At 49.7% G+C, this 57,671-nt stretch carries 56 protein-coding genes (2 of these 56 cut by a window edge); 24 read left to right on the top strand and 32 right to left on the bottom strand.

Annotated elements, in window-relative coordinates:
- From dnaE to rpsB, 16 genes are all read right to left on the bottom strand, one after another.
- Positions 1-3,432, bottom strand: partial view of a DNA polymerase III subunit alpha gene (gene dnaE, locus C0068_RS15635; protein WP_199176202.1) — the 5' portion only. 51 nt of this gene lie to the left of the window's left edge; only the first 3,432 of its 3,483 coding nucleotides appear in the window; it begins with the start codon at positions 3,430-3,432; the stop codon falls past the left edge of the window.
- A complete protein-coding gene (rnhB, locus tag C0068_RS15630; protein ID WP_103685409.1) occupies positions 3,429-4,040 on the bottom strand; it encodes a ribonuclease HII in 612 nt (203 codons plus the stop codon). Before rnhB ends, dnaE begins: the two co-directional genes overlap by 4 nt.
- Positions 4,033-5,184 (bottom strand): lipid-A-disaccharide synthase, encoded by a 1,152-nt coding sequence (gene lpxB, locus C0068_RS15625; protein ID WP_103685408.1) that lies wholly within the window; start codon positions 5,182-5,184, stop codon positions 4,033-4,035. The genes rnhB and lpxB overlap by 8 nt, the downstream gene beginning before the upstream one ends.
- A 34-nt stretch (positions 5,185-5,218) precedes the next feature.
- Entirely contained in the window at positions 5,219-5,989 is a 771-nt protein-coding gene (gene lpxA, locus C0068_RS15620; RefSeq protein ID WP_103685446.1) for an acyl-ACP--UDP-N-acetylglucosamine O-acyltransferase, read from the bottom strand.
- A 29-nt stretch (positions 5,990-6,018) separates the two neighbouring features.
- Positions 6,019-6,456, bottom strand: a complete 438-nt coding sequence (fabZ, locus tag C0068_RS15615; RefSeq protein ID WP_103685445.1) for a 3-hydroxyacyl-ACP dehydratase FabZ — start codon at positions 6,454-6,456, stop codon at positions 6,019-6,021.
- A 6-nt stretch (positions 6,457-6,462) separates the two neighbouring features.
- Complete coding sequence (lpxD, locus tag C0068_RS15610; RefSeq protein ID WP_103685407.1) at positions 6,463-7,506, bottom strand: UDP-3-O-(3-hydroxymyristoyl)glucosamine N-acyltransferase; 1,044 nt, start codon at positions 7,504-7,506, stop codon at positions 6,463-6,465.
- The gene (locus C0068_RS15605) at positions 7,506-8,015 is read right to left on the bottom strand and encodes an OmpH/Skp family outer membrane protein (RefSeq protein ID WP_103685406.1); all 510 of its coding nucleotides are present in this window, start codon (positions 8,013-8,015) and stop codon (positions 7,506-7,508) included. Before C0068_RS15605 ends, lpxD begins: the two co-directional genes overlap by 1 nt.
- A gap of 51 nt (positions 8,016-8,066) precedes the next feature.
- On the bottom strand, positions 8,067-10,655 hold the full coding sequence (gene bamA, locus C0068_RS15600; RefSeq protein ID WP_103685405.1) for an outer membrane protein assembly factor BamA: 2,589 nt from the start codon (positions 10,653-10,655) through the stop codon (positions 8,067-8,069).
- Positions 10,656-10,745: 90 nt separating this feature from the next.
- Positions 10,746-12,095, bottom strand: a complete 1,350-nt coding sequence (gene rseP, locus C0068_RS15595) for an RIP metalloprotease RseP (RefSeq protein WP_233208839.1) — start codon at positions 12,093-12,095, stop codon at positions 10,746-10,748.
- A gap of 77 nt (positions 12,096-12,172) precedes the next feature.
- Positions 12,173-13,366, bottom strand: coding sequence for a 1-deoxy-D-xylulose-5-phosphate reductoisomerase (gene ispC / locus C0068_RS15590; protein WP_103685444.1), 1,194 nt, complete (start codon positions 13,364-13,366; stop codon positions 12,173-12,175).
- The gene (locus C0068_RS15585; protein WP_103685403.1) at positions 13,366-14,214 is read right to left on the bottom strand and encodes a phosphatidate cytidylyltransferase; all 849 of its coding nucleotides are present in this window, start codon (positions 14,212-14,214) and stop codon (positions 13,366-13,368) included. Before C0068_RS15585 ends, ispC begins: the two co-directional genes overlap by 1 nt.
- 12 nt (positions 14,215-14,226) lie before the next feature.
- Complete coding sequence (uppS, locus tag C0068_RS15580) at positions 14,227-14,985, bottom strand: polyprenyl diphosphate synthase (RefSeq protein ID WP_103685402.1); 759 nt, start codon at positions 14,983-14,985, stop codon at positions 14,227-14,229.
- 20 nt (positions 14,986-15,005) lie between these two features.
- Positions 15,006-15,563: a ribosome recycling factor gene (gene frr / locus C0068_RS15575; RefSeq protein ID WP_103685401.1), complete on the bottom strand. Its 558-nt coding sequence runs from the start codon at positions 15,561-15,563 to the stop codon at positions 15,006-15,008.
- On the bottom strand, positions 15,553-16,314 hold the full coding sequence (gene pyrH, locus C0068_RS15570; RefSeq protein ID WP_103685400.1) for a UMP kinase: 762 nt from the start codon (positions 16,312-16,314) through the stop codon (positions 15,553-15,555). Before pyrH ends, frr begins: the two co-directional genes overlap by 11 nt.
- A gap of 91 nt (positions 16,315-16,405) precedes the next feature.
- A complete protein-coding gene (tsf, locus tag C0068_RS15565) occupies positions 16,406-17,269 on the bottom strand; it encodes a translation elongation factor Ts (RefSeq protein WP_103685399.1) in 864 nt (287 codons plus the stop codon).
- 270 nt (positions 17,270-17,539) lie between these two features.
- Positions 17,540-18,286, bottom strand: coding sequence for a 30S ribosomal protein S2 (gene rpsB, locus C0068_RS15560; protein ID WP_103685398.1), 747 nt, complete (start codon positions 18,284-18,286; stop codon positions 17,540-17,542).
- Between the two features lie 286 nt (positions 18,287-18,572).
- On the opposite strand from rpsB, the gene map reads away from it, so the two are divergent.
- From map to C0068_RS15485, 15 genes are all read left to right on the top strand, one after another.
- A complete protein-coding gene (gene map, locus C0068_RS15555) occupies positions 18,573-19,367 on the top strand; it encodes a type I methionyl aminopeptidase (RefSeq protein WP_103685397.1) in 795 nt (264 codons plus the stop codon).
- Positions 19,368-22,022: a [protein-PII] uridylyltransferase gene (locus tag C0068_RS15550; RefSeq protein ID WP_103685396.1), complete on the top strand. Its 2,655-nt coding sequence runs from the start codon at positions 19,368-19,370 to the stop codon at positions 22,020-22,022.
- On the top strand, positions 22,019-23,239 hold the full coding sequence (gene dapC / locus C0068_RS15545) for a succinyldiaminopimelate transaminase (RefSeq protein ID WP_103685395.1): 1,221 nt from the start codon (positions 22,019-22,021) through the stop codon (positions 23,237-23,239). The genes C0068_RS15550 and dapC overlap by 4 nt, the downstream gene beginning before the upstream one ends.
- Entirely contained in the window at positions 23,233-23,886 is a 654-nt protein-coding gene (nth, locus tag C0068_RS15540) for an endonuclease III (protein ID WP_103685394.1), read from the top strand. Before dapC ends, nth begins: the two co-directional genes overlap by 7 nt.
- Before the next feature lie 103 nt (positions 23,887-23,989).
- Complete coding sequence (locus tag C0068_RS15535; protein ID WP_103685393.1) at positions 23,990-24,349, top strand: ArsC family reductase; 360 nt, start codon at positions 23,990-23,992, stop codon at positions 24,347-24,349.
- Positions 24,350-24,370: 21 nt separating this feature from the next.
- A complete protein-coding gene (gene dapD / locus C0068_RS15530; RefSeq protein WP_103685392.1) occupies positions 24,371-25,405 on the top strand; it encodes a 2,3,4,5-tetrahydropyridine-2,6-dicarboxylate N-succinyltransferase in 1,035 nt (344 codons plus the stop codon).
- 148 nt (positions 25,406-25,553) lie between these two features.
- Entirely contained in the window at positions 25,554-25,739 is a 186-nt protein-coding gene (locus C0068_RS15525; protein ID WP_103685391.1) for a PLDc N-terminal domain-containing protein, read from the top strand.
- A 241-nt stretch (positions 25,740-25,980) separates the two neighbouring features.
- Positions 25,981-27,054, top strand: a complete 1,074-nt coding sequence (locus C0068_RS15520; protein WP_103685390.1) for an AI-2E family transporter — start codon at positions 25,981-25,983, stop codon at positions 27,052-27,054.
- The gene (locus C0068_RS15515; protein WP_103685389.1) at positions 27,047-28,063 is read left to right on the top strand and encodes an amidoligase family protein; all 1,017 of its coding nucleotides are present in this window, start codon (positions 27,047-27,049) and stop codon (positions 28,061-28,063) included. The genes C0068_RS15520 and C0068_RS15515 overlap by 8 nt, the downstream gene beginning before the upstream one ends.
- Positions 28,060-28,725 carry a gamma-glutamyl-gamma-aminobutyrate hydrolase family protein gene (locus C0068_RS15510; protein ID WP_103685388.1) on the top strand — a complete coding sequence of 222 codons (666 nt, stop codon included), beginning with the start codon at positions 28,060-28,062 and terminating at the stop codon, positions 28,723-28,725. Before C0068_RS15515 ends, C0068_RS15510 begins: the two co-directional genes overlap by 4 nt.
- Positions 28,722-29,147, top strand: coding sequence for a YqaA family protein (locus C0068_RS15505; protein ID WP_103685387.1), 426 nt, complete (start codon positions 28,722-28,724; stop codon positions 29,145-29,147). Before C0068_RS15510 ends, C0068_RS15505 begins: the two co-directional genes overlap by 4 nt.
- Positions 29,148-29,203: 56 nt before the next feature.
- Entirely contained in the window at positions 29,204-29,740 is a 537-nt protein-coding gene (locus C0068_RS15500; protein WP_103685386.1) for a YaeQ family protein, read from the top strand.
- A 126-nt stretch (positions 29,741-29,866) separates the two neighbouring features.
- Positions 29,867-31,027 carry a Na/Pi symporter gene (locus C0068_RS15495; protein WP_103685385.1) on the top strand — a complete coding sequence of 387 codons (1,161 nt, stop codon included), beginning with the start codon at positions 29,867-29,869 and terminating at the stop codon, positions 31,025-31,027.
- An 11-nt stretch (positions 31,028-31,038) separates the two neighbouring features.
- Positions 31,039-31,254: a hypothetical protein gene (locus tag C0068_RS15490; protein ID WP_103685384.1), complete on the top strand. Its 216-nt coding sequence runs from the start codon at positions 31,039-31,041 to the stop codon at positions 31,252-31,254.
- Positions 31,254-32,219 (top strand): PstS family phosphate ABC transporter substrate-binding protein, encoded by a 966-nt coding sequence (locus C0068_RS15485; RefSeq protein WP_103685383.1) that lies wholly within the window; start codon positions 31,254-31,256, stop codon positions 32,217-32,219. Before C0068_RS15490 ends, C0068_RS15485 begins: the two co-directional genes overlap by 1 nt.
- A 131-nt stretch (positions 32,220-32,350) precedes the next feature.
- Here the strand turns inward: C0068_RS15485 and ppk2 are convergent, their stop codons facing one another.
- Positions 32,351-33,271 carry a polyphosphate kinase 2 gene (gene ppk2, locus C0068_RS15480; protein ID WP_103685382.1) on the bottom strand — a complete coding sequence of 307 codons (921 nt, stop codon included), beginning with the start codon at positions 33,269-33,271 and terminating at the stop codon, positions 32,351-32,353.
- A gap of 170 nt (positions 33,272-33,441) precedes the next feature.
- Between ppk2 and C0068_RS15475 the strand changes: the two genes are divergently transcribed.
- A complete protein-coding gene (locus tag C0068_RS15475; RefSeq protein ID WP_103685381.1) occupies positions 33,442-33,894 on the top strand; it encodes a DUF1499 domain-containing protein in 453 nt (150 codons plus the stop codon).
- A gap of 8 nt (positions 33,895-33,902) precedes the next feature.
- Here C0068_RS15475 and C0068_RS15470 read toward each other — a convergent pair whose 3' ends face one another.
- Positions 33,903-34,892, bottom strand: coding sequence for an AraC family transcriptional regulator (locus C0068_RS15470; protein WP_103685380.1), 990 nt, complete (start codon positions 34,890-34,892; stop codon positions 33,903-33,905).
- Positions 34,893-35,030: 138 nt separating this feature from the next.
- Here C0068_RS15470 and C0068_RS15465 point away from each other — a divergent pair, with 138 nt between their 5' ends.
- Entirely contained in the window at positions 35,031-35,927 is an 897-nt protein-coding gene (locus C0068_RS15465; protein WP_103685379.1) for a sterol desaturase family protein, read from the top strand.
- Here C0068_RS15465 and C0068_RS15460 read toward each other — a convergent pair.
- Together C0068_RS15460 and C0068_RS15455 are read right to left on the bottom strand one after the other, a co-directional pair.
- Entirely contained in the window at positions 35,924-36,286 is a 363-nt protein-coding gene (locus C0068_RS15460) for a VOC family protein (protein WP_103685378.1), read from the bottom strand. The two genes, C0068_RS15465 and C0068_RS15460, sit on opposite strands and share 4 nt — an antisense overlap.
- A gap of 14 nt (positions 36,287-36,300) precedes the next feature.
- Positions 36,301-36,600 carry a hypothetical protein gene (locus C0068_RS15455; RefSeq protein ID WP_103685377.1) on the bottom strand — a complete coding sequence of 100 codons (300 nt, stop codon included), beginning with the start codon at positions 36,598-36,600 and terminating at the stop codon, positions 36,301-36,303.
- A gap of 173 nt (positions 36,601-36,773) precedes the next feature.
- On the opposite strand from C0068_RS15455, the gene C0068_RS15450 reads away from it, so the two are divergent.
- Both C0068_RS15450 and C0068_RS15445 read left to right on the top strand, forming a co-directional pair.
- Complete coding sequence (locus C0068_RS15450; protein ID WP_103685376.1) at positions 36,774-37,058, top strand: Fis family transcriptional regulator; 285 nt, start codon at positions 36,774-36,776, stop codon at positions 37,056-37,058.
- 99 nt (positions 37,059-37,157) lie between these two features.
- Positions 37,158-37,586, top strand: a complete 429-nt coding sequence (locus C0068_RS15445) for an MAPEG family protein (protein ID WP_103685375.1) — start codon at positions 37,158-37,160, stop codon at positions 37,584-37,586.
- Positions 37,587-37,645: 59 nt separating this feature from the next.
- On the opposite strand, the gene C0068_RS15440 is transcribed toward C0068_RS15445, so the two are convergent.
- Both C0068_RS15440 and C0068_RS15435 read right to left on the bottom strand, forming a co-directional pair.
- Positions 37,646-37,834 (bottom strand): hypothetical protein, encoded by a 189-nt coding sequence (locus C0068_RS15440; protein WP_103685374.1) that lies wholly within the window; start codon positions 37,832-37,834, stop codon positions 37,646-37,648.
- Between the two features lie 186 nt (positions 37,835-38,020).
- Positions 38,021-39,631: a class I adenylate-forming enzyme family protein gene (locus tag C0068_RS15435; RefSeq protein ID WP_103685373.1), complete on the bottom strand. Its 1,611-nt coding sequence runs from the start codon at positions 39,629-39,631 to the stop codon at positions 38,021-38,023.
- Positions 39,632-39,910: 279 nt separating this feature from the next.
- On the opposite strand from C0068_RS15435, the gene dapE reads away from it, so the two are divergent.
- Entirely contained in the window at positions 39,911-41,047 is a 1,137-nt protein-coding gene (dapE, locus tag C0068_RS15430) for a succinyl-diaminopimelate desuccinylase (RefSeq protein WP_103685443.1), read from the top strand.
- A gap of 41 nt (positions 41,048-41,088) precedes the next feature.
- Here dapE and C0068_RS15425 read toward each other — a convergent pair whose 3' ends face one another.
- Positions 41,089-41,898, bottom strand: coding sequence for a class I SAM-dependent methyltransferase (locus C0068_RS15425; protein WP_199176201.1), 810 nt, complete (start codon positions 41,896-41,898; stop codon positions 41,089-41,091).
- A gap of 99 nt (positions 41,899-41,997) precedes the next feature.
- On the opposite strand from C0068_RS15425, the gene C0068_RS15420 reads away from it, so the two are divergent.
- Positions 41,998-42,291 (top strand): RNA recognition motif domain-containing protein, encoded by a 294-nt coding sequence (locus C0068_RS15420; protein ID WP_103685372.1) that lies wholly within the window; start codon positions 41,998-42,000, stop codon positions 42,289-42,291.
- A complete protein-coding gene (locus C0068_RS15415) occupies positions 42,281-42,532 on the top strand; it encodes a VF530 family protein (RefSeq protein WP_233208838.1) in 252 nt (83 codons plus the stop codon). The genes C0068_RS15420 and C0068_RS15415 overlap by 11 nt, the downstream gene beginning before the upstream one ends.
- Positions 42,533-42,535: 3 nt before the next feature.
- Here C0068_RS15415 and C0068_RS15410 read toward each other — a convergent pair whose 3' ends face one another.
- The 3 genes from C0068_RS15410 to cysC all read right to left on the bottom strand — a co-directional run bounded on the left by C0068_RS15410 (position 42,536) and on the right by cysC (position 46,847).
- The gene (locus C0068_RS15410) at positions 42,536-44,695 is read right to left on the bottom strand and encodes a molybdopterin oxidoreductase family protein (RefSeq protein WP_103685371.1); all 2,160 of its coding nucleotides are present in this window, start codon (positions 44,693-44,695) and stop codon (positions 42,536-42,538) included.
- 234 nt (positions 44,696-44,929) lie between these two features.
- On the bottom strand, positions 44,930-46,126 hold the full coding sequence (gene sat / locus C0068_RS15405; RefSeq protein ID WP_103685370.1) for a sulfate adenylyltransferase: 1,197 nt from the start codon (positions 46,124-46,126) through the stop codon (positions 44,930-44,932).
- Positions 46,127-46,235: 109 nt separating this feature from the next.
- A complete protein-coding gene (cysC, locus tag C0068_RS15400; RefSeq protein WP_103685369.1) occupies positions 46,236-46,847 on the bottom strand; it encodes an adenylyl-sulfate kinase in 612 nt (203 codons plus the stop codon).
- A 23-nt stretch (positions 46,848-46,870) separates the two neighbouring features.
- Here cysC and C0068_RS15395 point away from each other — a divergent pair, with 23 nt between their 5' ends.
- Positions 46,871-47,938: a LysR family transcriptional regulator gene (locus tag C0068_RS15395; protein WP_233208837.1), complete on the top strand. Its 1,068-nt coding sequence runs from the start codon at positions 46,871-46,873 to the stop codon at positions 47,936-47,938.
- A 3-nt stretch (positions 47,939-47,941) separates the two neighbouring features.
- On the opposite strand, the gene C0068_RS15390 is transcribed toward C0068_RS15395, so the two are convergent.
- From C0068_RS15390 to C0068_RS15365, 6 genes are all read right to left on the bottom strand, one after another.
- Positions 47,942-49,495, bottom strand: a complete 1,554-nt coding sequence (locus tag C0068_RS15390) for a class I adenylate-forming enzyme family protein (RefSeq protein ID WP_103685368.1) — start codon at positions 49,493-49,495, stop codon at positions 47,942-47,944.
- 48 nt (positions 49,496-49,543) lie between these two features.
- Positions 49,544-50,677, bottom strand: coding sequence for an acyl-CoA dehydrogenase family protein (locus tag C0068_RS15385; RefSeq protein WP_103685367.1), 1,134 nt, complete (start codon positions 50,675-50,677; stop codon positions 49,544-49,546).
- Positions 50,678-50,697: 20 nt separating this feature from the next.
- Positions 50,698-51,870: an acyl-CoA dehydrogenase family protein gene (locus C0068_RS15380; protein ID WP_103685366.1), complete on the bottom strand. Its 1,173-nt coding sequence runs from the start codon at positions 51,868-51,870 to the stop codon at positions 50,698-50,700.
- A 100-nt stretch (positions 51,871-51,970) separates the two neighbouring features.
- On the bottom strand, positions 51,971-53,137 hold the full coding sequence (locus C0068_RS15375; RefSeq protein ID WP_103685439.1) for an acyl-CoA dehydrogenase family protein: 1,167 nt from the start codon (positions 53,135-53,137) through the stop codon (positions 51,971-51,973).
- A gap of 120 nt (positions 53,138-53,257) precedes the next feature.
- Positions 53,258-55,405, bottom strand: coding sequence for a 3-hydroxyacyl-CoA dehydrogenase NAD-binding domain-containing protein (locus C0068_RS15370; RefSeq protein WP_103685365.1), 2,148 nt, complete (start codon positions 55,403-55,405; stop codon positions 53,258-53,260).
- Positions 55,406-55,489: 84 nt separating this feature from the next.
- Positions 55,490-56,698: an acetyl-CoA C-acetyltransferase gene (locus tag C0068_RS15365; protein ID WP_103685364.1), complete on the bottom strand. Its 1,209-nt coding sequence runs from the start codon at positions 56,696-56,698 to the stop codon at positions 55,490-55,492.
- A 193-nt stretch (positions 56,699-56,891) separates the two neighbouring features.
- On the opposite strand from C0068_RS15365, the gene C0068_RS15360 reads away from it, so the two are divergent.
- A protein-coding gene (locus C0068_RS15360; RefSeq protein ID WP_103685363.1) for an AraC family transcriptional regulator crosses the window boundary here: on the top strand, positions 56,892-57,671 show its 5' portion. The gene runs 255 nt beyond the window's last position; 780 of the gene's 1,035 nt are visible here — the first part of the coding sequence; it begins with the start codon at positions 56,892-56,894; its stop codon lies beyond the right edge, outside the window.

Here is a 57,671-nt window from a genome sequence, read left to right as displayed (position 1 = left end):
CAGTAATACCTCATCGTTTGGCAGGATTCGCCAATTTTCACCCAAACGGATTCTACCTTTACCTTCGGGTCTCTGGTAGTCAATCACCACCGGACAACGCCCACCCTTTGCTATATGCAGCGCACCTTTAAGACGATCCAAGCCATCATTTTCGAGGGTCTTAGCCGTCACGCTTATCTGTAATTCTTTTGCATTCTGGTCTCGGGCCTCGGCAATGCTACGCACCGATTTAACCCGCATTTTTTTACCACCGCTGTACTCGTCGTTGCTACACACCCCCTCAACGACAATCACCGTGTCTTTCACCAGCTTCTCACGACATTCGTCGTAAGCGTCGCTAAACAAAGCGACTTCTATACGGGCGCTGCGATCATCTAACAACACAAATGCCATTGTATCGCCGCGCTTATTTTTCATCGTCCGCATACTCATTACCAAGCCAGCAATGGTTTGCGGATGTTTTTCTGGATTGAGATCAACAATCTTTTTAGGTACAAAGCGCCGCAGCTCAGACTCGTAATCATCGATTGGGTGTCCCGTAACGTACAAGCCCAGAGTTTCTTTCTCGCCCTGCAAACGCTCCTTGCTGGTCCATCTGCGTACATTTTGGAAGGGCGCGTACACGTCGCGGGTATCAACCGCCAAGGTCTCGCCAAACAAATCTGTCATACCGCTTTCAGTGTTTTTAGCGGATTGCTCTGCGGCCTGCACTGCCTCGGGCATTGCCGCCATTAAGATAGCGCGATCTTCACCTAAATCATCAAAAGCGCCAGAGCGAATAAGTGCTTCAATTGCGCGCTTATTAACTTTGCGCGGGTCGGTGCGCTCACAAAACTCAAATAAGTTTTTAAATGGGCCACCAGCATTGCGCGCCGCAATGATGTTTTCAACTGGGCCTTCGCCCAAGCCCTTTATGGCACCTAAGCCGTACACGATTTGGCCGCGATCATTGACGGTGAACATATACTCGCCTTCATTGACCGAAGGCAATTTATAGTCCAGCTTCATGTCCCGACATTCTTCGATGAAAATAACGATCTTGTCGGTATTATCTAATTCCGAACTCATTACCGCCGCCATAAACGGCGCAGGGTAATGGGTTTTCAACCAAGCGGTTTGATAAGAGACCAGCGCGTAAGCCGCGGAGTGAGATTTGTTAAAACCGTAGCCCGCGAATTTTTCCATCAAATCAAAGATGTTCGATGCAAGATCTTCGGCAAAGCCCTTTTCAACCGCACCTGCCTGAAATAGCACCCGCTGCTTTTCCATCTCTTCAGGCTTTTTCTTACCCATAGCACGTCGCAATAGATCTGCGCCCCCAAGGGTGTAGCCCCCCATTTCTTGGGCGATCTGCATAACCTGTTCTTGGTACAAAATAATACCGTAGGTCGGCCCTAAGACTGGTTTCAAACAATCGTGCTGATATTGAGGATGCGGATACGCCAACTCAGCCCGGCCGTGCTTACGGTTTATAAAGTCATCAACCATACCCGACTGCAGCGGGCCGGGTCGGAACAAGGCCACCAATGCGATGATATCCTCAAAGCAGTCTGGCAATAGACGCTTTATCAAGTCTTTCATGCCACGGGATTCAAGCTGAAACACCGCCGTGGTTTCCGCTCGTTTTAACAAATCAAACGTAGCGCGATCTTGAAGTGGAATTGCCATAATATCCAATGGCTCTTCGTTCACTTTAGCGCGTTGTGCATTGATTATTTTCAGCGCCCAATCAATGATGGTGAGCGTTCGCAGCCCCAAGAAGTCGAACTTAACTAAACCCGCCTCCTCAACATCACTTTTATCAAACTGAGTAACCAACCCACCGCCAGTATCGTCACAATACAAGGGTGAAAAATCAGTCAGCTTTGAGGGGGCAATAACCACACCACCGGCATGTTTACCCACGCCGCGCACAACCCCTTCAAGTTGCACGGCCATATCCCAAATTTCTTGGGCGGCCTCGTCATTGGCGAGAAACTCCCTGAGAACCTCTTCCTGTTCATAGGCCTTAGCGAGGGTCATCCCCACTTCAAAGGGAATCATTTTTGACAATTTGTCGGCAAGACCATAGGCCTTGCCCTGCACTCGGGCGACATCCCGCACCACCGCTTTTGCAGCCATAGTGCCGAAGGTAATAATTTGACTAACCGCATCGCGGCCGTAATTATCGGCAACGTAGTTAATAACCCGATCGCGCCCATCCATACAAAAGTCGACGTCAAAATCGGGCATCGATACCCGCTCGGGATTCAAAAACCGCTCGAAAAGTAAGTCGTACTGAATGGGGTCAAGGTCAGTAATTTTTAAAGCGTAAGCAACAAGGGAGCCGGCGCCCGAACCCCGACCAGGGCCAACGGGAATGCCATGATCCTTAGCCCACTGAATGAAATCCATTACGATTAAGAAATAGCCGGGGAATCCCATTTGGAGGATGACGTTTAATTCAAAATCCAAACGCTCACGATATTCTGTTTGATACGCGGCAAAATCAGCAGAACTGCTATCAAATAAAAATTCTAACCGTTCATCCAAGCCCTTGTGACAAAGGTCGCGAAAAAACTGCTCCTGAGTCAGCCCATCAGGGATGGGGTATTCTGGAAGGTAGTAAGTACCAAGCTGGATAGTGAGGTTGCAGCGCTTTGCGATTTCTACACTGTTCTGTAAAGCCTCTGGAATATCAGCAAAGAGTGCCTGCATTTCTTCGGCACTGCGCAGGCACTGCTGCTCGCTATAATTTCGTGGCCGCCGTGGATCGTCTAAAACCCGACCATCGCGAATACATACCCGCGCTTCGTGCGCGTCAAACTCATCGGAATCTAAAAACCGAACATCGTTAGTCGCCACAACCGGGCAATCAGCCTGCTCTGCCAAAGCAACCGCAGCGTGCAAATATTCATCTTCGTTCTGACGACCAGTGCGCTGTAATTCAATATAAAAACGATCAGGAAAAACACCGAGCCAGCGAGCCAAACTCACAGAAGCAAGATCGTGCTTACCACTCAACAATAATTGACCTACATCGCCTTCACGGCCGCCAGACAAGGCAATAAGCCCTTCATTCGCTTGTTCGATCCAGCTGCGCTTTACATAGGCGCGACCGAGATACTGACCTTCCAAATACGCCCGAGACATCAATTCGGTAAGATTACGGTAGCCCGTTTGATTCTGCGCCAACAGACAAAGTACGCTGGTTTGATCCGGGTCATCGTCATCGCGAACCAATAAATCGCTGCCAAATATTGGTTTAATTCCCGCGCCGGTTGCCGCTTTTTGAAACTTTATCAGTGCATAAAAATTATTTAGATCGGTAAGCGCCACCGCCGGCATATTTAACTCGGCAACTCGCTTTGCCAGCGCTTTAACTCGAACTAAACCATCTACTAGAGAGTATTCGGAGTGCACCCGCAGATGAACAAATTGATCTGAGATCATGATTCCGCCTCCACTATCGCACGTACCGGTGCGTAGCTACGTCGGTGAATCGGTGTAATTCCCAGCTGCTTTAAAGCCTCTAAATGCACTTTGGTTGGATACCCTTTGTGCCCCGCCATACCGTAGCCAGGATAAACAGTATCGAACTCAGCCATTTCTCTATCTCGAGTTACCTTGGCCAATATGGACGCGGCGGCAATGGCAGGCACCCGACTATCGCCCTTCACCACCGCTTGCGCGCGGTAGGGCCAATTGGGCACGCGATTACCATCAACCAGTACGAACTCAGGCTGCACACTCAATCCCGCAACGGCGCGATGCATTGCCAGCAGGCTGGCTTGCAAAATATTTAATTCGTCGATTTCTGCGACCGACGCCCTTGCTATACAAAAACTCAAGGCCTTTTCTTTTATTTCAAGATACAGCGCTTCGCGACGTTTTTCCGTTAGTTTTTTAGAATCATTCAAACCGGCAATTGGATTATTAGGATCAAGAATCACCGCTGCCGTTACAACATCTCCGCACAAAGGGCCGCGACCAACTTCATCAACTCCGGCCGTTAATAGCGGGACATCAAACTCAGCAAATAAGTCATCGATCTCAGGCATGCGCTACTCCCGCACACTGCAACACGACGTCTGCGGCGCGCTCACTCGCCTCTTTCGCCAATTGTCGATGAATAGTCTGGAATTCCGAAATTAAGGCCTCACGATGATTCGCATTATTTAACTGCTCTAGCAGCAACGGACCAATGACCTCTGCACAAACCTCGTCTTGCAGTAATTCAGGCACCAAAGCTCGCTGGGCTAATAAATTAGGCAAAGAGAAAAACGGCGTTTTCACCAAGCGAGATAATAATTTATACGACCATTTACCAAAACGATAAGCAACTACCATCGGCCTCTGTAATAACAAGGCCTCAAGGCTGGTGGTGCCCGACGCCATTAAAACAACATCGGATGCCGCCATCACCGTTCGCGATTGACCAAGTACAACCCGCACCGGCAAATCACGAGATAGCGCGGCGATAGCCTGCAAGATTTGCTGCTTACGTTCCAAGTTTGCCGCTGGGATTAAAAATTCGATATTTGGCTGAGCACGTCGCAACCACTGGGCGGTATGAAGGAAAGGAGCGATTAGTTGAGCAACTTCGCCGCCGCGACTGCCAGGTAAAATAGCCAGCACAGGATGGCCGTCCTCAACATCCAGCTCTGTACGTGCCACGGCACGCTGATCTTCCATAGAAATCTGATCTGCCAAGGGATGACCAACACAGGTCACCGGCACACCATGTTCTTGATAAAAATGCTCTTCGAAGGGGAACAAGGTCAGCATGTGATCTACCGCTTTGGCGATTTTTTTCACTCGACCTTGCCGCCAAGCCCACACTGATGGACTGACATAATGAAGCGTTTTAATTCCGCGCTGACGCAGAAATAGCTCGATATTTAAATTAAAGTCAGGGGAATCAATTCCAATAACAATCGCCGGTTGCCAGCTTAGAAAATGTGACTTTAATAAACGCCGCAAACGAAGCAACTCAGGCAGACGCTTTAGGGGTTCTACAATCCCCATCACCGACAGACGATCCATTTCGCACAGGCTACGACAGCCCTGCTCAATCATCAGTGGCCCGCCGACTCCTTCGAACTCCGCATCAGGATAGCGTTGCTTAATGGCGCGAATTAAATCAGCGCCCAAAATATCGCCGGAGGCCTCTCCAGCGATAATACCGATTCGCATTGCAGTCATAAAATAGCCATTTGTCGCGGCCGAGTGGTGTAAATTAACGCACTATACCGCGCTGAGATTGTTTCAATGAGTCCGCCAGTAATTGCACCTCGGGAAACTCCGCAGCAATAGGTGCCAATGCCTGCAGGGCTTCTTCGACGGTATTATTCTGACGGTAGATAATTTTATAGCCACGGCGAATAGCGGCAATGCTCTCTGGGCTAAAACCGCGTCTTTTTAAACCTTCGCTATTGATTGTCTTAGCTTCTGCTGGGGTGCCACTTACCGTAACGTAAGCCGGAACATCTTTGCTTATACCGCAACCAAAGCCAGCGAAACTATGGGCACCAATATGACAAAACTGATGCACCAAGGTAAATCCACTCAGTATGGCCCAGTCGCCAACCACAACATGACCCGCAAGCGCCGCATTATTAACGAGTATGCAATTGCTGCCGATAACAGAATCGTGACCGACATGCACATACGCCATCAGCAAATTTTTGTCGCCAATAATTGTCTTGCCGCGATCTTGAATGGTGCCACGATGAATCGTCACCCCTTCGCGAATCACATTATCATCGCCAATGATTAGCTCAGTGGGCTCACCCTTGTATTTTAGATCAGGAGTATCATCGCCAACGGTTGAGAATTGATAAATACGATTATTCTTACCGAGCTTTGTTGGACCCATCAGCACAACGTGGGAGCGAATATCGCAGCCTTCGCCAATTTCGACGTCGGCACCGACCATAGTCCAAGGACCGATCTTTACACCAGCACCAATCACCGCGCTCGGATCGATTATCGCGCGGGGATCAACCATTGCCGTAGGATGGATATTATCTGTCACTATCAACGCTGCCGATCAATACACAAAATTGTTGCCGAGCAAGCCAGTTTATCTTCAACATAAGCTTGGCAATCAAATTTCCACAAACCCTTTTTATCAGAGACGTATTGCGCCTTTAATATTAATTGGTCACCCGGCACTACTTGGCGTTTAAAACGGGCATTATCGACACCCGCAAACATATAGATAGAACCTTCCGAAGGCTTTTTATCTAGGGTCTTAAAGCCTAAAATACCCGCAGCTTGCGCCATTGCCTCGATAATCAATACGCCAGGCATGATGGGTAAGCCTGGGAAATGACCGTTAAAATGATTTTCGTTTCCGGTGACATTTTTTATCGCGACAATTGATTCGCCAAGCGTTAATTCCAGTACGCGATCAACTAATAAAAATGGATAGCGTTGCGGCAGGTATTCCTTTATTTCATTTATGTCCATCAGCATGTCTCAGCCTTCACCCTCATCTTTAGTCTTTAATTGCTTTTCTAAGAATGCCACACGCCGGTAGAGCTCATCGAGCTTGCTAAATCGCGCAGCGTTTTTTCGCCATTCGGTAGATTCCGCGACTCCGAACGTACCAGAGTATGATCCCGGCTGTAATATTGACTTAGTTACCATGCATCGCGCGGTAATGTGTACATTGTCGGCAATTGTAATATGCCCAACCACTCCAACGTTACCCGCCAGAGTACAATTTTTACCAATAACAGTACTTCCCGCCACTTGGCAGCAACCGGCCATTGCAGTGCCGTCACCGATAACGACGTTGTGGGCAATCATGGTTTGATCGTCGAGAATAACACCATTGCCAATAACAGTATCATCTAAAGCACCGCGATCAATGCTAGAGTTTGCACCAACCTCAACCTTATTCCCGATTTTCACCCCACCTAACTGGTGGATTTTCTCCCAACCATTTGGCCCTGGCGCAAATCCAAAACCATCACCACCGATGACTACGCCGGAATGAACAATGCATTCATCACCAATATTCACTCCATGGTAGATCGTTACATTAGCGTGGATATAGCAATATTTGCCGATACAGCTACCGCGACCAATTACCACCCCCGGCGCAATGACGGTTCCCTCACCGATTTCTACGCCTTCCTCGACGACACAATTTGCACCGATTGATACCGAGCTGTGAATATTCTCAGCCACGACAACCGCGCTTGGGTGCACACCTGCACGAGGTTTAACAAAGGGGTCAAACAAAGCACTAGCACGGGCGTACAGCAAGTACGGCTGATCCGTAAGCAAGCAGTTACCGGTATAGTCCACCGCCATATTGGGGTGAAGAATCACCGCTCCAGCCATGGTGCTTTGAAGAGTAGATTTGAACTTTATATTGGACAAAAAACTTAAATGTTCTGGCCCCGCTGAGCTTAGGGGTGCCATCCCCGCTAAAACCGTGTCAGGCCGCCCTTTGAACTCAAGTCCAAGAGCGGCCGCAACTTCAGCAAGGCTGAACGTTTTTTGTGCAGACATTACTTCGCTTGGTTCAACTTATCAGCCACTTTTGCAGTAATGTCAAAAGTGGCATCAGCGTGAAGAACTTGCTTGCGTGGCAATAACAAACCGATGTTCTCTGCCTTAATTAAATCTGGCAGAATTTTTTGCAGTTTAGGGCCAAGCTCTTGAAGAATTGACTGGGCTTCTTGCTGATTAGCCGCTTCAATTTTACGTGCCAAATGCTCGCCATCTTCACGGGCTGAATCAATTTTATTTTTAGTTGCTTGACGCTGTTCTGCGCTCAAAATATCGAAATCACGCTGAAACTGCTCAACTTGCTTGTCGTAATTTTTCTTTAATGCTTCCAGCTCTGCAACATTCTTTTTGTACTCAGATTGATTACGCATAGCGGTCAATCGCTTTTTCGCTACTTCCGTATTCAACACCGCGGCTTCTACATCAAATACAGCAATACGACCTTCGGCCATAGCGCCGCAAGCCCAAAACACCATCACTGTTGCCGCGATTAACTTAGAAAACTTCATATACAACTCCTGCTGATTATTGTGCAACTAAATTAAAAACCTAAATTTAAATTAGAAACTACGTCCCAATGAGAACTGGAATATCTCAGTTTCATCTATCCGTTCCGCATTCAAGGCCCTACCAAGACTAAACGTCAGCGGCCCAAAACCGGTAATCCACGTCGCCCCAACACCAACAGACATACGTAAATTCGAAGCATCTGGCTTAGAGCAATTCAACTGCGTTGTGCTACATTCAGTGCTGAATACATTCCCCGCGTCAAAGAAGAAACCGCTGCGTACAGAGCGCTGATCTTTCACAAAAGGAAGCGGGAATAATAATTCGATACTACCTTCTACTAAGACGTTGCCACCGAAGGGGTCAGGGTCACGTCTAAAGCTACTGGAACTATCCACCACCAATTGCCCAGTTACCGGATCCAAAACATAGGCGCCCTGTGCAGACAGAGCCAAGGCATTACCCGAGGCATCAATCGCAGTCGCCGCCTGGCTAATACGATAAATATCAGCATCCGAGCTACGTGGGCCTAGAGTATTAGCCTTATAGCCCCGCACCGAACCAAAACCACCGGCATAGAAGTTTTCATAGAACGGCAGATTTTCTAGCTCGCCATAACCATCGCCATAACCAAGTTCAGTTCTAAACCGCAAGGTGAAGCTATTGCTAATCGGGAGGTAAATCTGTCCTTCATATCCTAATTTATAGTATTCAAGATCGGAGCCTGGCACCGCTACCTCTAAAGACAGCGACTGCGAGGCACCGCGTGTCGCTAAAAGGCCTCTATTCAAAGTAGATTGGCGCCACGAGATACCGGCGGTAAAGTTATCAAACTCATCGCCATATTTATCCAAAAAGCCTTCTTCTCCACTATCAACCAAGGCTGTTTCGGGTAGATTGCTGATATCCTCAAGCACTTCTGCCGCCGTATAAGTACCCGTTGCTGAATCAAGACGGCTAATAAAATAATTATCGATTGCATCTAATATACGTGGGCTACTTTTAATTTCTTTTACCGCGCTAACGCCCGCCTCGATAGATGTTCTATTAAAGCCAAGATCAAAGCCCAAGCGCTCAGTTTCCGATATTGGATAACCGAAGTTAACGCTTGTACCGTAAGTATCCGAGGTATAACTAGCGACGTTGATTTCTTCGTAATCAGTGGTGCGGTAAAAAACCGAGAAACCTCTGCTTACGCCATCTTCCGTAAAATACGGATCGAGATAACTGAAATTAGCACTGGTGGCAAAGTCACTGCGCGACACACCAAAGCCAACCTGCTTACCCGTACCAAAGAAATTATTTTGCTGAATATTGGCGCTCAACAATAGACCACTATCCTGCGAGAAACCAACGCTAGCACCCAAGCTACCGGAGCTTTGCTCTTCAACAGAGTAGCGCAGGTCTATAAGATCGTCTGTGCCAGGGACTTCGAGGGTGTCGACCTTGGCCTCTTTAAAATAACCTAGGCGCTCTAAACGAATTCGCGACAACTCAATTTTATCTGCAGATGCCGGCGCACTTTCAATTTGGCGCATTTCGCGACGCAGCACTTCGTCTGAAGTCCGCGCATTACCTTCAAAGTCTATGCGTCGCACATATGTACGCTTACCTGGATCAATAAAGAACTTTAGATCTACGGTTTTATCTTCTTCGTTGCGCTCTGGAATTCCGCGAACCTTGGCGAAGTTATAGCCTTCATTACCTAAACGCTTGGTAATAAACTCCTCAGTACTCGTTACTAGCGCCTGAGAAAACACCTGTCCCTTCTGCACTAATACAAAGCGCTTCAAATCGTCTTCTGGCAGCACTAAGTCGCCTGAGAGCTCGGCGTTACTTACCGTGTACTTATCACCTTCAATTACGTTCACAGTAATATATACCGATTTGCGATTCGGGCTTATCGCAACCTGAACAGAGTCGGAATTAAAAAGCAGGTAACCGCGATCAAGATAATAAGAATTTAGCTTTTCTAAATCGCCTTTTAACTTCTCACGCGAATACTTATTACTGCTGCTAAAGAATGAAAAGAAACCACCGGTTTTTAACTCAAATAGATCCAGCAGGGTGTCATCGTCATAGACGGTATTACCCACAATATTGATGTGCTCAATAGTTGCATTACTGCCTTCATCAATATTGATGCTGATTGACACGCGGTTGCGAGGCTCAGCCACGACATCTGTTTCGATGCTCGCGTCATAACGGCCCTGCGACACATATTGCCGTGTCAGCTCCATTTTCATGCCGTCAAGGGTCGAGCGTTTAAACACCTGCCCTTCAGCCAAACCAGCATTCTTAAGACCATCAAGCAGCGCTTCAGTCGCCAAGGCCTTATTACCTTCCAAGTTGATCGCGCTAATCGCGGGACGCTCAACCACCCGTATAACAAGGACGTCGCCGTCCATACCAATTTGAATATCGTCGAAGTTACCTGTACCGAACAGGGCCTTAGACGCATTGGCCACCGAGCGACTACTCACTTGGTCACCAATACTTATCGGCAGTGCCGAGAACACCGTTTCAGACGATATACGCTGTAAACCTTCTACGCGGATATCTGAGATCGGCAGTGAATTTTGGCCGAGAGCGTGCATGCTCATCGACAGTAGGAAAAAACTAAGAGCTAAAAAGCGTTTCATCAACAGCTAAAAACCAAGGCTCTGGGCCGACACCAAATAAAACCGGCGCTGCCACTGTGTAAGATTAAAAGCATTGCATCGTCTTAAAGACTAAAGGCGCAACACATCGTTATATAAAGCAAAAACCATCACAAATACCACTAACACCAAGCCCAGCTGATTAGCCCAGACCTGCACCTGCTCTGCCACAGGCTTACCGGTCGCCCACTCTACCAGAGCGTAGACAATATGCCCGCCATCTAATACGGGAATCGGTAATAAATTCAAAACAGCTAGACTGATACTCAACAATGCCAAAAATGTCAGCCAGGCAAAAAATCCGTACTGCACCGAAGAGCTCGCCACTTTAGCAATGGTTATCGGCCCACTCAAGTTTTTCGGTGACAACAAGCCCATCAACATCTTTTTTATTGACGATAAAGTGAAGGCGCTCATCTTCCAGGTTTTGTCAACTGCTGCAACCGCTGCGCCAACAACACCATATTGCATAGTGCGCTGCATCGACTCAGGCCATGCCGGCATAGCAACACCCACGCCAACATAACCATAGGCATGGGACTCATCGTCCAGTTTGCGCTCAGGGGTAATGTTTAAAATAAGCTGTCGATTATCACGCTCAACCAGCACTGAAACCGACTCTTCAGGTCGCTGGCGAACATATTCCACCCACTCCTGCCAAGTGCCCATAGACTGACCATCCGCAGCCACGACCAAATCACCGGTCTGCATACCGCCAAGTTGCGCCGGACTGCCGGCTACCACGGTTTCTATTTTCGGCACTACTTCAGGCACAAATAAGGTCACGCCTAGCTCACGAACCGGATTGGGCTCTTCAATATCGTGCATCCAGTCGCTCAAGGTCACGACATTTTCCGTCACCACGTCAGTATCCGCCGAACGCATCGTAAAATGTACTTCGCCATTTTCACCTATGCGCTCTAAAAGCTGCATCTGGAGCGCTTCCCAGGTTGGCGTAGGCTCACCATCAACGGTTAAAAACTCCTGACCAGCGGTTATACCAGCTTGCTCAGCCAATGATCCAACGTCCACCTTAGAAACAACAGGAGCAACACCACTGACGCCATTCAGAAAAACCAGCCAATAGACAAACACCGCCAAAACAATATTTGCCAGTGGTCCGGCCGCGGCAATGGCAATGCGTGAACGGGGCGATGCACGATTAAACGCCTGCTCCACTAACTCGTCGGGAACAGGGCCCTCACGCTCGTCTAACATTTTAACGTAGCCACCCAGAGGAATACCGGCGACCACATATTCGGTTCCGCTGCGGTCAGACCACGACAGCAGAGGTTTGCCAAAGCCAATCGAAAAGCGCAAAACCTTAACGCCACAGCGCCTCGCAACCCAAAAATGGCCGAATTCATGCACCGCCACCAAAATAGCGAGGGTTAGCAGTGTCACCACAATTGTTTGCAACATATCTAGCACGTTTTTTTGCCCTATCGCGCCAAGCAGCCCAGTAAATAACGACTGCTCAAAAGCCTTTTAAAATTTCATTAAGTCGATGTTTTATAGGAAATTATTTCCATCGCGCAACGTCGAGATTCATTATCCGCTTGTTGGACATCCGCTAACGATTGCGGTTCAACAATCTCTACCTTGTGCATCACTTCTTCGATCACCGTCGCGATATCGATAAAACCTAGGCGACCGTCTAAAAACGCTTCCACCGCCAACTCATTAGCAGCATTCAATACCGCTGGTGCGGTTCCGCCCCGTTTCGCCGCTTCACGCGCCAGCCGCAAACAAGGGAAACGCTGCTCGTCTGGTGCTTCAAAATCCAAGCGCGCTTGCATAATGATATCCAAAGCACCAACTCCCGATGCGATACGCTCTGGCCACGCCAATGCATGAGCGATAGGCGTTCGCATATCGGGGTTTCCAAGCTGTGCCAATACCGAGCCGTCAATATACTCAACCATAGAGTGAATAACACTCTGAGGATGAACGACGATATCTATTTTCGATGCATCGGTGTGAAAAAGCCAGCAGGCCTCAATAAGCTCTAAGCCTTTATTCATCATGGTTGCGGAATCGACCGAGATTTTACGCCCCATAGACCAATTAGGGTGTGCACAGGCTTGATCTGGGCTAACGTCACTTAACTGATCTAACGGCGTTGTCCGAAATGGCCCACCTGAGCCAGTCAGTAAAATTCGCTGAACACCATTAGAAAATGGATTTTCCTTGCGCCCATCAGTCTGACTGCAGTTCGGAAGGCATTGAAATATGGCGTTATGCTCGCTGTCTATGGGCAACAAAGTCGCACCATGACGCTCTACCGCATCCATAAACAGAGGCCCCGCCATTACCAAGGCTTCCTTATTGGCCAGCAAGACCTTCTTGCCCGCCTCAACCGCCGCCATTGTTGGCATCAAGCCAGCCGCACCAACAATCGCCGCCATCGTGACATCCGCCTCCCGCGCTACTGCGCACAGGCCAGCATTACCACTCAATACTTCGGTCTTTAGACCCTCTTCAGCGAGACGAACAGCAAACGCCTGCGCGAGCGTGGCGTCTGCCAATACCGCATAACGGGGTGAAAAAACTTCTATTTGATTAAACAGGGCATCCACGCTGTGGTTTGCCGTTAACGCATAGACCCTGTATCGCTCAGGGTGACGCGCCAATACATCTAGGGTGCTAACGCCAATGGAGCCGGTAGACCCCAACACAGTGACCGACTGCATTACACCCATCCCGTTGCCATTAAACCTAAAGCAAATACCGGCGCCGCGGCGGTAATACTGTCTATACGATCCATAATACCGCCATGCCCAGGCAAAAGTTGCCCACTATCCTTAATGCCGCGGTGACGCTTGACCATACTTTCCAGCAAATCCCCCAAAACCGAAGCCAATACCGTTACCGTCACAAGGCAAAGCAAAGGCAACAATCCTGTAGGAATGGCGCCGGGCGACACCTTGGCCAATAAAACCCACAAAATTGTCGCCAATAAAACGGTAGACGCTAAACCGCCCCAGAATCCCGCCCAAGACTTACCTGGACTCACCTCAGGGGCAAGCTTGGCTTTACCGAAGGCACGACCAACAAAGTAAGCACCAATATCTGCAGAGGCAACAAGCGCAATGACCGACAAAATCAACCATACGCCGCCCTCTAAGCTACGCAAATAACAAAGCGCTAGCCACGCCGGCACCAATACCAGCATGCCGATTAAGCCCCGCATCCACAGCGAGCCCCAGAGCCCCGCGCTTAATGGATAGGACTTAACCCAAAGCAGCGCGATAGCCCACCAGAGACTGGCGGCAATCACGATCTCCTTCACTTCAGACTGATCAACACCGGCGAATAAATTTGTTTTCCATGCTGCCGCCGCCATTAAGGCCGCGCATACCAACACATAGCTAATTCTAGAAACCTTGCTCGAAAGCCCACTAAGATCTGACCACTCCCAAGCGGCGAGCAAGACGATAAGACCAAACACCACCGATAAAACCGGCATAGAAAGGTAGGCAAGCGCAGCCAATAGGGCCAAAACAATCACCACCGCAGTGATGATTCGCTGCTTCAACATAAACTGACTCCCCTAGTCCGGCGCTTCGCCATTATTATCGTTTTCTCGACCACCAAACCGACGGTCTCGACGCGCATAGGCGTCAAGCGCCTTATCCAACTCTTGAGCATCAAAATCTGGCCAAAAGCAGTCTGTAAAATACAATTCGCTATAGGCGAGCTGCCAAAGTAAAAAATTACTAATCCGCTGCTCGCCCGCTGTGCGGATACAGAGATCAGGCTTAGGAACGTCCGCGAGGGCTAGGTGGCTATCGAACAACTCCACCGTGAACTCATCGCTCGTCAACTCCCCTGCTTTTACCTTTTCTGCGAGTACTTTAGCAGCACTAACGATATCCCACTGCCCGCCATAATCAACCGCAATGACCAGCTGGGTATCGCGGTTAAATCGCGTTAATTGCTCGCTATAATCCATCTGCTTGCGCAGGGCAGACGAAAATTGGCTGCGCTCGCCAATAAAGCGCATACGTACGCCATCGGTATGTAACTGTTTAGTTTCGCTGTCAAGATAACTAGAAAACAGCCGCATCAAGGCTTGAACCTCTAGCGTCGGACGCTGCCAATTTTCACTGGAAAAGGCAAACAGCGTGACAATTTCAACGCCGCGCTCGCGGGTTTGCTTTAACAGGGGACGTATCACCTCAACACCAGCGCGGTGGCCAGCAGAGGATTTTAAACCGTGTTGTTTAGCCCAGCGATTGTTGCCATCCATAATGATGGCAACATGTCGAGGAACACTATTAGGCGCGGGGTCCCGCGTTGTTACTGCCATTGAAGCACGTCAGCTCGCCGTCAAATTTCCATCAGGTCGGCTTCTTTTGCCACCAGTGATTTATCGACCTCAGCAATATACTGATCAGTGATTTTCTGCACTTCGTCCTGCGCGCGACGCTCTTCGTCTTCGCTGATTTCTTTCTCTTTCAGCAAATCTTTCAAATCAGACAGTACATCACGGCGCGCATTGCGAATTGATACTCGCGCACTCTCAGCCTCTTGGCGGGCTTGCTTAATATAGCCCTTGCGAGTTTCTTCCGTCAGCATGGGCATCGGGATACGTATTACGCTGCCCGCCGTACTTGGGTTAAGACCCAAATCTGACTTCATAATGGCTTTTTCAACATCGGGAACAATGTTCTTTTCCCACGGCGTCACCGTCAATGTTCTGGCATCTTCAACACCGATATTTGCCAATTGCGACAGCGGCGTGTCGGTGCCGTAATAAGAAACCCGCAGACCATCTAGCAAGCTAGGGTGTGCGCGACCGGTGCGAATTTTATTAAAATTAGTGCCTAAGGCCTCTATGGTCTTGGCCATACGCTGTCTAGCGTCATCCTTTAAATCATTTATCACGGCGTTTCTCCTCGCGCGTTGCGGCGGCGCCAACCAGAGTACCCTCTTCGCCACCCACCACTATATTCAATAAAGCTCCCTGCTGCTCCATAGCAAACACTCGCAGCGGCATATTATGGTCTCGACATAGGCATATCGCCGTCAAATCCATAACTTCTAGCTTTTTATCTAACACTTCATCGTAACTAAGGTAATCATACTTCACCGCGTCGGGATCGCGCATCGGATCTGCGCTATAAACACCGTCTACCTTAGTTGCTTTTAATACCAAGTCCGCATCAACCTCAATACCGCGCAAGCACGCTGCAGAGTCGGTTGTAAAAAACGGATTGCCCGTGCCCGCGGCAAAAATCACTACCTCACCACGCGACAACAAACGGATCGCCTTACGGCGGTCATAATGATCAACAACCCCACTCATAGGAATTGAAGACATTACCGAAGATTTTATATTACTACGTTCTAGCGCATCGCGAAGTGCCAAAGCATTCATCACGGTCGCCAACATGCCCATATGATCGCCAGTAACACGATCCAAGCCCGCTGCTTGCAGCGCTGCGCCGCGGAATAAATTACCGCCACCAACAACCAAACCAACCTGCACGCCAATGCCGACCAACTGACCAACTTCAAGCGCCATGCGGTCCAACACTTTAGGATCAATACCGAATCCCAGGCTTCCCATCAAAGCCTCACCGCTTAATTTAAGCAGTATGCGCTTGTATTTCTTATCCCGACTTTGGCTAGACATTTTTTACCCCACCACATTACACGATATTTTAAAGACACCTGCATATCGCCTAAAGTAAAGCGGGGCCCGCAGGCCCCGCTAACTTAGTGGCTTAGCCTTTCAGCTGAGCAGCCACCTCGGCGGCAAAGTCTACTTCTTCTTTCTCGATACCTTCACCCACTTCAAAGCGAACGAAAGACTGAATGTCAGCATTGCCACCCTTCAGTAATTTGCCCACTGACAACTCAGGATCCTTAACAAAAGGCTGATCAACCAATGAGTTTTCAGACAGGAACTTGCGAATCCGGCCGTCAATCATCTTCTCGATAATTTCAGCTGGCTTGCCACTTTCAGCAGCTTGAGCAGTGAAAATTTCGCGCTCTTTCGCGATCTCTTCTTCTGGCATATCCTCAGATTTGGCAACACGTGGGTTTGTTGCTGCAACGTGCATAGCAACATCGCGGGCCAGCTCTGCATCGCCACCTTTCAGCGCAACCAAAACCGCAATGCGATTATTAGAATGCACATAGCTGTCTACAACGCCATTTTCAGCGCTAACAACTAAAGTACGGCGAACAGAGATGTTCTCACCAATTTTTTGAACCAGAGCCTCACGAGCAGATTCCAACTCGCCGCTCATCAACTCAGCCACGTCAGCTGCTTTGGTTGCGAAGGCTTTATCAACAACCTGGGCAACAAATGCTAAGAAGCCAGCATCACGCGCAACGAAGTCGGTTTCGCTATTAACTTCAACAACAACGCCATAGCTGCCATCTTCAGCAACTTTAGTGCTAACTACACCGTCTGCCGCAGTACGACCAGCTTTTTTAGCCGCCTTCATACCGCTAGACTTGCGCATTTCTTCAATCGCCAAATCGATGTCGCCGTTCGCGTCGTTCAGTGCTTTTTTGCACTCCATCATGCCAAGGCCAGTACGATCACGTAGTTCTTTAACCATTGATGCTGTTACAGCCATCCTAAAATCCTCTTAATTACATCAAGGCGCTTCTGCACAAGTATCTATTTCCCCTCTGCGACAGCTTCGTGCGCGAACCTTAGCTACGAAACGTAAGCTGCAATTCTTGCGCGACACCATGTGATCAGAGTAGAAATACCCTACTTATCCATAGCCTCCTTAAGTGTGTTAATTCAAGTTTGAGATCAGACACGAAAATAATGCATCTGCTCAGTCAATATCCAAAAAAAGGGGGCCGTGCCCCCTTTCGCAGACTGCTTGGCGGCCAAATTACTCGGCGGCGCTTTCGCCTTCTGGTGCAGCTACTTCAACAAACTCGTCTTTAGCAACAACGTCGTTTGCGGCAGCGTTAATAGCCACATCAGCAACAGCAGTAACGTACAACTTAATGGCGCGAATTGCGTCATCGTTACCAGGAATAACAAAATCAACGCCATCTGGGTTGCTGTTTGTATCAACAATACCAAACACTGGAATACCCAGCTTGTTGGCTTCTTGAATAGCAATACGCTCGTGATCTACGTCGATAACGAACAATGCATCAGGCAGACCAGACATGTCTTTAATACCGCCAATAGAGCGCTCTAACTTCTCCATATCACGGCGACGCATCAACGCTTCTTTTTTGGTCAATTTGTCAAAAGTACCGTCTTGGCTTTGCGCTTCTAACTCACGCAGGCGACGTACAGACTGACGAATAGTTTTGTAGTTAGTGAGCATGCCGCCCAACCAACGGTGGCTTACAAAAGGCATACCGGCACGGGCAGCTTGCTCGCCAATAATCTTGCTTGCAGCACGTTTAGTACCAACAAACAGGATTTTGTTCTTATTTGCTGCCATTTTAGCAATGGCATCCAGCGCATTGTTCATTGCTGGAACAGTGTGCTCGAGGTTGATAATGTGGATCTTGTTACGCGCACCAAAAATGAAAGGAGCCATTTTTGGATTCCAGTAACGAGTCTGGTGACCAAAGTGAACGCCGGCTTGCAGCATTTCACGCATACTTACATGAGACATGATATTTCCTTAATAAACATCGGGTTACAAACTTGCAGAGATCCCATAACCCAACCCCAACTCACGTTGAAGCACCCGGGATTACGTGCCGATTCCTGCGCGTCATTAATCCAATAATAGCTCGAGCCATTATTGGGGCGCGTATTTATACCACAGAGCCCTAATCACATAAAGTAGAAACCGCTTTTGACGCTAAAATTCTGCGATGCCTTCGCTACCCATAAAGCGATGGTTTACAATAGCCGGCTTTGAATCGCCAAATGAAGCCGCGCACCGGTACAGCCCTATGAATGTAAGCATTAAAACGCCTGAACAAATTGCCGCCATGCGGGTCGCCGGCCGACTCGCCGCAGACGTTCTTGAAATGATCACCCCCTACGTCAAGCCAGGTATCAGTACCGGCGAGCTCGATAAGATTTGTCACGACTATATAGTCAATGTGCAGAACGCCATCCCTGCTCCCTTAAACTACAATGGCTTTCCCAAGTCTATATGCACCTCGGTCAACGAAGTGATTTGCCACGGCATTCCCTCCGACAAAAAAATTCTGAAAGATGGCGACATCCTGAATATTGACGTCACCGTGATAAAAGACGGCTGGCACGGCGACACCAATCGCATGTATTACGTTGGCAACGTCCCCGAACACGCCAAGCGCCTGTGCGAAGTCACTCAAGAATGCCTATATCAGGCTATTGCACTGGTTAAACCAGGCTGCACCTTGAGCGAGATTGGCACGGTAATCGCCAAACACGCACGGGGCAAACACTACAGCGTGGTAGAAGAATACTGCGGCCACGGTATCGGCCTCGTCTTTCATGAAGACCCACAAGTTCTTCACTACGGTGAAGGCTATAACCGCCGCAACGATTTAGTATTAAAAGAAGGCATGACCTTCACCATAGAACCCATGATCAACGCCGGTAAAAAACAAACCAAGCTAAACACCAAAGATGGCTGGACGGTCACCACCCGCGACCGCCGCTTATCCGCGCAATGGGAACACACCATGGCGGTGACCGCCGACGGTGTCGAAGTACTCACCGCTCGCCCAGACGAACCTTTTTACCGAGAGCTATAAATGAGTCAATCTGCACTACCGGATATCCACGCGCTGCCCCAGCCCGGTCAGGCGATAAAGACCTACAAAAACTACTTAAAAACGCTGGCATCTGACCTAAAGACGCGGTTTGAGGCCAATGAAGATATTCGCTCATTAGTCACCCTGCGCTCCCAGCGCATTGACGAACTATTGCAAGGTATTTGGCAAAGCTATCAGTGGGGCGACGACATCGCTCTAATCGCTGTTGGTGGTTATGGCCGCGGGGAATTACACCCCTACTCAGACATCGACCTACTGATATTGACCAGCGACAACAGTCACGACTATCGCGAAAATATCGAAAACCTCATTACCCTACTTTGGGATATCAATCTAGAAATAGGCCATAGCGTTCGCAGCCTCAGCGAATGTACAAAAACCGCCGAAGAAGACATTACCGTCGCTACCAACTTGATGGAATCGCGGACCTTGGCGGGCAATACTAATTTGCACACTGAACTAATGACAAGGGTTGGCCCTGAGAACATCTGGCCAAGCAGCGACTTTTTCCGCGCAAAATGGGATGAACAAATATCCCGCCACCGCAAATTTGCCAACTCGGAATACAATCTAGAGCCTAATATTAAAAGCTCACCCGGCGGCCTACGCGATATTCAAATGATTGGCTGGGTGGTTAAACGCCATTTTGGCGCCCAATCCATCGACGAATTAGTTGAGCGCCAATTCCTTAACGAAGAAGAACTGGCAACCTTAAAAGAGGGCCAAGACTTTTTATGGAAGATGCGTTTCGCCCTGCACTTATTAGCCGGCCGCGAAGAAGACCGCCTACTATTTGACCACCAGCGAACACTAGCTGAGCAATTTGGCTTTACCGACGGCGATGGCAAACTCGCCGTTGAGCAATTTATGCAGCAGTACTACCGCTGGGTAATGCACCTTGGCGAGCTGAATGACGTGTTGATGCAACACTTTGACGAAACCATTCTGCGCGCCTGCGAGGCAGAAACCGTCTTCGAAATTAACAACCGCTTCCGCGTCCGCAACGGCCATATAGAAGTATGCAATGCCAAAGTGTTTAACAAAACGCCGTCGGCACTAATGGAAATCTTTGTCCTGATGGCGAGCAATAACGCCATCGACGGGGTGAGAGCCAGCACAATTCGCCTTATCCGCAAATCTCACCACTTAATTGATGACCGCTTTCGCGCCGACCCTAAAAACAAGCGCTATTTCTTAGAGCTGCTGCGCTCTCCCCAACGGGTAGCGCTTAATTTACGTCGCATGAAACGCTTTGGCATCCTCGACAAATTTATTCCCGCCTTTGCCGGTATTGTCGGCCAAATGCAGCACGACTTATTCCATATATATTCCGTCGACGCCCACACCCTAGAGCTGATTAAAAATATCAGCCGCTTCCGCTATCCAAGCATGGTTGAAAAATACCCGATGGCGTGCCGGATAATGCAGCGTCTACCCAAGCCAGAACTTTTGTATTTAGCGGGCTTGTTTCACGACATCGCCAAAGGCCGAGGTGGCGACCACTCCAGCCTAGGTGCCGTAGATGCACGGGAATTTTGCGAGCAATTAGGTCTGAACAAACGCGACGGGAACCTAGTATCATGGCTGGTCGAAAAGCATCTTGAGATGTCCTCTGTATCTCAGCGCAAAGACATCCAAGACCCCGAGGTTATTCGCGACTTCGCCCTCACAATGGGCGACATTCAGCATCTCGACTATCTCTTCTGCCTCACGGTTGCCGACATCAACGCCACTAATCCCACATTGTGGACATCGTGGCGCGCCTCCCTAATGCGCCAGCTCTACGCAGAAACTCGCCGCGCTCTTCGTCGCGGCTTAGAGAACCCCATTGATAAGCAAGAATGGATTGCCGAAACCCAACTCGGCGCTATAGAAAAGCTAGAGGACTACGGCTTTACCGAGACTGAAATTCGCGCCCTCTGGGCAGACACCGGCGAAGACTATTTCATCCGCGAGCAAATTGACGACATCGTTTGGCATACCCGCGCCATCGCCAATCGCGTCAAGGCCAATGCCACCGTTGTATTGGTGAAAGAAGGCGGCCTGCTTGACCATGCCGGCGTCAGCCAAATCTTCGTGCACACCCGCGCCAGGGTGGGCTTGTTTGCGCTACTCGCTGAGGCCATGGAACAACTCGACCTAAGTATTCAAGACGCCCGCATCTACAATAGCGGCACCGGCTACACCCTAGATACATTCTACGTGCTGGGCGCAGACGGCGAATCCATTGGCGACAACCCAAGCCGCATTGCCCATATTATTGAATTTATGCGCGAGCACCTTGAGCACCCCGAACGCTTTTCAGCGGTCAGTCGCCGCACGCCACGTCAAATGCGCCTGTTCTCAACACCGACCCGAACCAGCATGACCACTGACCTCAACAAAGGCCAAACGGTACTAGAGGTTATTACCCCCGACCGCCCAGGTTTGCTGGCGCGTTTAGCGCGTATTTTCAACCAGTACCATATACAACTTCAGAACGCCAAAATCGCGACCCTCGGCGAGCGGGTGGAAGACGTATTTTTCATTACTGACGAAAATCAACGCCCGATAGACGACGCCAAGCTTTGCGAAGAAATTCAGCAGGCGATCTGTCGCGAACTCGATGAAAAGGCAAATAGTAAAACCCTATGAATCAGCACTTAAATTCTCTACAGGCCTACCCCTTCGAAAAGTTAAACGCCTTATTTAAAGGGATAAACGCACCGTCGCTGCCTGCGATTGCCCTGTCCATCGGCGAACCAAAGCATCAATCTCCCGAGTTTGTTAGCGCCGCGATTACGCAAAACTTAGACAAATTAAGCAATTACCCCACCACCAAAGGTATTCCCCAATTACGACAGGCTATTTCTGAGTGGGCCTGTCGACGCTTTCAACTAAATGGGCTAGATGCCGAAACCCAAGTTCTCCCCGTCAACGGCACACGGGAAGCCTTATTCGCCTTTGCCCAAACCGTGGTCAACGCCGGCCCCGATGCGCTGGTCTGTAGCCCCAACCCCTTTTACCAAATTTATGAGGGCGCAGCCCTGCTTGCCGGCGCAAAACCAGAATTCTTAGCCTGCCACCCCGAAAACGGATTCATCCCCGATTTTGACGCCGTCAGTGAGGAGGTCTGGCAGCGCTGCCAACTGTTATTTATCTGCACACCGGGCAATCCCAGTGGCGCAGTGATGAGCAGCGAGCAACTACAAAAATTAATTGCCTTGGCCGATCGCTACGACTTTGTTATTGCCAGTGATGAGTGCTATTCAGAGCTGTATTTTGACGAAGCGAATCCGCCAGCGGGGCTGCTTCAAGCCTGCGCCGAAATGGGCCGCAATGACTTTCAGCGCTGCGTGGTGTTTCACAGCTTATCAAAGCGTTCAAATCTACCGGGCTTGCGCTCTGGCTTTGTTGCCGGCGACGCGGCAATTCTCAAAGATTTTCTGCTCTATCGCACCTACCACGGCTGCGCCATGCCAATTCAACATCAGTTAGCCAGTGTGGCGGCCTGGAATGACGAAAGCCATGTTGTTGCCAACAGAGACCTCTACCGAAAAAAATTCGGTGAAGTACTCGATATTCTCGACGGCTGCCTCGACGTCAGCCTACCGGATGCATCGTTTTACTTGTGGGCAAAAACCCCAATAGCCGACACGGAATTTGCCCGTGGCCTGTTTGCCCAACAGCACGTTACTGTGCTGCCCGGCAGTTATTTATCGCGGGAGATTGCCGGCTATAACCCCGGTGCAAACTATGTGCGTATGGCCCTCGTTGCCGAAGCAGAGCAATGTGCAGAGGGCGCGCGGCGCATAAAAGCCTATGTGCAAAGCCTGAACAAGCAAGCGACAGGTGACCAAGGCCAATGCTAAAAAAAGAACGCGCTGCCTATATTGCTGAGCGCCTGCAGGAACTCTACCCCACACAGCCAGTACCGCTAGACCACAAAGACCCCTACACCTTATTGGTCGCGGTATTACTTTCTGCCCAATGCACCGACGCGCGGGTCAATCAAATCACCCCCGCGCTATTTGAGCTGGCCGACAATCCCTTTGATATGGCCAAGCAAAACGTGGAAATAATCCGCGCCATTATTCGCCCCTGTGGTTTGTCGCCGCAAAAATCCAGCGCCATAAAACGACTGTCAGAAATTTTGGTAGAAAAATACAATGGGGTCGTCCCCCAAGACATGGCAGCGCTAGAGACACTGCCGGGCGTTGGCCACAAAACAGCCAGCGTGGTAATGGCCCAAGCCTTTGGGGTACCTGCTTTTCCGGTAGATACCCATATTCACCGCCTAGCTCAACGCTGGGGGCTTACCACCGGCAAAAATGTTGTGCAGACCGAAAAGGACTTAAAATCCCTCTTCCCTAAAGAAAAATGGAATGCCCTGCACCTGCAGATCATTTTTTACGGTCGCGAGTTCTGCAGCGCCAGAGGCTGCGACGGCACGGTCTGTGAAATATGCACCACCTGTTATCCGCGCAGAAGAAAGCCCAAACAGGTTCATAAGCCCTAGCGACTCTCTGGTATGACAGCACTTGCCGCCGTGATCCATGCCGGAGAATTTGTTATCCTTAAGGGCCGAGCTTTCAACCCTTGTTCGCAATAAGAGAATTTCCATGAGCACAACACTCTACGGCATCAAGAACTGCGATACCGTTCGCGCCGCCAGACGCTGGCTTGAACAACATAATATTGATTTTGCATTCCAAGATGTTCGCGACACCCCGCTCAACGCCGAGCAGCTAACTAATTGGCTAGATCAGCTAGGCCTAGATGCCGTAGTCAATAAGCGCAGCACCACCTGGAAGCAGCTGCCTGCAGAGCAGCGCGACTCACTGAATCCCAGCAGCGCTGTACCATTGCTACTAGAGCACCCAACGCTAATGAAACGCCCCCTACTCGACACCGGTAGCACCCTGCACCTCGGGTTTAAAGCCGCCGACTATCAAGCGCTATTCGCGCAACACACCCTTTAAATCATCCAAAGAGACGCAACAATGACTCAAACATCTTTCGCATTCGGCCTTGGCCTCGGCACTCAAAACAACAAAGGCGAATGGCTAGACACCTTCTACCCAAGCCCGCTGCTTAATCCATCAGCTGAGCTAGTCGAAGCGGTGCAGTCGGTCCTTGCTCCACTGCAAGGCAATACCGCCATCGCCGTAAGCAGTGAGCAAATGGCGCAGATTGCCGAAGCGATCTCGGCCGCCGACAGCGCGCAAGCCGCAACCGCAGCAAAACTCGCCAGTGGCAATCAAGCCTTAGTCGTCACCCTGTTAAGCAGTGACGATGCACCAGGCTCAGTGCCGGAAGGTTATTTGAAACTCCACCTTCTCTCACATCGCCTTGTTAAACCCCAAAGCATCAACTTGACCGGCTTGTTCGGCGCGCTGCCAAATGTCGCGTGGACAAACCAAGGCGCTGTTGATATTAGCGAGCTCGCCGAGCGTCAGCTACAAGCCCGCCTCAACGGCGAAATGCTAGAAGTGATGTCGGTGGATAAATTCCCCAAAATGACCAACTACGTGGTCCCTACTGGGGTTCGTATTGCCCACACCGCAAGAGTGCGTTTAGGTGCCTACCTTGGCGAAGGCACCACCATCATGCACGAAGGCTTTGTTAACTTTAATGCCGGCACCGAAGGCCCAGGCATGATTGAAGGCCGCATTTCTGCTGGCGTAATGGTCGGCTCAGGCTCAGACCTAGGCGGCGGCTGCTCAACAATGGGCACGCTGTCTGGCGGCAACAATATTATTATTTCTGTCGGCAAAGAGTGTTTGATCGGCGCCAATGCGGGCGTGGGCATACCACTGGGCGACCGCTGTACCATCGAAGCGGGTCTCTACATTACCGCAGGATCAGTAGTGACAATGATCGACGCTGACGGCGCAATTGCCGGCACCAGCAAGGCCCGCGAACTGTCTGGACAGTCTGACCTGTTATTCCGTCGCAACTCTAAAAATGGCGCTATTGAAGTATTAACGAATAAGTCAGCCATTGCGCTAAACGAGATGCTGCACGCCCACAACTAAGCCATTTGTCCTGATATAGGCCCCGTGCTCTAGGGGCCTAACCCCATTATTGGTGAACTCCTCGCCGCTCAACTACTCTATAAACTGAATGAATTAAACACCTTGGCATGTTTTTGCAGCTGAGGAACAGATTTATCAGGAGCGTGACATGGAGTTTCACATAAGCGGCGTATTAGGATTTCTTATATTTATTGCCGATATTTGGGCCATTCTTAATATTGTGCAAAGTCGCGAAACCTCAACGACCAAGCTACTTTGGATCGTCCTCATTTTATTCCTTCCCTTCATCGGTCTCGTAATATGGTGGTTTACCGGCCCCCGTGAACGAAGCTAGGCCTTTGTGTTTTACACAGCTCATCGACATCAGTTTCGTAAACCGGCGCTGTTGCCGCGAACACAAGCCAATAAACACCGCCGAACAGAAACCAACACATAGCGAGACTGGCGCGCAAAACCGAATCTGCGAGACGGACGTAAGCAGTAAGCAATAATCCGCCGCTACACTTAAGACACTCAGCCGCCGGCTTAGCTTTTAAAAAACACGGTAGCCACGCTCACTCAAAAAAGACAAAACAATGGATACAAACCTACCTAACAAGTCCGACTGGGCCATTAAAATTATTGCCATACTTGCCGTGCTTTACACCCTGCAAGTCGCCCGAGACGTGATGCTTCCGATTACACTGGCGCTTATCTTCGCGCTGTTACTCGCGCCCGCCGTCAGCCGCTTACAAAAAATAGGCCTGCCCCGCAGCATCGCTGCAATCATTATTATGACCCTAGGCTTAAGCGCTATTACCGGGAGCGTCTATGCATTGGCCTCCCCCGCCAGTGAGTGGTTGCAACGGGTGCCTGAGGCCGTGGAGGTACTGCGCGACCAACTCGGCAACGTCAATAGCGATAATGATAATGTCGACGCCGCCAGCCGCAGTATCGACTCCCTCGCAAAAGAATTCAGTGCCAGCCCCAGTGACCCGCAATTAACTCAGGTCGTTATTGCTGACGCGGGCTGGCGTTCAGAGCTAGGAGAAATTGCCAAAAACTTCGGTGTTTACGGCACCCTTAGCATTATTCTGCTGTTTTTCTTATTAACCTCCGGCGAGGCGCTCATGAAGCGTTTCATCCATAGCCTGCCCACCCAGCGCGATAAAGCCGTAGTGACGCGCATTGCCGAACTGGCACAAACGCAGATGTCCCGCTATCTATTAACTATTACAGCGGTCAATATCTCAGTGGGGGCGGTAACCGCCCTTGGGCTTTGGCTCGCGGACTTTCCCGACCCCGCGCTGTGGGGCGCAGTCGCGGCATTGCTGCGCTATATTCCCTATCTCGGCGTGAGCATCACCCTCATATTATTTACCATCGTCAGTGCGGTAAGCTATAGCAACCCCGCCGCCATTATTGCCGCGCCGCTTTCATACGGACTATTTACCGCCTTCACCGGTCAATTTATCGACCCCTTTGTTCACGGCTTACGATTTAGCCTAAACCCCATCGTGGTGTTTTTATGGATATTTTTCTGGGGCTGGTTATGGGGTGCACCGGGAGTTTTACTTGCCGTGCCCCTACTCACCTTATTTCAGGTAGTTTGCCAACACACCGAGCGCCTATTACCCCTTGCTCATATCATTGGAGATAGCAATGAATAATTCCCTAGATCAATATCGCAAGTCGCTGTGGCCACTGCCGCAGCACAGTAAAACTGCTGAAAGCAAGGTGCGGCGGCTGGGGGTAGAAATTGAATTCACCGGCATGGAAATTAGCGATATCGTCGACACCATTATTTCGCTTTACGGCGGCAAAGCCGACGCGGTATCTGACTATGAAATCAATGTCGTTGATACCTCCTTAGGTAAATTTGGCGTTGAGCTCGACTTCTCCTACATCAAGCGCATCAGCCGCGAGCGTCGCGAATCCGCAGACAATAACGACTTAGAAGAACTGGCCGAAGCCATTGTTGGTGCCATCGCCAAGCAACTGGTGCCCTTTGAAGTCGTGGCGCCACCAATCGCAATGGATGAGTTGTGGCAACTGGAAACCCTGTTTCAAAAACTCCGCGACTCGGACGCCCAGGGCACCCACGCCTCGGCAAAAAATGCGTTTGGATTGCAATTAAATCCCGAAATGCCCGACTGTAGTGCCGACACCATACGCGACTATCTACGGGCATTTTTATGCCTATACGACTGGTTAAAAATGCGCTGCGATGTGGACTTTAGCCGTCGCCTCACCTCCTACGTCGATCCCTTTGGAAAAGACTATGTTCGCCTATTATTGAGGGAGGATTACGCCCCAGATATCAATCAACTCATCGACGATTATTTAGAGTACAACCCAACCCGCAACCGCGCATTAGACATGCTGCCGCTATTCTCACACATCGACGACGAGCGCCTGCGCCGCACCGTAAGTGACGACCGCGTCAAAGCGCGGCCAACGCTGCATTACCGTCTTCCGAACAGTCTTATCGACGACCCGCAGTGGGGGCTAATCCACCCTTACCGCGACTGGCTTCAAGTCGATAATTTGGCAATGGATAAACGCCGCCTCGACATGGTGTGCCGCGGTTATCGCAAATACCTCGACAATCCCACCGCCAATTTATTTACCAACTGGGCAAACAGCGTAAGCCGCTGGTTAATTCCGGAGTTGCTGTGAACAAACCCTTAATTGGCGTGACCGGCGACGATACCAAATTGCCACTGGCGTGGTGGTTTATACGCTGGGCCCTGTGGCGCTGCGGTGCAGTTGCCCATCGCCTTACGCCACAGCGCTGCGTTATTCCAGATCAACTCGACGGTATTATCATCAGCGGTGGCGATGATATTGACCAACGCTTATATTTACCGGATGCCCCAGAAACGGCGCCGATTAATCGCGAACGCGACCGCTTTGAAATGATGGCGCTAGAGCACAGCCTGGCTAAAGACCTACCTATTTTGGGAATATGCCGAGGCGCGCAATTACTAAATGTTGTACTCGGCGGTACGCTGCACACTGATTTACGCGAGCACCGCCGTCTAACTTCAAATAAACGTATGCTCATACCCCGCAAAACTTTGACGGTAGACCCGCACAGCGCGCTATACAAAATATTGGGAAGCGAACACTGCCATATCAATAGCCTGCATCATCAAGCCATTCATAAACTGGGCGAGGGCCTGCACATAGCAGGACGGGACGCTGACAATATTATTCAAGCAGTAGAAACCCCCAAGCATCGCTTTCGCATCGGCGTACAATGGCACCCGGAATACCTACCCTTTCAGGCCCGCCAACTGCATATTTTTAAACACCTTGTTGCGAGTGCGATGCAGTGATTAGCCAATACCTACTCATGTTCGTCACCGCATTTGGCGCTGCCACATTGCTGCCGTTTTATTCAGAAATTTTACTGATCGCCCAACTCAACGCCGGCCTCGACACTAAGTGGCTGTGGCTCGCGGCCACCGCCGGCAATACCCTTGGCGCAGGGGTAAATTGGTGGATGGGCATGAAGCTCAGCCAATATTCAGACCGCCGCTGGTTCCCCGCGCGCAAGTCTGACCTACTCCGCGCCCAGAACTGGTTTAAGCGCTACGGAAAATGGACACTGCTCATGTCGTGGATGCCTATCGGCGGAGATGCCCTCACCGTGGTTGGCGGTATTATGCGTATACCAGCCACACCATTTTTTATCTTGGTTGGAATCGGTAAAGGGCTGCGTTACGCCCTTGTGATTGGCGGTGTAAATGCGCTGTAAACTCCAAGACAATATACGCGTACAATAGCGCTCCCCCAGCTCAAGCGAATTCCAATATGGCTTTGAACGCAACGCTATTTAAAACCACCCTCGACGTTAGCGACCTGCGTCGCCATTACTATCAGCGCCATCAATTTACCGTTGCTCGCCACCCATCCGAGACCGACGAGCGGATGATGTTGCGCATCCTCGCCTTCGCTTTATATGCTGACGAACACTTGGAATTCACCAAGGGCCTTAGCACCGATGAGGAGCCCGATCTATGGCAAAAGTCCCTCACCGGCGAAATCGACCTTTGGATTGAAATGGGTCTACCCAGCGAAAAACGTGTGCGCAAAGCCCGCGCTATCGCCAAGCAAGTCATTATTTTTATTTATGGCGGCCGCACTGCACAAATGTGGTGGGAGGAAAACCGCAATAAAATAAGCCAACACAGCAATGTAAAAATTTTTGAAGTCAGTATTGAAGACTCCACAGCTCTGAAAGACATCGCGCAACGCACCATGCGTTTGCAATGCACTATAGATGAGGACTCAGTGTGGGTTTCTGATACGGAAAACAATCTTGAAATCAAACTGACCGAGCACTGCTAAGTCCTTCATAAAACGCCGCAGCCTCGCACCGCGACAGCGGCATAGCCCGCTTGCAGCGCCCCTGACACACCTTTGTCACAATGCTCCCATAGTATTTAGTCCTCACAATTAACAGAGGATAGATGCATGAGCACTCACGCTTCGAGCTTACCCGCTGACGCAGAAAAGCCAGCAAGCTCGCAATGGTTATCTTGGGTTCTGGTTGTCACGCTCATTTATCTATTATTGGCTGCGGTCGGCGCTATTGGCGACGGCTTTAAAATGGCCACCGGCAATAACGCCAAAGAATTATTTGCCTTTGCAACCAATCCCTTTATAGGCCTGATGATTGGCCTTTGCGCCACCGCCTTAATTCAAAGTTCAAGCACCGTCACCTCTATTATCGTCGGCATGGTCGCAGGCGGCCTACCCATAAACATCGCGATTCCGCTGATTATGGGGGCCAATATTGGTACCTCGCTAACCAGCACCATTGTCAGCTTGGGCCATGTTCGCAATGGTGAAAAGTTCCGCCGCGCCTTCTCTGCTGCCACCGTCCACGACGCCTTTAATATTCTTGCGGTATTTATATTACTACCACTGGAAATTGCCTTTAGCCCGCTGCAACACACCGCAGAAGCACTTGCCGGCTTTGTCGCTAGCGACACCGGCGTCGACATGAAAAGCATGAACGTAATGAAAATGGCGCTGTCCCCAGCATCCGATCTGTTAGGTGGTGCGGTAAGTTGGCTGCCAAACAAAATCTGGATGGGGGTGAGTTTAATCGTCATTGGCGTTGCCATGATTCTTTTTGTGGTTTCCGCCATCGGTAAAGTATTGCGAACGGTGATGGTCGGCCGCGCCAAAGACATCATGCACCGCAGCATTGGTCGCGGCCCCATCTCTGGGATGGCGTCGGGCATGACCATTACCGTACTCGTGCAATCGTCATCCACCACCACATCGCTCATTGTGCCACTGGCTGGTTCAGGGGTATTTAACCTCAAACAAGTTTATCCCTTTACCCTAGGCACCAATATTGGCACCTGTATTACTGCTTTATTGGCCGCTACTGCTATCAGCGGGCCAACCGCCATACTGGCAATGCAAATCGCCCTAGTGCATTTATTTTTTAATGTTTTCGGTATCGCCATCATTTATTTACTGCCGTTTTTGCGCGGCATACCACCCATGATCGCAACAAAACTAGCCGAACTCGCCCAACGTAATAAGCTGTACGTGTTGGCGTATATCGGCGGGGTATTCTTCGCCCTGCCATTAATCTTAATCAGCGCCACGCAACTGTAAGGACCCTAGCTATGCCGAACTATTCACACCGCGAAACCGAAGCGCGCATCAAAGAACTGCGGGTAGCTATTGATGAACTTGAGCACCAGCTTATGGAAACTAAAAAGCTCGAACGCGCCCAGCACGACACCCTGGACCACCTCGACGAATACATGAATGCGGTCGACACCAAACTCAGCAGCCTAAAGCTTTTCTGGCAGGAATTAAAACGGGACTGGAGCTTATAATGAAAACGGCTACCGTGGCTTATAGCAAACTAATTTGGCGTTTTGGCTTCCTAGCAGCATCGGCCTTTCTGATCACCGGCCTCACCGGTTGCAATGACAAAGCCGCTGGCGAACGTCCCATCACTCAAGACACTATCATTGCCGACGGCTCAAGCACAGTCTTCCCCATTACCAAAGAAGCTGCCCGTCGCTATATGCAAAAAAACGACAATGCGGATATTCGAACTAGTTTTTCCGGCACCACCGCCGGCTTCCTTTTGTTCTGCAAAGGCAAAAGCGATATTAGCAATGCGTCCCGCGCAATGAGCGCGGCCGAAACCGCCGACTGTAAAAACAATAACATTGAGTATTTGGCGCTACCACTTGCAATGGATTCTATTGCGATTGTCGTCAATCCTAAAAATAAGTGGGCAGACAGTATTAGCGTTATGGAATTAAATAAACTGTGGCGGCCATCAGCAGAAGCTAATGTTAAAACTTGGAAGGACATCCGTGACAACTGGCCGGACCAAGCGATCGCGCTTTACGGACGCGGCAAAAATTCTGGCACCTACGATTATTTTACCCAAGAAATCGTAGGGCAAGTCCGCAGTAGTCGCCATGACTACACCGCAAGCGAAGACGAGGAATTCTTAGCCAACAGTATCGCCGACGATGTTAATGCCATTGGTTTCTTTGGCATCGGCGCTTATCACCGCCACTGGAACGAACTAAAACTTTTGCCCCTGCGCAACGCAAGCAATGAAGCCATTTATCCCAGCTTGGCAACAGTAAAAGACGGTAGCTATACACCGCTGACAAGGCCCTTGTATTTATATATCAACACGGCCTCTCTTAGTAATAAGAAACAGCTAAAGCCCTTTTTACAAGATTATTATCAGCGGCTGCCTAGCTGGATTCACTTCACTGGTTATATGCCACTCGACGACACCCAATACCAGCGCACACTCAACAAATTAAACTAATAACAAAAAGCAGATGACGAGCCGCTGTGCTCAACGTCTGCTTTTTAAAATAGTTTTTAAAATAATATTACCCGTATCAATAAACGCAGCGTTGGCATCTCTGCCAACGCCGCGTTTCTTTAGAAAGAAAATCAATATATCTCGGGAATGAACATTTCCTTTGGAACCGGCTGACGTACATAGTCTGCATTATTTTCGCGGGCCGGTAAGTCTATCAAAGGACGTTTCACTTCTTGATAGGGAATTTGGCTTAGTAAATGGCTAATACAATTTAAACGCGCTTTCTTTTTATTTACCGCCTCAACCACCCACCAGGGCGCCTCGTCGATATGAGTGCGCTCCAACATAATCTCCTTGGCCTTGGTGTACTGCTCCCAGCGACGGCGGGACTCCAAATCCATAGGACTCAGTTTCCACTGTTTTAGCGGGTCATGCACACGACTTAAAAATCGCGAGTACTGCTCTTCATCAGAGATAGAAAACCAATATTTAATGACTTGAATACCAGAGCGCGACAACATGCGCTCGAAATCTGGCACGGTGTGAAAAAACTCGCGGTATTCATCGTCGGTACAAAAGCCCATCACCCGCTCCACACCGGCGCGGTTATACCAGCTGCGGTCAAACAAAACGATTTCGCCCGCCGCGGGTAGATGCGATACATAGCGCTGAAAATACCACTGGGTGCGCTCGCGCTCATTAGGCGCAGGAAGCGCCGCAATACGGCAAATACGAGGGTTTAAACGCTGGGTAATACGCTTGATCACCCCGCCCTTGCCCGCCGCATCGCGGCCTTCAAATATCACCACGACTTTGTGGCCGCTGTCCGCCACCCAATCTTGCAATTTTACCAACTCGGTTTGCAGACGAAATAATTCTTTAAAATACCGGCGGCGCGCTAGGCGGCGCTCTTCCCGCTCAGTTGGCGCAGCATCATCTGTGCCCGCATCCTCTTCAAAATGGTCTTCCCATTCCAGTTCTAATTCTTCGTCGTAGCTGTCGAGCAAATCGTCTTTGATTCGCTCCATTACCATACTCTCATCTAAGTTCATGTCGGCGCTCCGCAGTATTGGCCCTTAGCTCAGCTTATGGCGCATGTGTGACAATATTATGCAAAGTGAGGGAAATTCGGCATAAAGATAAAAAATGCTAGCGTTCCAGACTCCAATAATCGATTACATGCGTAAGAATCAATTCGCAATACCGACTACTAGAGGTCAATATGACGACAATGACTCGATTTTTCTTGTATCTCACCGCGCTCGTTCTTAGTACTAGCTTACTCAGCGCCTGCAGTACACCGCAACACAGCGACCACAAGGGAATCTTGCAAGCCTGCCCCTCTGCGCCGCACTGCGTTTCTAGTCTTGAACAAGGCAGCGATAAATACATTGCACCAATTAGCGTGCAATCTGAGGCTGACTGGTTGCGACTGCAGCAATTATTGCTCGCAATGCCCCGCACTGACCTTGCAACAAAGCGCGACAACTATCTTCACGCCGTCGCCACCAGCGCCATCATGCGTTTCAAAGACGACATCGAGTTGGTGTATTCCAAAGCGCAGAACAGGGTCGATGTGCGCAGCTCATCACGGACTGGATACTATGATTTCGACGTAAATCGCCAGCGCATCGAATCACTGCGAGCACAGTTCAATGCAGCGATTGAAAAGTAATGGAGAGTTTAAGTCGTTAGTTGAAATTGACGGGGCGTCATCCCCGTCTCACGTTTAAACGCGCGATTAAAGGCGCTTTGCTCTGAGTATCCGAGCAATAAGGCAATCTCACTCTGGGTTAGACGTGCATCAGCTAAGTATTCCCGCGCGAGCTGCATACGAATCTGTGACTGCAACTGCTTGAAATTAAGCCCCTGATCCTGCAAACGCCGAAACAGCGTCCTCTCTGACATATTCAACATAGCCGCAATGGCAGATGAGCCTGTTCGGCCACTTTGCAAACCCCTCAGCAATGCGCCGCGCAGCGCGTGACTAAAATTCTCGTCTTGCGGTAAAACCGCAATCGACGCCTGCGCCTGTCGTTCTAATAGCTCACGCAAAGTCGGATCGCTATTGCTGACCGGCAACTCCAAATATGACACGGGAAAATGTAAGGCCGTATAGGCTTGGGAAAATAGCACCGGCGACGCGAAAACTGCTTGATACGGGTTTATATCTGCGGGGGCCGCAAAGGTAAAATCGACCTGCATGGCTGCCAAGCTGGGTCGAGCAGTCATCACCCTTATAAAATTTAACAGCCCCGCCACTAAAACCTCATCAGATAACCTAGACGAAGGACCATAGTCGCGACTCCAATACAGGGTCATTACCCCATCATTGAGCTGCATTGCCGCTTTATCACCGTCGTGAAGCAGGCGCTGATAGCGCTGAAACGCCGCCAAGGCATCTGCAACCGTGTCGCTTGCCAGCGTTAAATAGCCAATGACGCCTAAGTGAGAGGGCCGCACCCGCTGCCCTAGTTCAAGCCCCACCATGCGATTGGGGAAGCGTGCCTGCAGCCTGTCGAGTAAATCCCACCACTGGCCAAAACTCATGCGGCTACTCGCGCTAAATGACTGCAGTCGCGTATACAGTTCACAATGGATATCACCCTGCTCCTGCAGATAGTCCCGCAGCAAACCTGCCAGATCCCCGCTAACTTGTAGCTGTGCAAGCACTCTTCGCCCCTCTAGCTTTCAAAGTTCATCATTACAATGATGGCAGGAAATGTCAAAAATATGGCTAGTTAAGTCAATTATGTTTGTGAGTAAACTACTATGATATAAACACTGAATAACCACAAATGAGGCTTACACGTGCAAGACGTTCTCCACGCCCTCTTTTTTGTCACCGCCTTTGGTGCGGTTTTTCTCGCCGCTATTGGTGCCGAGTACCTTTACACTCGCCGCAGCGGCAAAACAGGGGTTTATCACCCAAGGGAAACCGTGGCGAATTTAGCCGCCGGCTTTTCGTATAAAATAGTTGATGGCATTGCGGTAGCACTTTTTATACAAGCCTTTTATCTGTGGGTTTACCAATTCGGCCTGCAATGGAATCCCGCCGCATCGCTATTAAGCATTCTCGCCTTAATCGTATTCATTGATTTTTGCTTTTACATTAATCACTACATGATGCACAAAGTGCGTTGGTTTTGGAGCGGTCATATCACCCACCACTCCTCAGAACATATGAATTTTTCTACTGCGCTACGCCAAAACTTCACCTTTGCTTTTTCGGGTAGCTGGGTGCTTTGGTGGATACCCGCCGCGCTGGTCGGCTTTGACAAAAACTGGGTATTACTAGCCATAGAGGGAAATCTGGTTTACCAATTTTTTCTTCATACTGAGCAAATCCGCAAGCTGGGTGTTTTAGAAAAAATCATGAATACCCCATCCCATCACCGCGTTCACCACGGCAGTAATGCGGCGCAAATTGATCGTAACTTTGGCGGTATTTTTATTTTTTGGGATAAATTATTCGGCACATTTAGAGACGAGGATGAAGCCGGCGAAATTAAATACGGCGTCACCCACATGCCCGCAAAACCCTACAACCCACTCTATCTACAACTTCACGGCTGGACGGAATTGGCGCAGGACGTATGGCGGCACAAGGATTTACGTATTCTCTACAAACACCCTGAATGGGCAGATGAGCAGTATGGCGACCCAAGTCATGTAAAAACTGGGTCGCCAACAGCAGAGAAAATTTAGGTCTCTAATGGCTCAGACCATACGGCAAACTCATTGCCATTAGGGTCTGCAAAATGAAAGCGGCGACCGCCGGGGAAGTCATATATTTCCTTCAGAATCGTCCCACCGGAATACACCACGGTATTGCGAGTTTCTTCAAGTTTCTCGCTATAAAACACCACCAAGGCAGCGCCACTAGCTGTCGTTGAAGACATTTCCGCACGATAAAAGCCGCCGTCTAAACCTTCGTCAGAGAACGCGGTGTAATCTGCGCCATAGTCGGTAAATGACCAGCCAAAAGCCTTTATAAAAAAGGCCTTTACCGCGTCGATATCGGCAGCGGGTAATTCAATATAATTTATCTTGCCATGAATATTCATGAATAAGCCCCCACCTAATTCAGTATCTCAATAATTTCCAATGTAGCTTGCACTAAACGCAAACGGCGGTCCTCTACCATAACAATAATATGACCGCGATCATCCACTGGCACAATAACGCGACCGTGTGCGTATATATTGGGTTCCAAGCGATGGCCAACCATCAACTTTTTTTGCCAACCTGGGGGCAGCTGCTGACCTTCGGCAACTTTTTTCTGCAAACCTCTCGGTAGCTCACCATTGGGGGGCTTGGCAAACACACCAACAGTGCCAAACAGCAGCACAATCGCAAACATCACTATTGTCGTTTTCATTATTCGCCCCTAGTTTCAGTTCATGTGTATAGCGTCCAATTCAATATGACCTTTATAGATGCTAAAAGTGCAATTGATTCTCGTTTAAAATGCTAGCAGACCGCATCATTGCCCCCGCACTATAGGCCACGTAAACTCCACCAGCCATGACACCCGAGCCATAACCACATCCTATGCGCAAAAGTGATAAAAAATTAGACAATGCAATCCGCCTACACCTCACAGAGGTCTGCGACTATGCCTTGGAGCATACCCAAGGTTTCTTATGGCTAACCCACACCGTTGACTACAAGCGCTTCCCCAGTAGCTTAAACGTACGCTGCGCATTTCAGCCAGAGTTCTTAGCAGAGGCCATTCAGAACACACCATTGAATTCACTAATACAAGACCAATTGCGTAGCGCAGGCATCGACATCCAAGCCAAGCAAATTTGCTACACACCGGAAGCCATCAATTAACTAACATCAGCTAAACAATCTCGCTCACCAAAATAAGCGATGGCATTCGCTATTAACTATCTAGATAATAGTGCCCAACAACAATAAGGAGATATTTGCATGCTACAACATTCCCCCATATTAACGCCGGTCATTACTCTTATTTTGTGGACCTTTGTGATGCTATTTTGGATGGCGCTTGTTCGCCTGCCCATGATTGCAAAATTAAAATTAAAGCCCGAAGCCGGTGAACGCACCAGTGAACTCGCGCTAAAGTTACCAGCAAAAACCCAGTGGAAGGCAGACAACTACAATCACCTGCTAGAGCAACCAACCATTTTTTACGCGACGGCTTTATTACTAGCCTTAGTGGGCGGCGGTGAGGGGCTCAATCTTATTCTGGCGTGGTGTTATGTTGGCGGCCGTGTTTTGCATAGCCTAGTACAGGCAACCATCAACAAAGTAATGCTGCGGTTTACTATCTTCCTGCTCACATCTATCGCCCTGCTTATTATGGCGATCAACGCGGCAATGATTATTTTAATGTAGTTAAATCGTAGTAAGTGGCATAGCACGCCGTATTAGTGATATGCCACTTTCAATAATATTTATAGCGCTTCGGTGATCATCGCATTTGTTATACGCACAGCGCGGTGCGGTTGAAACTCAGGGCCGTTCAACTTTTCTATTTTGCCACCCTTGTTTAAAAAATCGTCGATCTGGCGAGATATTTCAGCTCTGACGTGCTGCTGATGCAAGTTGGAGTAGGTGCCATGTTGCTTAATATAACGATTCATATCACAACCCTTCTAGCTCATCTAATAATCGGAAGCCGCAGCGCCTAGCGCTTTTCAGCATCAGGAATGCTATACCTCGCAGATGACAAAATTAGGATGCTTTTATGACAAAGCAGCAAATAGCTATTAATTTCTAACAAGCACAAAAAAGGCCGCTTTCGCGACCTTATTCAAACTAGCTAAACTTTATACCGCCGGCATCTCGTCGGCGATTTCCCGCAGTTTATTTTTTGCCACTTTCTCTAGTGTTGCGCGGGGGAATTCCTCAACAAAATACACCGCACGGGGCACTTTAAAGTCGGCAAGGTTAGCCTTGCAGTGATCGATGATTGCCTGCCCAAATGCCGCTTCATCCTCTGGTGCCCCCCAACCTTTAATCACAAAGGCCACCGGTACCATATCCAACATGTCGTGGGATTTCGCGACGATGGCGACTTCACCTACTCCGCCCCCTGGCACCTGCATACACACTTCTTCTACTTGGCGGGCCGACACATTCTCGCCGCCAACTTTAAGAGCGTCTTTGTCGCGGTCGGTGAAATAGAAATTACCTTCATCGCCAACGCTAACCATATCGCCGGTCTTAAACCAGCCATTAGGCGTAAACGACTTAGCCATCGCCTCCTCGTTTTTATAGTATTCAAGGAAGATATTTACACCGCGTGTGCCCTGCACCCATAGCTCGCCAATTTCGCCTTTTTTACACATTTCACCAGTTTCAGGATTAACTACCGCAAGATGATAACCGGGTGTGGGTTTACCAATAGAACCCTGTGGCCAATCGCTAACAAAATCAGAACGGGTGGCGTGGGTAACGGTTTCCGTCATCCCCCAGCTAGCAAAGGGCTTGGCCTTAAGCCAGCCTTCAATCTCCTTCCAAATAATCCCCATTGGCATCACTTTCAAGCTGTGATTTTCCGGCACCGCTTGCATACCAATGGCTTTAAACACAAAGGGAATCATCGAGCTGTGAGTGACTTGGTGCTTTTCTATGATTTTCCAGAATCGGCTCGCCGAAAACTTGGGTAGCAGCACCGCTGTAGCGCCAACACCAAGAGAACCCCAAAAGGCCCAGCTTTGACAATTTACATGGAAGAAGGGCAAAAAGCCAAGATACACGCTGTCGGTATCCATACCCATGCTTTGCGAACCCATATTGCCGGACCACAGCGCATTGGCATGGGTGTGAACAACGGCTTTTGGCAGCGACGTTGTACCTGAGGTAAACATGATACCCGCCGGCAACATCGGCTCCGCTGGCCGCGCCGGCAATGTGTCTGCATCACCGTAAAGACTACTAAATGCATCAGCGCCGCTAACTGACTCCTCTGCGGCTTCGCCGGAATTATCGTCAGTCACCACAATCCATTTAAGGCCGGTAGCGCTGTTGCGCACTTCCTCTAAAAACTTGGGTTGGGTAATAGCCCCCACCGCTTCAGTGTGACGAGCAAAGTATTCAATTTCGCCGCCCACACTGCGGGTATTTGTCGTTACACCCACAGCGCCGATTTTGGCACAGGCATACCACGCTAATACCATCTCTGGGCAGTTCTCGGCGTGGATCATAACCTTGTCGTGTTTGCGCACGCCCTTGGCGTATAAACCCGCTGCTATCTTGCCGGTTTCCTCATCGAAAGCTTGGTAGCTCCAGCGGCGGTCTTCACCGGAACGCGGCTCCCAAATCATAAAGGGGTGATCAGGTTTTACCCGCGCCCAATGACGCAGGCGCTGGGGAATATCCTGATCTGCAAAATCGAATTCGGCGGCTGCCACCGCGATGTCCAAATCCATGCTCATAGCCCTTCCTCTGATTATCGTTATGGTATTTATATACGCCGCCTGAGTAAAAAATATACGGCTGACACTAGCAGTTTGATTTAGATCATAGCCAAGCTAAGCCCCACCCTCTATGACATTTCCACTCAATTGAGCTGACAATGAGTGTTTCGGTCACTCCCTTGCCAAGCCGTCTTTCGCGCCTGTCAGTGCTGTTAGATTCTGTTAGAATAGCGCGCTTATCCGCGAGCAGCCGCCGCGATGCCCCAAACCACCTATACAAAAGCCGAAGCTAGCCCTATGACAGCGCTCTCCCCGACCTTGCAACTTGCCTGTGAACTCATTGAACGCCCGTCGGTCACCCCCGCCGACGCCGATTGCCAAGCCATTATGATGGCGCGATTAGAGAAGATCGGTTTTCAGTGTCAGTCACTGCGATTTGGCGATGTTGATAATTTTTGGGCCGTTCACGGCAGCAGCGGTCCAATATTCTGCTTTGCTGGCCACACCGACGTGGTGCCAACCGGCCCCGCCGCCAAGTGGCAAACCCAGCCCTTTGAGGCGGTCATTCAAGACGGTATGTTACGTGGACGCGGCGCGGCCGATATGAAGGGCAGCTTGGCGGCGATGATTACCGCCTGCGAAAACTTTGTCGCCGCCCACCCCAATCACAGTGGCCGCATTGCCTTTTTAATCACCAGCGACGAAGAAGGTCCTGCAATTAACGGCACGGTCAAAGTCGTGGAGTGGCTAGAGCATCAAAACGAAAAAATCACCTGGTGCTTGGTCGGGGAACCCTCGTCAACGGATACCGTGGGTGACGTGATCAAAAATGGTCGCCGTGGTTCACTAGGCGCGGTACTAACAGTGCGGGGCGTACAGGGCCATGTTGCCTACCCCCATTTAGCCAAGAACCCGATTCATTTGGCTGCGCCGGCGTTGGCGGAATTAGCAAACGAAGTGTGGGATGAAGGCAACGACTTTTTCCCCGCTACTTCCTTCCAAATTTCAAATATCAACGGTGGCACCGGGGCGACGAATGTTATTCCCGGCGAATTAGAAGTGGTATTTAACTTCCGTTTTTCTACCGAATTAACTGCGGATATTTTAAAAGCCCGCACCCAAGCCATTCTGGATGCCCATCAACTCGATTACAGTATCGAATGGAATTTAAGCGGCCAACCCTTCCTAACCGCAGAAGGCCCCTTGGTCGAAGCCGCGCAGCTCGCGATTAAGGCCGTTACCGGCAGCGACACGATACTATCCACCGCTGGAGGCACCTCAGACGGGCGCTTTATTGCCCCCACCGGCGCGCAGGTCGTTGAGCTTGGACCGGTGAATGCCACCATCCACAAAGTAGACGAATGTGTAAAAGCGGAAGATTTAGATAAATTGTCGCTGATGTACGAAGGCATGCTCAAAGAGCTATTGGCCTAGGGCCTGTTCACACTAATCCGATTAGTGTGAACAGGCCCTAGCTATTTGGCAAAGGCTTTTAAAGGGTAAATGTCGAAGCGCACCGCTTTTCCCGCAACAGATAACTGCGGTTTGCGCTCGGCTAAATAGGGCGCTTTAGGCGGGCGCTTAACCACCACGCGATGACGGGCGCGCTGCAAGGCTACATCCAGCAGCGCGTCGCTGTCTTCATCCAAGCCCACCAAAGAATGAAATAAACGCATCTCTTTTTTTACCAGCGCCGACTTTCCCGACACCGGAAACATGGGGTCTAAGTACACCACATCTGGGCAGTCGTCCTCCGCCAAGCCCGTCAGAAAATCCAATGCGCTGCCCTGATGTAAACCCATTCGCTCGGCGATCTCAAAGCACTCATCAGCGCCTTTGGCGCGGCGCAAGCCATCCGCCAATAAAGCTGCCACCACCGGCATACGCTCACACATTGTGACGGTGCAGCCGTGACTGGCCATTAAAAAGCTGTCGCGCCCCAGCCCCGCCGTAGCGTCGACGACACTGGCGCGGTTGCGGCTACCGCCTACCGCCTTTATCAGCAGTTCTTTTCCGGGATGACGATTGCGTAACGCCAACTCAAAATCTACCGCAACGGGATGTTCCCGGTTCACCGGTGGTAAACCAATCACTAGACGATCGCCCTCATAAAACACATGCACTTGATCTGCCTGCTCACTCCAATCATCAACCAAGCGCAGGCCCAAGCGCTGCGCCAATTCTGCACTGCTGCTAGTGGTATTTAATACGAGCGGAGTAGAGGCTGCGGTCACAAAAATTCTGTCGGCAATGGCTGAGTGCGTGATGTTAGGATATTTAGCCAAGCGCGAACAGCCATCAAGGGCATTTCGGGCGAAGATAGCAGGCGAAGATAATATCTATTCCCGCTATAATCCACGCCATATCACTAAGACGGCAGCCCCATGAAATTATTGATCCGCAATTTAAACCGCACCACCACTGAAGCCGAGCTCTTAGACCTGTTTGAAGCCTTCGGTAGCGTGCAATCCCTAAACCTCGTCAGAGACGAAGACGCAAATTTGTCCAAGGGCTTCGGCTTTGTCAATATGCCCAAGGCTGGCGAAGCGAAGGTCGCCATGCAAAATCTAAACGGCAAGATCATTGCCGGCTTTAAAATCCGCGTGAAGAGAGCAGAGCCTACAGTGGCATCAACAGATAGTGATGACCTAGCCGCTAGCGACGACGATGATGTCTAACGACGCAAAGCCCTCTTCCGGCTCCAAAGATCCGCTACACGGTCTAACGCTAGAGATGATTATTACTCGGCTAGAGGCCCAATTCGGCTGGGAAGAGCTGGGACGCCGCGTAAAAATTAAATGTTTTACCGACAATCCCAGCGTATCGTCGAGCCTAAAGTTTTTACGCCGCACCCCGTGGGCGCGACAAAAAGTGGAAGCACTGTATATTCGCGGCCAGCGCCCAGCGCGCAAACCCTAAGTACTAAGCGCTAATCGCGGCGGCCGCTTTAACAGGCTCCAAACTCACCGGCACACCATTCAAAACCGCGTTGCCAGACAGGGCATCAATCTGCATTTCGTCGGTAAGAGCATTTACACTCACACCGGCGTGGGCCTCTGCGGTCTGCCACTGGGTACCGCTAAGATTATGTCCCCAGCCGTGGGGAATACTAATGACGCCAGCCATCATTTCATCGCTTATCTGCGCCGCTAGCTCAACGCTACCTACCCTCGAACTCACCCGCACCATATCGCCCTCGGCAATGGCTAAAGCCTGTGCATCAAGTGGGTTAATCAATGCCGTGCAGCGCGACTTTCCTTTTACCAAGCGCTGACTATTGTGCAACCAAGAGTTATTACTGCGCACATCGCGGCGGCCGATCAGCAAAAATTTATCCGGCGCTTTATCGGTATTAAAAAACTTCGCCGCTACCCGCGCTAAATCCTTGAGAAAAAAATCGGACTCTAAATGAATTTTCTTATCTTTGTGGTACAAAGCCGCTGGCAGTGCGGGCTTAAGCGCACCTAAATCAATGCCGTGGGGCGACTTCTTCAATTTACTCAAAGACAAACCTTTCAAAAGATTTAAGCCGCCACCATAAGGCCCCTGCCTTAATAGCAATGCCAACAAACCCGATGGCCCAGCACACCGCAATAATAAGCGTCCCAATTTATCTTTTGCACTAGTGGCCGGTTGCAGACGGTCACGCAGACTCAATAGTATTTCCCAGTCGTGGCGGGCATCCGCTTTTCTTGGGAATAGGGCCTTGGCGTAGCGGGCGTTATTGCGCACGGCTAATACATTAAAAATCACATCATAATGCTCCCGCTCAAGCGGGCTAACCGGCGGCAGAATAAAATCGGCATGTCGGCTACTTTCATTAATATAAAAATCAATCGCGACTAGCAAATCCAAATCTTTAAATGCGCGATCTAGCTGCTCGCCATTGGGTGTTGAAAGCACAGGATTGCCGGCCATCAGCAACATGCCTTTTATCTGTCCTTCGCCAGCGGTGCTAATTTCTTCTGCTAAGGCCGCAACCGGCAACTCGCCATTAAACTCCGGTAGGCCTCGCACGCGGCTGTGAAAACGGCCCATATTGCCACGACCACTTTGCGCCAAGACATCGACAGCGGGTTTGGTGAACATCAAGCCACCCACACTATCAAGTCGGCCAGTGAGGATATTAAATAGCATTATCAGATACTGACTCAGGGTGCCGAACTCCTGCACCGACACGCCTAAACGACCATACAAAACCGGCGCCTTCGCAGCGCAAAAATCTCTAACCAAACTGCGAATAAGTTCTGCCGACATACCGGTTAATGGCGCCACACGCTCTGGGCTGAAATCATTGAATTTTTGCGCCAAGCTCATGGGGCCAAAATCTAAATGCTTTGCCAAATTACCAGTACTAACCAAGCCTTCGGCAAATAACACATTGAGCATGGCCAGCAGTACCAAAACATCGCTACCCGGACGAATAAAGTGATGGGCATCTGCCTGTTCTGCCGTCGCCGTGCGCCGCGGATCAACCACCACAAGCTTGCCCCGTTTGCGAACATCTTTCAGCCGCTGCTTCACATCTGCCACGCTCATAATGCTGCCATTGGAGGCCAATGGGTTGGCGCCAAACATCAGGAAATGATCGGTGTGATCAATATCCGGTACAGGAATTCTCAGCTGATGGCCAAACAATTTCCACGACACAATATGGTGGGGAAGCTGATCAACCGAGGTCGCAGAAAATTTATTCTTGGTTTTTAAGGCCCGCAATACACCACCGCTCATTAATAACGAGCCGGTATTATGAACATTGGGATTGCCAAGATAGACCCCCAAGGCGTCATTGCCATGCTCGGCCTGCAACGCCTGAATACGTGACGCAACCTTGTCGAAGGCCTCCTTCCAAGTCAGTTCACGCCACTGACCGTTCACTCTCTCCATGGGTGTACGGATGCGATCAGGATCTTCGTATAAATCCTTTAAGGCAATCGCTTTTGGGCAAATATGACCACGGCTAAAACTGTCTTCAGCGTCGCCCTTTATACTGGTGATTTTGTCATCTTCGACGGTAATTTGAATGCCGCACATGGCTTCACATAAATTACATGTGCGGTAATGCTGCGTATTGAGACTCATACTGAACCCTCGACATTGACCATTCTTATCATTTTTGGCGGCGTGATCGAAGCCGCGATTAGCTCGATGCTATCACTGATTACATTGCATTGCTGCCTATAGCAGCCGCAATTTCTATGGGCTGCTATTAGAAGCTAATTAAAAGCCAATCACTTTTTCGGGGCGAAAAAAAACCGGAGCCATCTAGCTCCGGTTCTTCAAAGGCTAGCCGTACATTAATACGGCGATCTAAACTTAACCTTTTGCGTCTTCGATTTGATAGTAGTCCATCAAAATCTTAGCCACTTCAGGGCGCGAAAACTCTGGCGGTGGCGCAATGCCATTGCCCAGCATTTCACGTACTTTGGTGCCTGACAGCAATACGAAGTCTTCTTTGCTGTGATCTGGCGCATCACGCATCATCACAACTTTATCCAGTTTCTTCGAGTAGGCAGTGTGGTCTGCGCGGTAGATCTCAATGTCCATTGCGCCTGCTGGCACTTTTTCGTCGAAGATTGTCTGCGCGTCAAAACCGCCGTAGTAATCACCCACACCAGCGTGGTCGCGACCAACGATCAGATGAGTACAGCCACAGTTTTGACGGAACAAGGCATGCAGTACCGCTTCGCGTGGACCCGCGTATAGCATGTCAAAGCCGTAGCCAGTGATCATTACTGTGTTTTTAGGGAAGTACACTTCAACCATTTTACGGATTGCTGCATCGCGAACGTGAGCAGGAATATCGCCAGGCTTCAATTGACCCAATAACATGTGAATCAATATACCGTCAGTGCCGAGGTCTTCCATTGCCATACGGCAAAGCTCTTCGTGGGCACGATGCATTGGGTTACGGGTTTGGAAGGCAACCACTTTTTCCCAGCCGCGCTCAGCAATCTCGTCGCGAATTTGAACTGCAGTGCGGAAGGTATCAGGGAAGTCAGACTGGAAGTAAGAGAAGTTCAAGACCTGAATAGGGCCAGACAACAAGGTATTGCCCTGGCTCTTAAAGGTTTGCACGCCTGGATGCTTATCATCCAAGGTACCGAAAATGTTTTCGGCCATAAAATCGATTTGCTCAGCGCTAACCGCTTCTACCGCTTCAACATCCATAACCGCCAAAACGGGATTGCCGTCTACATTCGGGTCACGCAAAGCAATACGCTGACCGGCAGTAATGCCCTGCGCATCTTTAGTCAGATTAACGATAGGCACAGGCCAAAACAAACCGTCAGTTGTGCAAAGATCTTTAGCAACCGCCAAAGAATCCGCTAGGTTCATATACCCTTTTAATGGGGTGAAATAACCTGCACCCAACATAACTGCATTCGCTGCCGCAGCAGAGCTAACGAGAAGTGATGGCAGAGTTTCTGCCTCGGCAGTCAGTGCTTTGTGCTGTTCAGCATCAGATACGAATAATGGGCTAAGCTCGTCGGCGCCATGTGGTTTGATCATTGTAGGTAACTCCGTTAGTTAAAGTGTCGGACGTCGGGTGTCTGACGTCGGACGAAAACATAAATTCAGCGCGGGCGTCAGACGTCTGACCGCCGACGTCCGTCACGGTTTAAATAATTCCGCGCTCGCTCATCATCGCCAGCAGAATCTCTACTTCTTCTTCCAAGCTTTGCTCATGGCTATTCAATACCAGTTCAGCATTCAGCGGCGCTTCGTATGGGTCTGAAATACCCGTGAAGTTTTTGATCTCGCCTGCACGGGCTTTTTTGTACAGACCTTTAGGGTCGCGCTGTTCTGCAACGTCTAATGGCACGTCTACAAAAATTTCCAGGAAGTCCATATCGCCGGCATCGTGCAATTCACGCACGATATCGCGGTCAGCGCGGTAGGGGCTAACAAAGCTCGACAACACGATAACGCCGGTATCGACGAATAATTTAGAAATTTCGCCAATACGACGGATGTTTTCAGTGCGGTCTTCAGCACTGAAACCGAGGTTTTTGTTGATACCCAGACGGATATTGTCGCCGTCAAGACGGTAGCAAAGATGCCCCTTTTCCATCAGCGCCTTTTCCAAAGCAACCGCAACGGTACTCTTACCGCTACCAGACAGGCCGGTGAACCACAGGGTCGCGCCCTTTTGCTTCAATAGCTTATTGCGGTCTTCGCGGCTTACTTCGCCGTCGTGCCAATATACATTCGTCGCTTTAACGTCGGTCATTTATCCATCTCCAAGGCTACAAATTGAATCACATACCTTCACTGACACCGGCCGCTCACTCAGAACCGCCGGTACAAGAACTGGCCGCCATACTAAAAGCATTTTTATCACAAGTAAAACGGGATATTATTATAGTCAGTATCGATTTTATCGATACTGACAAGGCGGCGATGAGTGCCGAAACTAGACCCAATACGAAGATATGTCTTATGAATTTTAGTATTCGCCAACTGGAAATCTTTCTGTCGGTTGCCAAGCACCAAAGTGTGTCCAAGGCCGCAGATCAACTTTGCCTTTCGCAATCCGCTGCCAGTGCATCCCTGCAAAACCTAGAGAAAAGATATGGGGTTAATTTATTTGATCGCCACGGCAACAAGATAAAGCTAAATGCCATCGGCCACACCCTCCGCAAAGAAGCAGAAACCTTATTCGCCCATTGCCAGCAATTTGATGACGCTCTACGCCGCCACGCCGATATTGGCCATCTTCGGGTTGGGGCCAGTTTTACCATCGGCAATCACCTAGTGGTGCGCTATCTCGCAGATTATTTAAACAATTACCCCGAAGCAGATGTGCAGTTTGACACCGCCAACACCCCAGACATCGTCGCTAAAGTACTCAATTACGAGGTGGATGTGGGCATGATTGAACGGGAGGTTCAGCACCGCGAACTAGAACTCATTCCGTGGAAAGAAGATGAGCTGGTGGTGTTTTGCAGCGCATCACATCCCTTGGCCAAGAAGGGCGTATTAAAAGACAAAGACATTAAAGAGGCGCGCTGGATTTTACGTGAACCAGATTCCGGTGCCCGCCACACCTTTGACCGCGCCCTTGCCGGTCTACTCCCCGATATTGAAATCTACCGAGAATTCAAACACAACGAGGCAATTAAAAGCGCAGTGGAGTCGGGCCTAGGAATTGGCTGCCTATCTAAGGTGGTTTTGCAAAACGATTTTCGCAATGGCGACCTTGTTCCCCTCACCCTTGCTAATCGCGATATGACGCGAACCTTCTACTTTGCCCTACCCAAGCAGCGGCACAAAAAAGCCGCCGTTGAATATTGGGTAGAGCTCTGTAGCCGAGCTGATTAGCCCCTAAGATATTGGCGGATACTTCTCTGCCATCATCACTCGGATATCTTTCTTCAGAACTTTACCGGTTGGGTTACGCGGCAGGGCTGCAAGGTATTCAATTTTGCGAGGGATTTTGTACCCCGCTAATTTGCCGCGACAAAACTCGGTGAGCTCCTCTGCGCCAAGCTCTGGCTGACCACCCGACACCACCACCGCAAGAGGCACTTCTCCCCACTTTGCATCTGGCACACCGATCACCGCCACGTCTTGAATTTGCTCATGTGACATCAAGTGATTTTCAATTTCTGCGGGATAAATATTCTCACCACCTGAAATGATCATGTCTTTCACGCGGTCTTGAATATAGATGTAACCCTCTTCATCCATACGACCCGCATCACCAGTATGCAACCAACCGTCAACCACCGTCTTAGCGGTAGCCTCTGGATTTTTCCAATAGCCCTGCATTACCTGCGGGCCTTTGGCTACGATCTCGCCGATCTCACCTAGTGGTAATTCCTGCCCGTCGTTGCCGACGATTTTAATATCGGTGCCAAACACCGCCCGCCCGCAGGAGCGCAACAATTCTGGGCGACCAGCAAGGGCTTTTTTATGGTCATCTGCCGTGAGGAAGGTCAAGGCCATTGTCGACTCGGTCTGACCATAGCCCTGCACAAAATCACAGCCGAAGGCATCCATACACTGCTGCAACAAAGATTCTGAAATAGGCGAAGCACCGTAATTTATGGTGTGCAACTCAGAGAAATCGTAGTCCTTGATATTGGGTACCATCGCCAAAGAGAACTGCAACATCACCGGAATCACCGCCACGGTACTAATGTGTTCTTTAGCGAGGGTCTCAATCATACCTACCGGATCGTAGTCGCTGTGAATAATCATGGAGCCGCCGTAGATAACACCGAGCAGCGAACCAACTAAGCCCACTGCGTGGAAGGTCGGCGCAATAACCAAACCACGCTCACCAACGCGACCGCCCTTGCCCGTTGTCATTGGCGCCTGATAGGTATTGGCTAAGACATTGTAATGGCTAACAAGCACGCCCTTAGGTAAACCCGTGGTGCCGCTGGTATACATTTGAAATAGAATATCCTCGCCGTTTATTTCCACTTCATTCAAGCTCGCCGGACTTTCCAACCAGCTCGGCAGATGTGGAGCGCTGCTATCACTATCAATACATACACAGTTTTTTGCGCGTAAATACTCACCGCGCAAGCCGTCAAATTCTTGATCAAAAAACAGCATCTGCACGTCGGCATTGCTGGCAATAAATTCGACTTCGGCTAGCGCTAAACGGTAATTCAAACCCACCACCACTGCACCTATACGCGCACAGGCGAGGAAGACACACAGATTATCGACGGAATTTTTGGCTAATATCGCCACCCGATCACCCTTCGCAATTCCGCTAGACTGAATATGCGCGGCAATCACATTGATATAGTCCCAGGCCTCGGCGTAATTCAGAGTCTTTTTACTATCACTGGCCATCATCATGTCGCCACGAATACGCGCATGGAATTGGGTGTGGTCGTTTAAATTATTAAAAAGTTTCATAGCATTCCTCTACTGTTATATTTATTGTCCAAAATAAAACAAAACAATTTATAGATATCGCATATCACTAAACCGGCGACGATGGATGTCTGAACCACCAAAATACATATCAATCATCATCAGGCGTTTTAAATAATGCCCAATCGGCATTTCATTTGTTACACCCATACCGCCGTGAATCTGCACTGCTTCTTCAGCCACCTTACGACCGTATTTACCCACCATAGCCTTGAGCACCGCCACGTCTTGGGCACGATCTACGCTGCCATCCAAAATCGCACACTGGGCGCGAACAAGCAGAGACTTACACTGCTCTGTTGCCATAAACATATCGACCATTCGATGCTGCAGCGCTTGGAAGCTACCAATAGCCACCCCAAACTGCTTGCGGGTATTGGCGTACTCTGCGGTGGCCTTGTACAAATAAGTCATTGCACCAACGGCTTCTGCACACAGCGCCACCAAGGCTTCATCAACCACCTCGGCAATTAATGGATACGCCTCGCCCTCGGCGGTGAGCATGTCATCTTGGTTAATTAACAGATCACTAAATTCAATATTGCAAGCAAGCTGCCCATCAATTAGACGAACAGACTCTTTCTTCAAGGCAGGATTGTTCGCGTCCACCACAAATAAGCTAATGCCAGATTCGCTCGCCACATCACCACTACTACGGGCTGCAATAAGAAAATAATTCGCGTTGGCGTTAAGAACCAAATTTTTCTGACCATTAAGGCAATAGCTATCACCTTGCTTGGTCGCCGTCGCGCCGACATAGCTAAGTGAAAAACAGCTCTGAGCCTCTAACCACGCAAAGCTATACTGCGCCTCACCGGAAATAAGCTGCGGCATTGCACTACTTTTAAGCGCTTCATTCGTACAGCGCGCTATCAGTTGGCCGGCCAACACAATGGATGACCAATAGGGCTCCACCACCAATACTTTGCCGAACTCTTCCATCACCGCAGATACATCTGCGACATTGCCACCAAAACCGCCCACATCCTCAGAAAACGGGATGGTCAACCAACCCAACTCAGAAAAACTAGCCCAATGCTTAGCACTAAAGCCCGCCTCCTGTTTAAGCACCGCTTCGCGCTGCTCGGCTGCGTAATTGTCTGCAAGAAATTTTGCCACGCTGTCTTTCAGCATGACTTGTTCTTCTGTTAATGAAAAATCCATTATTTAATCCTCTAGAGCGACTATAGGCCGAGTGCGAACTTGGCGATGATGTTGCGCTGTACTTCGTTGCTGCCGCCAAAGATGGTGCAGGCGCGCCCAAACATATATTCACGTCTGGCTCTATTGCCGTCGCTCTCCCAGAGTTCATCATCTACCTCTGGTAATACACCACCAAAACCAGCTGCAACATCCCACTGCAAAGTCTGCACCGCTTGCTGTAATTCGGTGCCCTTTAATTTAAGAAGCGAAGACTCCATACCCGGTGCCCCGCCGCTATCAATATCACTCAATACTCTAAGCTCTAAATACTCCAGTGCCATCACCTCCATTTCAATGTCGGCTAAGCGCGCTCTAAAATCACTGTCATCAATTAAGCGAACACCACTTAACCCCGCTGTGCTGGCCAGTTTGCGAATATTGGTTAATATCCGTTTGCAATAAGCTACCCCAGACAGGGCCGTGCGCTCATAGGTCAGCAGCGCCTTGGCATAAGTCCAACCTTCGTTCTCTTCACCGATACGATTAGCTACAGGGACTCTGACATTCTCAAAATTCACTTCATTGAGATGGTGTTCGTCGTCCACAGAAATAATAGGCGACACAGTGATGCCTGGGGTTTTCATGTCTATAAGCAAAAAGCTAATGCCCTGCTGAGGCTTGCCGGTATTGTCGGTACGGACTAGACAAAAAATCCAATCTGCATACTGAGCATAGGTCGTCCAAATTTTGGTGCCGTCAATAATATAGTCGTCACCATCGCGCAGCGCCCGCGTTTGAAGGGCGGCTAAATCAGACCCCGCTCCTGGCTCGGAATAACCTTGGCACCACCAAATATCAGAAGATTTTGTAGGGGGAAGAAAACGCTGCTTTTGCTCTTCTGAGCCATAGCTATACAAGACAGGAGCAACCATCTTTATACCCATTGGCACAACATCTGGCGCACCGGCAGCTGCCAGCTCAGTCGTATAAATATATTTTTGAGTAGCGCTCCAAGCGCAACCACCGTGCTCGACTGGCCAGCCGTTCGCCGCCCAGCCTTTATCGTCCAACAGTTTTTGCCACTCTATACTGGCATCGCGAAAAGTATCGGGATGATGAATTCGGGCCGCAAGCTCCGGCGTAAAGTTTTCACGCATAAAGCGTCGAACGTCTTCCTGAAAGGCTAGTTCTTCAGGACTAAATTTAGCATGCATACTCGCTCTCTTATTTGTCTGGGGTGCAGTTTATACAGCGACGCGCTTGACTAGCTCGCCGCTGGCACAGATAAGGCTCTTAGCAATTTTTACTAAGACATTATTCAAAAAATGAAACGAATTTATCGGAATATAAATCTCGGCCAATAATTAATTTCATGATTTCTGAACTGCCAGCAAATATCCGTGTAATACGTGCATCGGTATACATACGACTGATCGGATACTCATCCATAAAACCCGCACCGCCGTGAAGCTGAACGCCTTCGTCCACCATTTTGCACAGCAACTCACTGGTATAGAGTTTGGCTTTAGCGGCATCTTCAGAGGTGAGTAAGCCCGCATTGTGAGCGGCAACACACTGATCAACATAGGCCTGCGCAACATCAATTTCTGTACGCAAATCGGCCATTTTAAATTCGGTGTTCTGCATTTTAGACAGCGGCTTACCAAATACTTTACGTTCCATTGTAAATTCACGGGTGACTTCAAAAGCGCGGTGAGCGCCAGAAAGAAAGCCGCAGGCGCCAATTAAGCGCTCCTCAGCCAAACCTTCCATCAAATAGATAAAGCCTTTGGTGGCATCACCTAGAACATTTTCCTTGGGAATACGCACATCTTTAAAAAACAACTCTGCGGTATCCTGCGCCTTCATACCCATTTTTTTAAGATTGCGGCCACGCTCAAAACCTTCCATGCCGCGCTCGACTAAAAACAGACCAACCGCATAGGGATTATTTTCTGGGTCTGTTTTCGCCGCCACAATCACCACATCGGAATTAATACCATTGGTGATATAGGTTTTCGTACCGTTTAGCAGCCAGTGATCGCCCATGTCTTTCGCATTGGCGCGCATACCGGCCAAGTCTGAACCAGCATCAGGCTCTGTCATTGCAATGGCGAGTATCGTTTCACCACTTGCGCACTTAGGAAGAAAACGCGCTTTCTGCTCGTCATTCCCAAAACGATCAATATAGGGACCGACTAAACGACTGTGCAGAGTATTCGCCCAATCGCCACCGTGAATGCGGCTGGTTTCTTCGATAATAATTTGCTCAAAGCGAAAATCCTTCTCGCCCATACCGCCGTATTGCTCCTCCGGCCAAATCATCAAGAATCCTTGCGCGCCAGCCTTGGTAAAGGCATCGCGATCAACAATTCCCTGTTCGCGCCAGCGCTCTATATTGGGTGCAATTTCTTGCTCCAAAAATTTGCGATAAGCTGCGCGAAACATATTTTGTTCTTCAGTAAAATTACGTGGCAACATAGCGATAGGACTCCGGGTTTTTGAGGAATACCGACGCATTGCATCGGTAAAAATATTGGGCATTATTTTATTTATAGCGGCGGTGAAAAGTTTCCACCGCCATTGTTATAGAACTACTAATTAAACGAACAACTCACCATCTGCAGCTTTTTTCAGTAGCAAAGCCGGCGGCGCAAAGCGCTCGCCGTATAGTTCACTTAATTCAGCGGCGCGATCTGCAAATTTCTGCACACCGTAGGTATTAATATATTGGAAGACACCGCCAGTATAAGGTGGGAAACCAATGCCCATGATTGAACCGATATTGCCATCTGCAACCGATTTCAATACCCCTTCTTCTAAGCAACGTACCGACTCCACAACCTGCCTGAATAAGATACGTTCTTTGATATCGAGATTAGGGAAGTCTACTTCCGGCTTCACAAAACGCTCGCGAATAGTCGGCCATATCACCTTGCTGCCATCTGCTGCGTAGTCGTAATAGCCGCCTTCATAGGCTTTGCCGTTACGCTTAAACTCCTCAACAAATATCTTAGACATCCGGCCCGTTGCGGTATCAACATTCATATTGTCACCAAGACGCTCATTTAATTCGCGGTTGGTCACAACAATTTTGCTGGTCAATTGCTGACTCACTTCATCATGCACGGCCAAAGGCCCTACTGGCATACCAACTAATTTTGCCAAGTTTTCAATTAATACTGGCTCCACACCCTCTTCGATTAACACTGCGCCTTCATCAACAAAGGTGCCAAATACCCGCGACGTGAAGAAGCCGCGAGAGTCGTTAACAACAATCGGCGTTTTCTTAATTTGCTGAGAGTAATCAAATGCCTTCGCCAAGGTTTCTGGAGAGGTTTTCTCACCAACAATAATTTCTACCAAAGGCATTTTATCGACGGGTGAGAAGAAGTGAATGCCGATGAAGTTGTCTGGCTTAGCCGAAGCCTCTGCCAATAAAGTGATTGGCAAGGTAGACGTATTTGAACCCCATACACCACCCTCGGCCAGCAGTGGCTCCAGTTCTTTGGTCATCGCGTGTTTAAGATCGACATTCTCAAATACCGCTTCAATAATTAAATCGCAGCCTTGCAGCGCATTTGCATCTACTGTGGCAGTGATACGACCGAGAATAGCCGCCTTTTTCTCTTCGCTCATACGACCGCGTTTTAATGCTTTGTTCAGCAGCATTTCGGTGTAGGCCTTACCTTTGTCAGCCGCATCTTGGTTGATGTCTTTTAGTACCACATCCATACCGGCAACAGCAGACACATAAGCAATACCCTGCCCCATCATGCCCGCGCCTAAAATACCGACTTTCTTAACCTTGCTCTTAGCAACATCTTTTGGACGACTGCCACCGCCGTTGACCTGATTCATTTGCAGGAAAAAGGTCATCATATTTTTCGCTTGCGGCGTCGTTACCAAGCTCGTTAATGCGCGGCTTTCAATACGTAGCGCGGTGTCAAAATCCACCCGCAAGGTATTGGCAATTACATCCAAAATTTTCTCAGGCGCCGGCATCAAACCCTTGGTTTTTTGCGACAACATCGGCACTGCACCTTGGATCATCTGCGCAATATTGGGTTTGCGCAAATCGCCGCCGGGGATTTTAAAGCCTTTAATATCCCAAGGATTCGCCGCTTCAGGATTCGCCAAAATCCAGGCCTGCGCCCTGGTCATCATATCGTCGGTGTCAGTTGCTAACTCTTCAACCAAGCCAAATTCCGCCGCTTTTTCAGCCTTGAAGCGTGTGCCTTCAAGCAGCGGCATAATTGCCTTCTCGACACCCATCTTGCTAACCAAACGCACAATACCACCGCCGCCAGGCAAAAGGCCCAAACTTATCTCTGGCAATCCAATCGCCACTGCTGGCGAATTTAGAGCCACGCGGTAATGGCAGGCCAAACAAATCTCATAACCACCGCCCAAGGCCGCGCCGTTGATTGCAGCAACCACCGGTTTGCCCAATTTTTCTAGACGACGCAATAAGCTTTTGATCGACTCGGTTTGTGCAAACAATGCCGGCTCATCAACACCTGGCACTGCCTTTAACATGTTTTTTATATCGCCACCGGCAAAAAAAGAGCTCTTAGCTGAGGTGAGTATGACACCGGCAATATCTGCACGCTCGGCTTCTAAACGCTCAACCGTTGCGCTCATTAATTCAATATATTCATCGTTCATGGCGTTGACCGGACCGCTCATGTCCATAGTCACCGTTACAATGTTGTTGCTGTCTTTTTGGTAATTAAATGTTCCGCTCATTGCGCTACCTATTCATTCGTTTTGTCGTCAATGCCAATTCTGGCTCACCAGATTAGCCGTCAATTTGATTCCAAAGTACTGGCTCTAAACCCGCTCAATAATGGTGGCGATACCCATGCCACCACCCACGCAGAGGGTGATCAAACCAAAGCGCAAATTGCGGCGCTCAAGCTCATCTAGACAGGTACCAACCAACATCGCGCCCGTCGCGCCTAGGGGATGACCCATGGCGATTGAGCCGCCATTGACGTTAATTTTTTCATCGGGAACACCGGTTTCTTTTTGGAAACGCAGTACAACTGAGGCAAAAGCTTCGTTGACTTCAAACAGGTCGATGTCATCAATCGACATGCCCGCTTTTTCTAATACCTTCCACGTGGCAGGAGCGGGCCCAGTCAACATAATGGTCGGCTCGGTACTGGTGACCGCCGTGGCAACGATGCGACCACGTGCTTTTAAGCCCAGCTCTGCGCCAATTTTTTCGCTGCCGATCAATACCGCAGACGCACCATCGACTATCCCTGAGGAGTTACCTGGGGTGTGGATGTGATTGATTTTGACAACTTGAGGGTATTTGCTAAGCGCAATATCGTCGTAGCCCAATGAACCGTGAAATTCAAAAGAGGCTTTCAATCCCGCCAAGCCTTCTAGACTGCTATCTGGTTTTATAAATTCATCACGCTCAAGAATCGTTACGCCGTTTTCGTCTTTAACCGGCAGAACAGATTTGTCGAAATAGCCGGCGTCTCTTGCCGCCGCTGCTTTTTTCTGCGAGTTAAGTGCAAAGGCATCTACATCTTCACGACTAAAATTAGCCAAGGTAGCAATTAAATCTGCACCGACACCCTGCGGAACAAAAGAACTATCGAAGGCTGTTTGTGGATCTTCGCCCCAAGCGCCGCCATTGCTACCCATCGGTACGCGAGACATACACTCAACACCACCAGCAACCACAAGGTCTTCCCAACCCGACGCCACTTTTTGCGCCGCAAGATTGACCGCTTCAAGACCAGAAGCGCAAAAGCGATCTAACTGAAAGCCCGCAACGCGCTCATCCCAGCCAGCTTTTAACAATGCTGTTTTCGCCACACAAGAGCCCTGCTCACCAATCGGCGTCACACAGCCCATAATGACATCGTCAACCTTGCTGGTATCGAGACTGTGTCGGTCGCGAAGTCCATTTAATAAACCGGCGAGAAGATCAACCGGCTTCACCTCATGTAATGAACCGTCTTTTTTACCTTTGCCGCGTGGCGTGCGGACTGCATCGTAGATGAAAGCTGTAGTAGCCATATTTTGTGTCCCTGACTGACATGGATTTGTACGTGACCAAGAGAGTCGCCCTCTTAGCCATTCTCCGCAATGACTCTGAATGACATACAATAGACATTATGTTACAAGTTAACATTGAACACTCTCATTCCTGCGCCTACGGCAAAAAACCGGTCTGCGGGGATACAAAATCACCGCCGCCACTAGGTAATTTATGGAAAACAGAACCATATCCATCGCCTTTATACGCAATATGGTCTCGGGCTGCGGCCTACCTAAACGGTATTGCGCAGAATTACTTGAGCGCGCCGGCATAGACCCAGAATCCATTAACAGCGAGCGCGCCAGAGTTAGCCCAACGCAGCTATCGCTACTGAATAAATGGATAACCGACGCCACCGGCGACGAGGGAATGGGGCATTATCGGCAGCCGCAAAAGCCCGGCACCTTTCACGCCCTTGCCCACTACCAGCAAACCGCCGTTGATTTAGAACAGGCTATAGAACGCAATGTCAGATTTTATAATTTATTCGATTTTGGCTTTAGCCTTGCGCTTATTCGCAGCGGTGATTACATCAGCTACCGACTTCAAGCTGACCTCGGCCTAACCCTAACGGACTGGGTATACGAGCAACATCTTATGATCAACCACCGTTTTTTAAGCTGGCTAAGCGGCAGCCCCATTCCCCTGTATCGGGTCAACTTCAACTACCCAGCGCCTGTGCACAGCGGGGAATACCATTACCTGTTTTTTAGCGACACCCGCTTCAATCAAGACCATAGCGAAATCATTTTTCACCGCCAGTATTTAAGCCTGCCGATAATACGCTCGACCGCCGAACTCGATGACTATCTTTCGCGCTTACCCCACGAACTGCTACAACTACCCAATCAGGGCAGCAGCTATACCGAACAGATTCGTCGCCTGCTCAAAAAGTCGCTGCCCGACATTCCCAGCTACGAGGCAATGGCGATTTCGCTAGGACTAACACCG

Origin of the sequence: Zhongshania marina (assembly GCF_002915595.1) — a bacterium.
GTDB lineage: Bacteria > Pseudomonadota > Gammaproteobacteria > Pseudomonadales > Spongiibacteraceae > Spongiibacter > Spongiibacter marinus_B.
Note: the sequence above shows the minus strand (reverse complement) of the source record. Positions and strands in the feature narration are given on the sequence as shown.

Bases quoted from the DNA above. Each gene is read 5' to 3' on its own strand.
- rnhB (WP_103685409.1), bottom strand. From the start codon at position 4,040: ATGCCTGAGATCGATGACTTATTTGCTGAGTTTGATGTCCCGCTATTA.
- lpxB (WP_103685408.1), bottom strand. From the start codon at position 5,184: ATGACTGCAATGCGAATCGGTATTATCGCTGGAGAGGCCTCCGGCGAT.
- lpxA (WP_103685446.1), bottom strand. From the start codon at position 5,989: ATGGTTGATCCCCGCGCGATAATCGATCCGAGCGCGGTGATTGGTGCT.
- lpxD (WP_103685407.1), bottom strand. From the start codon at position 7,506: ATGTCTGCACAAAAAACGTTCAGCCTTGCTGAAGTTGCGGCCGCTCTT.
- C0068_RS15605 (WP_103685406.1), bottom strand. From the start codon at position 8,015: ATGAAGTTTTCTAAGTTAATCGCGGCAACAGTGATGGTGTTTTGGGCT.
- bamA (WP_103685405.1), bottom strand. From the start codon at position 10,655: ATGAAACGCTTTTTAGCTCTTAGTTTTTTCCTACTGTCGATGAGCATG.
- rseP (WP_233208839.1), bottom strand. From the start codon at position 12,095: ATGTTGCAAACAATTGTGGTGACACTGCTAACCCTCGCTATTTTGGTG.
- ispC (WP_103685444.1), bottom strand. From the start codon at position 13,366: ATGCAGTCGGTCACTGTGTTGGGGTCTACCGGCTCCATTGGCGTTAGC.
- C0068_RS15585 (WP_103685403.1), bottom strand. From the start codon at position 14,214: ATGTTGAAGCAGCGAATCATCACTGCGGTGGTGATTGTTTTGGCCCTA.
- uppS (WP_103685402.1), bottom strand. From the start codon at position 14,985: ATGGCAGTAACAACGCGGGACCCCGCGCCTAATAGTGTTCCTCGACAT.
- pyrH (WP_103685400.1), bottom strand. From the start codon at position 16,314: ATGTCTAGCCAAAGTCGGGATAAGAAATACAAGCGCATACTGCTTAAA.
- tsf (WP_103685399.1), bottom strand. From the start codon at position 17,269: ATGGCTGTAACAGCATCAATGGTTAAAGAACTACGTGATCGTACTGGC.
- rpsB (WP_103685398.1), bottom strand. From the start codon at position 18,286: ATGTCTCATGTAAGTATGCGTGAAATGCTGCAAGCCGGCGTTCACTTT.
- map (WP_103685397.1), top strand. From the start codon at position 18,573: ATGAATGTAAGCATTAAAACGCCTGAACAAATTGCCGCCATGCGGGTC.
- C0068_RS15550 (WP_103685396.1), top strand. From the start codon at position 19,368: ATGAGTCAATCTGCACTACCGGATATCCACGCGCTGCCCCAGCCCGGT.
- dapC (WP_103685395.1), top strand. From the start codon at position 22,019: ATGAATCAGCACTTAAATTCTCTACAGGCCTACCCCTTCGAAAAGTTA.
- nth (WP_103685394.1), top strand. From the start codon at position 23,233: ATGCTAAAAAAAGAACGCGCTGCCTATATTGCTGAGCGCCTGCAGGAA.
- C0068_RS15535 (WP_103685393.1), top strand. From the start codon at position 23,990: ATGAGCACAACACTCTACGGCATCAAGAACTGCGATACCGTTCGCGCC.
- dapD (WP_103685392.1), top strand. From the start codon at position 24,371: ATGACTCAAACATCTTTCGCATTCGGCCTTGGCCTCGGCACTCAAAAC.
- C0068_RS15525 (WP_103685391.1), top strand. From the start codon at position 25,554: ATGGAGTTTCACATAAGCGGCGTATTAGGATTTCTTATATTTATTGCC.
- C0068_RS15520 (WP_103685390.1), top strand. From the start codon at position 25,981: ATGGATACAAACCTACCTAACAAGTCCGACTGGGCCATTAAAATTATT.
- C0068_RS15515 (WP_103685389.1), top strand. From the start codon at position 27,047: ATGAATAATTCCCTAGATCAATATCGCAAGTCGCTGTGGCCACTGCCG.
- C0068_RS15500 (WP_103685386.1), top strand. From the start codon at position 29,204: ATGGCTTTGAACGCAACGCTATTTAAAACCACCCTCGACGTTAGCGAC.
- C0068_RS15495 (WP_103685385.1), top strand. From the start codon at position 29,867: ATGAGCACTCACGCTTCGAGCTTACCCGCTGACGCAGAAAAGCCAGCA.
- C0068_RS15490 (WP_103685384.1), top strand. From the start codon at position 31,039: ATGCCGAACTATTCACACCGCGAAACCGAAGCGCGCATCAAAGAACTG.
- C0068_RS15485 (WP_103685383.1), top strand. From the start codon at position 31,254: ATGAAAACGGCTACCGTGGCTTATAGCAAACTAATTTGGCGTTTTGGC.
- ppk2 (WP_103685382.1), bottom strand. From the start codon at position 33,271: ATGAACTTAGATGAGAGTATGGTAATGGAGCGAATCAAAGACGATTTG.
- C0068_RS15475 (WP_103685381.1), top strand. From the start codon at position 33,442: ATGACGACAATGACTCGATTTTTCTTGTATCTCACCGCGCTCGTTCTT.
- C0068_RS15460 (WP_103685378.1), bottom strand. From the start codon at position 36,286: ATGAATATTCATGGCAAGATAAATTATATTGAATTACCCGCTGCCGAT.
- C0068_RS15455 (WP_103685377.1), bottom strand. From the start codon at position 36,600: ATGAAAACGACAATAGTGATGTTTGCGATTGTGCTGCTGTTTGGCACT.
- C0068_RS15450 (WP_103685376.1), top strand. From the start codon at position 36,774: ATGCGCAAAAGTGATAAAAAATTAGACAATGCAATCCGCCTACACCTC.
- C0068_RS15445 (WP_103685375.1), top strand. From the start codon at position 37,158: ATGCTACAACATTCCCCCATATTAACGCCGGTCATTACTCTTATTTTG.
- C0068_RS15440 (WP_103685374.1), bottom strand. From the start codon at position 37,834: ATGAATCGTTATATTAAGCAACATGGCACCTACTCCAACTTGCATCAG.
- C0068_RS15435 (WP_103685373.1), bottom strand. From the start codon at position 39,631: ATGAGCATGGATTTGGACATCGCGGTGGCAGCCGCCGAATTCGATTTT.
- dapE (WP_103685443.1), top strand. From the start codon at position 39,911: ATGACAGCGCTCTCCCCGACCTTGCAACTTGCCTGTGAACTCATTGAA.
- C0068_RS15420 (WP_103685372.1), top strand. From the start codon at position 41,998: ATGAAATTATTGATCCGCAATTTAAACCGCACCACCACTGAAGCCGAG.
- C0068_RS15415 (WP_233208838.1), top strand. From the start codon at position 42,281: ATGATGTCTAACGACGCAAAGCCCTCTTCCGGCTCCAAAGATCCGCTA.
- C0068_RS15410 (WP_103685371.1), bottom strand. From the start codon at position 44,695: ATGAGTCTCAATACGCAGCATTACCGCACATGTAATTTATGTGAAGCC.
- sat (WP_103685370.1), bottom strand. From the start codon at position 46,126: ATGATCAAACCACATGGCGCCGACGAGCTTAGCCCATTATTCGTATCT.
- cysC (WP_103685369.1), bottom strand. From the start codon at position 46,847: ATGACCGACGTTAAAGCGACGAATGTATATTGGCACGACGGCGAAGTA.
- C0068_RS15390 (WP_103685368.1), bottom strand. From the start codon at position 49,495: ATGAAACTTTTTAATAATTTAAACGACCACACCCAATTCCATGCGCGT.
- C0068_RS15385 (WP_103685367.1), bottom strand. From the start codon at position 50,677: ATGGATTTTTCATTAACAGAAGAACAAGTCATGCTGAAAGACAGCGTG.
- C0068_RS15380 (WP_103685366.1), bottom strand. From the start codon at position 51,870: ATGCATGCTAAATTTAGTCCTGAAGAACTAGCCTTTCAGGAAGACGTT.
- C0068_RS15375 (WP_103685439.1), bottom strand. From the start codon at position 53,137: ATGTTGCCACGTAATTTTACTGAAGAACAAAATATGTTTCGCGCAGCT.
- C0068_RS15370 (WP_103685365.1), bottom strand. From the start codon at position 55,405: ATGAGCGGAACATTTAATTACCAAAAAGACAGCAACAACATTGTAACG.
- C0068_RS15365 (WP_103685364.1), bottom strand. From the start codon at position 56,698: ATGGCTACTACAGCTTTCATCTACGATGCAGTCCGCACGCCACGCGGC.